The organism is Rothia sp. HMSC076D04 (genome assembly GCF_001814645.1).
In the GTDB taxonomy this organism is placed as follows: domain Bacteria; phylum Actinomycetota; class Actinomycetes; order Actinomycetales; family Micrococcaceae; genus Rothia; species Rothia mucilaginosa.
Map to the genome: position 1 here is coordinate 251519 of NZ_KV817365.1, position 43705 is coordinate 295223.

The 43705-nt window shown below is 59.8% G+C and carries 30 protein-coding genes, 2 tRNA genes, 1 other RNA gene and 1 riboswitch; of the genes, 23 read left to right on the forward strand and 10 right to left on the reverse strand.

Features of this window, described 5'->3' with window-relative positions:
* From HMPREF2980_RS09505 to HMPREF2980_RS03445, 6 genes are all read right to left on the reverse strand, one after another.
* A partial coding sequence (locus tag HMPREF2980_RS09505) for a hypothetical protein (protein WP_070690171.1) occupies positions 1–2825 on the reverse strand: 2825 nt, incomplete at its 3' end.
* Between the two features lie 229 nt (positions 2826–3054).
* Positions 3055–6354, reverse strand: a complete 3300-nt coding sequence (locus HMPREF2980_RS03425; RefSeq protein WP_070690172.1) for an S-layer homology domain-containing protein — start codon at positions 6352–6354, stop codon at positions 3055–3057.
* A gap of 247 nt (positions 6355–6601) precedes the next feature.
* Positions 6602–8665: a superoxide dismutase gene (locus tag HMPREF2980_RS03430; RefSeq protein WP_049354781.1), complete on the reverse strand. Its 2064-nt coding sequence runs from the start codon at positions 8663–8665 to the stop codon at positions 6602–6604.
* Between the two features lie 252 nt (positions 8666–8917).
* Positions 8918–12097, reverse strand: a complete 3180-nt coding sequence (locus HMPREF2980_RS03435) for a siroheme synthase (RefSeq protein WP_246823658.1) — start codon at positions 12095–12097, stop codon at positions 8918–8920.
* A gap of 539 nt (positions 12098–12636) precedes the next feature.
* Positions 12637–13707 (reverse strand): S-layer homology domain-containing protein, encoded by a 1071-nt coding sequence (locus HMPREF2980_RS03440; protein ID WP_070688835.1) that lies wholly within the window; start codon positions 13705–13707, stop codon positions 12637–12639.
* A 377-nt stretch (positions 13708–14084) separates the two neighbouring features.
* Positions 14085–14876 (reverse strand): YaaA family protein, encoded by a 792-nt coding sequence (locus tag HMPREF2980_RS03445; RefSeq protein WP_044145849.1) that lies wholly within the window; start codon positions 14874–14876, stop codon positions 14085–14087.
* A gap of 160 nt (positions 14877–15036) precedes the next feature.
* Here HMPREF2980_RS03445 and rnpB point away from each other — a divergent pair.
* An RNA gene (rnpB, locus tag HMPREF2980_RS03450) (RNase P RNA component class A) lies at positions 15037–15442 on the forward strand.
* Between the two features lie 133 nt (positions 15443–15575).
* Here the strand turns inward: rnpB and def are convergent.
* From def to orn, 3 genes are all read right to left on the reverse strand, one after another.
* Positions 15576–16148, reverse strand: coding sequence for a peptide deformylase (gene def / locus HMPREF2980_RS03455; protein ID WP_005506273.1), 573 nt, complete (start codon positions 16146–16148; stop codon positions 15576–15578).
* Between the two features lie 241 nt (positions 16149–16389).
* Positions 16390–16462, reverse strand: a tRNA-His gene (locus HMPREF2980_RS03460).
* Between the two features lie 106 nt (positions 16463–16568).
* Positions 16569–17231 carry an oligoribonuclease gene (gene orn, locus HMPREF2980_RS03465; RefSeq protein WP_049357078.1) on the reverse strand — a complete coding sequence of 221 codons (663 nt, stop codon included), beginning with the start codon at positions 17229–17231 and terminating at the stop codon, positions 16569–16571.
* A gap of 240 nt (positions 17232–17471) precedes the next feature.
* On the opposite strand from orn, the gene mptB reads away from it, so the two are divergent.
* Positions 17472–19145 (forward strand): polyprenol phosphomannose-dependent alpha 1,6 mannosyltransferase MptB, encoded by a 1674-nt coding sequence (mptB, locus tag HMPREF2980_RS03470; protein ID WP_070690175.1) that lies wholly within the window; start codon positions 17472–17474, stop codon positions 19143–19145.
* 102 nt (positions 19146–19247) lie between these two features.
* Positions 19248–19323: transfer RNA gene (locus tag HMPREF2980_RS03475), tRNA-Arg, on the forward strand.
* A 96-nt stretch (positions 19324–19419) separates the two neighbouring features.
* Here the strand turns inward: HMPREF2980_RS03475 and HMPREF2980_RS03480 are convergent.
* Positions 19420–20322: an HNH endonuclease family protein gene (locus HMPREF2980_RS03480; RefSeq protein ID WP_070690176.1), complete on the reverse strand. Its 903-nt coding sequence runs from the start codon at positions 20320–20322 to the stop codon at positions 19420–19422.
* A gap of 346 nt (positions 20323–20668) precedes the next feature.
* Here HMPREF2980_RS03480 and HMPREF2980_RS03485 point away from each other — a divergent pair, with 346 nt between their 5' ends.
* The 20 genes from HMPREF2980_RS03485 to trpC all read left to right on the forward strand — a co-directional run bounded on the left by HMPREF2980_RS03485 (position 20669) and on the right by trpC (position 43639).
* Positions 20669–21286 carry a single-stranded DNA-binding protein gene (locus HMPREF2980_RS03485; RefSeq protein ID WP_070690178.1) on the forward strand — a complete coding sequence of 206 codons (618 nt, stop codon included), beginning with the start codon at positions 20669–20671 and terminating at the stop codon, positions 21284–21286.
* A gap of 217 nt (positions 21287–21503) precedes the next feature.
* The gene (gene rplS, locus HMPREF2980_RS03490; protein WP_012903660.1) at positions 21504–21851 is read left to right on the forward strand and encodes a 50S ribosomal protein L19; all 348 of its coding nucleotides are present in this window, start codon (positions 21504–21506) and stop codon (positions 21849–21851) included.
* A 224-nt stretch (positions 21852–22075) separates the two neighbouring features.
* The gene (gene lepB / locus HMPREF2980_RS03495; protein WP_070690180.1) at positions 22076–23185 is read left to right on the forward strand and encodes a signal peptidase I; all 1110 of its coding nucleotides are present in this window, start codon (positions 22076–22078) and stop codon (positions 23183–23185) included.
* A 15-nt stretch (positions 23186–23200) separates the two neighbouring features.
* Positions 23201–24028 (forward strand): ribonuclease HII, encoded by an 828-nt coding sequence (locus HMPREF2980_RS03500; protein ID WP_070690329.1) that lies wholly within the window; start codon positions 23201–23203, stop codon positions 24026–24028.
* Between the two features lie 98 nt (positions 24029–24126).
* Positions 24127–24453, forward strand: coding sequence for a DUF2469 domain-containing protein (locus tag HMPREF2980_RS03505; protein ID WP_005506259.1), 327 nt, complete (start codon positions 24127–24129; stop codon positions 24451–24453).
* A gap of 317 nt (positions 24454–24770) precedes the next feature.
* Entirely contained in the window at positions 24771–25256 is a 486-nt protein-coding gene (locus HMPREF2980_RS03510) for a YraN family protein (protein ID WP_005506258.1), read from the forward strand.
* Positions 25256–26794 (forward strand): YifB family Mg chelatase-like AAA ATPase, encoded by a 1539-nt coding sequence (locus tag HMPREF2980_RS03515; protein ID WP_049349981.1) that lies wholly within the window; start codon positions 25256–25258, stop codon positions 26792–26794. Before HMPREF2980_RS03510 ends, HMPREF2980_RS03515 begins: the two co-directional genes overlap by 1 nt.
* A 145-nt stretch (positions 26795–26939) precedes the next feature.
* A complete protein-coding gene (gene dprA / locus HMPREF2980_RS03520) occupies positions 26940–28649 on the forward strand; it encodes a DNA-processing protein DprA (RefSeq protein ID WP_246823660.1) in 1710 nt (569 codons plus the stop codon).
* A gap of 291 nt (positions 28650–28940) precedes the next feature.
* A complete protein-coding gene (locus HMPREF2980_RS03525) occupies positions 28941–30050 on the forward strand; it encodes a tyrosine recombinase XerC (RefSeq protein WP_049341372.1) in 1110 nt (369 codons plus the stop codon).
* A 250-nt stretch (positions 30051–30300) separates the two neighbouring features.
* A complete protein-coding gene (locus tag HMPREF2980_RS03530) occupies positions 30301–31200 on the forward strand; it encodes an ACP S-malonyltransferase (protein ID WP_070690183.1) in 900 nt (299 codons plus the stop codon).
* Between the two features lie 116 nt (positions 31201–31316).
* The gene (locus HMPREF2980_RS03535) at positions 31317–32342 is read left to right on the forward strand and encodes a beta-ketoacyl-ACP synthase III (RefSeq protein WP_049341370.1); all 1026 of its coding nucleotides are present in this window, start codon (positions 31317–31319) and stop codon (positions 32340–32342) included.
* A gap of 202 nt (positions 32343–32544) precedes the next feature.
* Positions 32545–32787, forward strand: a complete 243-nt coding sequence (locus HMPREF2980_RS03540) for an acyl carrier protein (RefSeq protein ID WP_005507475.1) — start codon at positions 32545–32547, stop codon at positions 32785–32787.
* 216 nt (positions 32788–33003) lie between these two features.
* Positions 33004–34275, forward strand: a complete 1272-nt coding sequence (fabF, locus tag HMPREF2980_RS03545; protein WP_070690184.1) for a beta-ketoacyl-ACP synthase II — start codon at positions 33004–33006, stop codon at positions 34273–34275.
* A 1206-nt stretch (positions 34276–35481) separates the two neighbouring features.
* Positions 35482–35698, forward strand: a riboswitch (FMN riboswitch).
* A 443-nt stretch (positions 35699–36141) separates the two neighbouring features.
* Positions 36142–36873 carry a nicotinamide riboside transporter PnuC gene (gene pnuC, locus HMPREF2980_RS03550; RefSeq protein WP_070690186.1) on the forward strand — a complete coding sequence of 244 codons (732 nt, stop codon included), beginning with the start codon at positions 36142–36144 and terminating at the stop codon, positions 36871–36873.
* Position 36874: 1 nt separating this feature from the next.
* The gene (gene ribD, locus HMPREF2980_RS03555; protein ID WP_070690187.1) at positions 36875–38185 is read left to right on the forward strand and encodes a bifunctional diaminohydroxyphosphoribosylaminopyrimidine deaminase/5-amino-6-(5-phosphoribosylamino)uracil reductase RibD; all 1311 of its coding nucleotides are present in this window, start codon (positions 36875–36877) and stop codon (positions 38183–38185) included.
* 163 nt (positions 38186–38348) lie between these two features.
* Positions 38349–39641 (forward strand): 3,4-dihydroxy-2-butanone-4-phosphate synthase, encoded by a 1293-nt coding sequence (gene ribB / locus HMPREF2980_RS03560; RefSeq protein WP_070690189.1) that lies wholly within the window; start codon positions 38349–38351, stop codon positions 39639–39641.
* Positions 39642–39649: 8 nt separating this feature from the next.
* On the forward strand, positions 39650–40471 hold the full coding sequence (locus tag HMPREF2980_RS03565) for a GTP cyclohydrolase II (protein ID WP_070690192.1): 822 nt from the start codon (positions 39650–39652) through the stop codon (positions 40469–40471).
* Between the two features lie 57 nt (positions 40472–40528).
* The gene (gene ribH / locus HMPREF2980_RS03570; RefSeq protein ID WP_005506244.1) at positions 40529–41005 is read left to right on the forward strand and encodes a 6,7-dimethyl-8-ribityllumazine synthase; all 477 of its coding nucleotides are present in this window, start codon (positions 40529–40531) and stop codon (positions 41003–41005) included.
* 193 nt (positions 41006–41198) lie between these two features.
* Entirely contained in the window at positions 41199–42809 is a 1611-nt protein-coding gene (locus HMPREF2980_RS03575; RefSeq protein ID WP_070616439.1) for an anthranilate synthase component I, read from the forward strand.
* Between the two features lie 14 nt (positions 42810–42823).
* Positions 42824–43639, forward strand: coding sequence for an indole-3-glycerol phosphate synthase TrpC (trpC, locus tag HMPREF2980_RS03580; protein WP_049357069.1), 816 nt, complete (start codon positions 42824–42826; stop codon positions 43637–43639).
* The last annotated feature ends 66 nt before the right edge of the window (positions 43640–43705 follow it).

Consider the following 43705-nt stretch of genomic DNA (forward strand, 5'->3'; position numbering starts at 1 on the left):
AGCGCCACCGTGACATCGCGGCGACTCAGCACAGCCTTATGTTCATCCAGAAGAACCTGCTGCTTAACCCACTCAACAGCCGCTTCCCGCTCCGCAGTGTAGCTTACAAAGAGCTCAAGGCCCTCAGAAGTGACCTGCTCGACCGTGTCCGCGGCGCCATCCTTGCCGGGGGTTACCTTTTCCAGAACAACCCTGTAAGACCCCTCATAATTCAGCGCGCTACCGGGAATATTCAGCTTCTCATCCGTAGAACCATTCTGAAGGTGCTCAGCAGGAATGACCTGTTCCAGGGCCTTCTCGCCGGTTGGCTTGCCAGAATCATCCGTTGCCTGAACCGAGAAACGGTAATGACCATCGGTAAGCTTCGGAAGATTCGAGACTCGTGCGGTGAGGGTATTCATCTCCTCGTACGGGCTGATGCGCTTATTCAGAATGTACAAGTCCGGACGCGCTACAGGCTGGTCAGGGTTAGGCTGCGTAGACCGCACGGGAAGGAACTCAGCGACACTGGTCAGTAGGCTACCGCTGTACTCCTCCTCGCCAGGACGAGGCAGATTAGAACCGTAGATGCCAATCATATAGAGCCTGCCCGGCTTCAACGTACCCGCCGGAATCGTCATCTCCGTGCTGAAGTAACGATTATGGAATCCGCCGCAAAGTTGTCCGCAACTTGTCAGCGGAATTATGTCGGAGAAAACAGGGCGTCCCATAATCTTTCCGGTGGCCGGGTCAGCCTCGTAGAGGGTGAGGTGCGCAACCGATTCATGACCACCTACCGCATGAGGATCGAGGATATGGTAGCCCTCAACCGTCAGAGTGGTATCCTGCCACGGCTTATCGATCGCCGAAATGCTGTAGCGGTACGTTGGCTGAACAGGCTCAGGGTCACGCACTACCGGCAGAGAAGCTCGTGCCGTAAGACGGCGGTCTGTCGACTCCCAACGCAAATCCGGCTCAGCTTCATCAGACGGGTAGAACGTCAACACGACATCGAAGAGAGTGCCCTCGGGTACATCAAAGATTTGCTTGCGAACATCAAAGGTGAACGTAATGCTTCCATCAGGGTTTTCATGAACCTTCCCCTGATTTCGAAGGGTAGCGACTCTCTTACCGTACTGGGCTTCAGGTAGCTTACTGCCGTAGCTTGACCACTCGTAGTCCTTCCCTCGCTCCACAATGCCGAACTCGAAGAGCGTGTACTTCTTGCGGAACTCAGCACTCAGCGGTGCAGTCGTCACAGAGACAGTGCCGCCCTCAGAAATATTGAGGGTACCTGAAGTGACCCTCAAACGCACTTCATCAGATGCGGGAGGATTTATCGGGGTCGGAGGAGCAGCCAGCTGCACGGGCGCAGTGACCGTAAAAATGTGACTACCCTTCTGATAAAGAGAATCTGAGAAAGCTACCCTCAGCTCTGCCTCAGAACCAAGGTACACATTCTGCAACTCCTTGATGACTGCAGAGTCAATTTCAAGTTCTACGGTGCGGGTACCGTCAGGGTTACGGACAACAATAATGTCATGATCAAAGTAAGGAATGTCAGTAATTCCGACGATAGTCTTTCGAGCGGTTTTACTATAAATGTCGACGGATTTGACGTAATACCCCAAATCAACTTCCGGGGAAATGTTAGAAATAGTAACTTTATATTTCCCTGCATGGTACGGATCAAGCGTCTGAGGAGACAGTGAAACCTTGGGAAGGGTATTGCGGTACGTATTGCTCTGGTAAGGCATTTTCGCGGGGTTCTTACCCACAGGAATGAAGGGGAAATCGCGCGCTACAGCGTTAATGCCGAAGGGAGAAGAATCAACCCCAGAGGGATAAGATCCAACCACGCTCAGATAATACCCCTTACCAGGCTTTAAAAAACCGGCAGGAATCGTAATCTTACGCTGAAAACGACCGTTAGGAATCAGACCATGAAAAACCCGCTTCAAGTACGGAGAATCTGCAGGAACTAAATCCTCGAAATCTAAATAACGATGATAACTTTCAGGATTATTCGGGTCGATTTCCACAAGAGTAAAACTTAGCTTATTCATCCCGTCAAAACCCGAACCCGTCATATTGATTTCAATCGGTTTTCCGGAATTAATCTGCTCCTCCGAAATAGAATCCACATCATAGGTAATAGAAGGCAAAGCAGACTGCGGGAAATTACTCGTCACGGCGAGTGCTGTGCGAATACGGTCCTCAGTGCTCCACTGATAGGGGTGTGCGTCATCCAGCGGACGGTAGGTCAAGATAACTTCGTACTCCATGCCTGCAGGTATACCGTTGGAGGATACTTCCAAGTCGGCGCTGAAAGTTCCGTCTGCTGAAAGCCTCGGAACATCAAAGCGCGGCCCCTGGTATGTGGGCTCCTGGTAAGGACCGACATAGGTAGAGGAACCCTTGGGCGCAATAATGAGGCTACGCAGCTCATGGTGTGCCAAGAATTCGGGAGTGAATCCAGTACCCTCAACATGCACCGTGCCACCAGTCTCAATTTTTAACGTGCCACTGGTGACACGCAAAGTCGGTAGCGAACTGGTCTGCTCGCCCTGGGCTACAGGATTCTGCTGGTTTTCTGTCTGGCGCTGGTTCAAAGCTGCAGCGGGAGAGGCGGGGGTCGCCTGTTCCGGGTCTGCCTGAGCGGGGGCAACCTGAGTCGGCCGGTCAGATGCCGCCTGGGCCGGTGTTGCGAGCGCCGCCGGAGTAATACCCGCAAGCGGGCTCAAACCCAGCAACAGTGACAGGCTGAGCGCGCGGGCGCTCGCCGGGTGGCGCGGCGCAGTTGAGCGGCACCGGGCGCCTCGTGGTGTGAAGAATGAAGACATCATTATCCCATCTACAAAAAACTATACGGTGAGTGAAGCGAGCGAAAAGGTTGAGCAAATCAAAGGTCGGGAAACCGGGGCGCTACTCGCGGGAAGACTCCCATCAGGTAACGCTCCCGATTCCCCTCGCCGGTGCCTGTAAAGGATGCTAGGGGCGGGACAGGTCCAGCTGTTGAGCCTGCGGCACAACGACTCGAAGAATACAGCCCGCCAGACCCCTCACGCACCGAAACTAACTAAGACGGCTGCCGCCGTGCGCCATACGGTACAGCATGACCGAGAACTCCGAAGAAGAAACAGCATCCGAACTGAAACCCTCGGCATAGCGGTGATCATAATCCTTATAACCCCAGATGAACTGCTGAGTAGCCCACAGCGACTCCCGCCAGAACGCAGTATCCGTACGCCCATAATCGGACCAATGCGAACGCGAAACCCGGACGGGAGAATCACCCGGCACGCTACTGTTCTTGGGCACAGACGAAGACGGCACACTGCTCGACTCCGGCGCAGGAGCCGGGGCAACCATCCGCTGGTACCTGTACAGGAACGCCACCGCAGAACGTGTCGAAAGGGCTGCCTCCGGGTGGAATTTGCCGTCCTCCCAGCCGAAGGTAATACCCTTCTGACGAGCCCAAATGTACGCGGCGTAGTCCGGGTCGTTCGGTGCCACATCCGCGTAAGGGCTGGTTGCAGGCAGCTCAGCATGAGGCGCGCCCGCCAGGCGGTACAGCGCCACCGTGACATCGCGGCGACTCAGCACAGTCTTACTCTCATCCAGAAGAGCCTGTTTCTTGACCCATTCGACAGCAGCCTTCTGCTCCTCAGCAGTATTCGCCAAGAGATCAAGATTCTCAGAAGCCACCGGCTCGACCGCATCCGCGGCACCATCCTTGCCCGGGGTTACCTTCTCCAGAACAACCCTGTACGCTCCCTCATAATTCAGCGCGCTACCGGGAACGTTCAGCGTCTCCTCAGCGGCACCATCGTGGATGCGCTCAGCGGGAATAACCTGCTCCAGAGCCTTCTCACCGGTCAGCTCGCCGAAAATATCCGTTGCCTGAATCGAGAAACGGTAATAGCCCTCGGCAAGCTTCGGAAGATTCGAGACGCGTGCGGTGAGAGTATTCATCTCCTGATACGGGTTGACGCGCTTATACGGAATGTACAAATCCGGACGCGCTACAGGCTGGTCAGGATTCGGCTGGTTATCACTCGGCTGCCCCGACCGCACCGGAAGGAACTGCGCAACACTGGTCAGCAAGCTACCGCTGTACTCCTCCTCACCCGGGTGAGGCAGATTAGAACCGTAGATACCAATCATGTAGAGCCTACCCGGCTTCAACGTACCCGCCGGAATCGTCATCTTCGTGCCGAAATAGTTATTGCGGAAACCCGTACAGTGATGCAAGCAGTTGCCCGTCAACGGAACAGCATGGGAGAAAACAGGGCGTCCCATAATCTTTCCGGTAGCCGGGTCTGCCTCGTATAGAGTGACGTACGCCTGGCTGTCGTATCCACCTACGATATTCGGGGGAAGAATATGGTAGCCCTCAACCGTCAGAGTCGTATCCTGCCACGGCTTATCAATCGCCGAAATGCTGTAGCGGTACGTCGGCTGGTCAGGCTCAGGGTCGCGCACCGTGGGCAAGGGAATTCGTGCCGTAAGACGATAATCTTCATACGGATAGTCGTGCGGGTCAGGCTTATCGGACGGGTAGTAGGTCAGCACCACATCGAAGAGCGTACCCTCCGGAACCATCATCCACTGCTTCGGAATGTCAAGAGTGAACGTGACGCTCCCGTCAGGATTATCGTGGGCCTTGCCCTCAGCGCGGAGGCCGGCAACCTTGCTGCCGTACTGCGCCTCAGGAAGGGGATTGCCGTAATATGGCTCAAGGTAATTCTCACCGCGCTCCACAATGCCGAACTCATACAGCGTGTACTTCGCGCGGAACTCGGCACTCAGCGGCGCAGTGGTCACAGAGACGGTACCGCCCTCAGAAATGTTGAGGGTGCCCGAGGTGAGCTTCATGCCAACCGGGTTGTCAGGTTTCTTATCCTCAGCAGGGGTGGGAGGGGTCAATGGGGTAGGGGAATCCGCCAGCCGAACTGGTGCAGTAACCGTAAAATTATGAATCTCTGAACCGTAGTAAGGATTATCTGAGAAATAGACCCTCAGTTCCGCTTCGGAACCCAAATACACGCCCTGTAGCTCTTTAATATCCTCAGCATTAATTTCAAGTTCTACGGTTTGGGTGCCGTCGGGGTTACGGACCACAATTTTGTCACGTTCATAGTAATGGTCACTATTAACGCTGAGGTTGGCAATCGTTTTTTGAGCAGTTTTATTATAAACACTGATTGACCCGATATAGTACCCCAAATCAACTTCCGGGGAAATATTAGAAATAGTAACTTTATATTTCCCCTCATGGTACGGGTCAACCGTCTGAGGGGACAGCGAAACCTTCGGAAGGGTATTGCGGTACGTATTGCTCTGGTAAGGCATTTTCATGGGGTTCTTGCCCACAGGAACGAAGGGGAAGGCACGCCTCATAGCAATCGGGCCTGAAGGAGAGTCTCCCTGTACCGACAGATAATAACCCTTGCCTGATTTCAAAAGACCGGCAGGAATCGTAATTTTATGCTGAAAATGACCGTTAGGAATTAGGTCATGAAAAACCCGCTTAGAATACGGAGAATCCGAAGGGTCAAAAGGTTCCAGCTCCTTGATATATTTATGGGTAACATTTGCAGACGGGTCATATTCTACGAGAGTAAAACTTAGCTTATTCATCCCGTCAAAACCCGAACCCGTCATATTGATTTCAATCGGTTTTCCGGAATTAATCTGCTCCTCCGAAATAGAATCCACATCATAGGTAATAGAAGGCAGAACAGACGCCGGAAAATCATTCGTCACAGGGAGCGCCGTACGAATACGATCCTCAGTATTCCACTGATAGGGGTGCGCTTCATCTAGCGGGCGGTAGGTCAAAATAACTTCGTACTCCATGCCCGCAGGTATGCCGTTGGAAGATACTTCCAAGTCAGCGCTGAAAGTCCCGTCTGGGGCAGGCGCCGGAACGTCAAAGCGCGGCCCCTGGTATGTTGGCTCCTGGTGAGGACCCACGTAGGTAGAGGAACCCTTGGGCGCAATAATGAGGCTACGCAGCTCATGGTGCGCCAAGAATTCGGGAGTGAAGCCGGCACCCTCAACATGCACCGTGCCTCCGGCATAAATTCTTAGTGCTCCGCTAGTGACGCGCAGAGTCGGTAGCGAACTGGTCTGCTCGCCCTGGGCTACAGGATTCTGCTGATTGTCTGCTTGTTTCTGAACCAAAGCTGCAGCGGGGGAGGCTGGGGTCGCCTGCGCCTGCTGCTCAGGTGCCGCCTGGGTCGGTGTTGCGAGTGCCGCCGGGGTGATACCGGCCAGCGGACTCAAACCCAACAGTAGCGACAGGCTGAGCGCGCGGGCGCTCGCCGGGTGGCGCGGGGCGCCTCGTGGCGTGAAGAATGAAGACATCATTATCCCATCTACAAAAAACTGTGCGGTGATTGAAGCGAGCGAGTAGATGAAGCGAGCGAAGAAGTCGAGCGGATAAAACGTGAAAAGAAAACCCCGAACAGGGGAGAAGAAGCCCCGTAAAGCCTGGTGCCGGGCAAAAGAACTCGCAGAAGGCAGGGAAGAAAAATCGGGACGGTACCGGCGGGCTGAAAAGTCGAACTAATCCGAACATTCCAGCCCACCGGTTACCCCTCACCACAACTGGGCGCTACTTGAGATGGCTACCGCCGTGCTCCATGCGGTAGAGCATCAACGCCAAGTCATAGACAGACGTTGTCTCCATGAAAAAGCGTTCGTGTTCCCAACCCCTGGTGTAGCCCCAAATGCGTTGCTGCACAGCCCACCGAGATTCACGCCAAAAAGCACTACCCTCCTCCAAATCCAGAACCCATGGGTTAGCGCTCACCTCAGATTCATCCGACCCCGGCAGGCTACCGTTACGAGACTGCGGTGCGGCAGTCGGCAAGCCGGGAGACATCATACCGCGCGAACGCTGATACCTGTACAGGAACGCCGCCGTCGAATAATTGTGCATGTTCATCTCCGGGTGGAAATTCCCATCCGCCCAACCGAACGTAATGCCCTTCTGACGAGCCCAAATATACGCGGCGTAGTCCGGATCATCCGGAGTGATATCTCCATAAGGACTCGTCGCCGGAAGCTCCACTCTCGGCGAACCCGCAAGACGGTACAGCGCCACCGTCACATCGCGGCGCGTCATATAGCTGTTCCTACCTGAATCAGAAAACTCAGGAAGAACCTGACGGCGCTTAAACCATGCCCAGGCGGCGTTGACCTCCTTATTCTTCGTAAACTGCAGCTGTAGATCCTTCGAAGTAAGCTGCTCAACCGACTCAACCGTACCGTCCTTGCCGGCAGTCACCTTTTCCAAGAAGAGCCTGTACGAGCCGTCATAATTCAGCGGCGCACCGGAGATGGTCAGCTTCTCATCCATCGTGCCGTCATGGATGCTCTCAGCAGCAATCTCCTGCACCAGCGTCTTCTGACCGGTCAGATGTCCCTGCTCATCAACATGTTGTACCGAGAAACGGTAAGAGACCCCAGGCTGCTTCTTCAAACCGACGGCGCGTACCGGCAAGATATTTTCCTCATCATAAGGGCTCACCGTCGTAGCCTTCAGAAACATCTCAGGGCTAGCCGATTCCTTATTAAGCGAACGTACCGGAATGAAATCTGCAACATCATTCAGCAACTCACCGGGGTAATTCTCATCCTCCGGACGGTCTTTACCGTAGAAACCAATCTTATAGACCTTACCCGGCTTAAGCGTTCCCCCAGGAATCGTAATAGACGTCTTAAAATGCCAATTCAGGAAATAAACGCGCTCTCCACTACGGGAAGCCGGGTACGGAATCCGAGTGGTGAATTCTGGTTCGCCTACAATCTTTCCGGTCTTCGGGTCGACTTCATAAAAAGCCAGAAGCGCGGGGCCATCCTTGCCCTCTCGACTACCGCTCGTAAGGATATGGAACCCCTCAATCGTCAGAGTCGTATCCTTCCACGGGTCATCAATTGCGGGCACACTGAAAATGTACGTCGTCTCAGTCGGCTTAGGGTCCTGCACAACATTAATAGGTGCACGCGCCACAAAACGGAATTCGGACGGCCAAGAATCCTCCCGGTGGCCCTTCTTGTGGTACGTCAAAATGACGTCGAAAAGAGTGCCTTCATTAGCCTCAATAATGTACGGCCCAATATTGAGAAAGAAGGTGTAGCTCCCGTCTGGGTTTTCTACCATCTGCTTCGGGTTGGGATCACGGTCAAAGAGGTAGCCAAAGTAGGCATATCCGTCAATGCGGGCATACGCGGCTTTGAAGTACGAAGAACCGCGGTCAACCAGAGAAAATTCGTAGAATTCGTAATTCTGGCGGAATTCAGCACTGAGCGGAGGCGTCGTCAGCGTTACTGTGCCGCCTCGAGAAATGTTGAGAGTCTCAGGAGAGACTTTAAACCCTTCCATTTCAGGATGGCGAGATTCATCTACCTTCGGAAGCGAAGACGTGGCTTCGTCAGCATCTTCTTGAGCTGCGGCGGGGGAGGCGGGGGTCGCCTGTTCCGGGTCTGCATGAGCAGGTGCAACCTGTGCCGGTTGTGCCGGGTGTTCGGGAGCCGCCAGCGCCGCCGGGGTGATACCGGCAAGCGGGCTCAAACCCAGCAGCAACGACAGGCTGAGCGCACGGGCGCTTGCCGGATGGCGCGGAGAGGTGGAACAGCGCCGGGCGCCTCGTGGTGTGAAGAATGAAGACATCATTATCCCATCTACAAAATTTATACGGTGATTGAAACGAGTGAGTAGATGAAGTGAGTGAAAAAGTTGAGCGGATAAAGCCTGAAAAGACCCCCCCCAAAAAAACAGAGGAGAAGTAGCCCCGTAAAGCCTGGTGCTAGGCAAAAGAACTCGCAGAGGCAGGGAAGAAAAACCGGGGTGGCACCGGCAGGCTGAAAAGTCGAACTACGTCGAGCATCCCAGCCCACCGGTTACCTCACTCACCACGACCCGGCGCTACTTGAGGTGGCTGCCGCCGTGCGCCAAGCGGTACAGCATCAACTTCAAATCACCAGAGGAAACGAAAGACCTATCAAAGTCCTCATAGACGTATTCCCCATCAACGCGGTAACCCCACATGCGGTGATCAACAGCCCACTGAGCCTCACGCCAAAAAGCGCTACCCTGACGAACCTTATGCTGCCAGCCGCTAGCACTCCGAGGCGCATCCTGGTTACCCGGCACAGACAAGCTACGCGGCAACGAGGCAGAGGTCGGCGCCTTCGGCGTGACCTGACCCATCGCCTTCTGGTACCTGTACATGAACGCCACCGTCGACGGGGTCGAAAGCTTCGCCTCCGGGTGGAACTTGCCGTCCGCCCAGCCGAAGGTAATACCCTTCTGACGAGCCCAAATGTACGCGGCGTAGTCCGGGTCGTTCGTTGCCACATCCGCGTACGGGCTAAAAGCAGGCAGCTCAACCTTCGGGGAACCAGCCAATCGGTACAGCGACACCGTCACATCGTGGCGCGTCATACCGCTATGCCAGGACATCGGCGAAGGATTAGGCAAAATATCACGATCAGCAAACCACTGCTCAGCAGCCTGCAACTCACCCTCACGCGTCAGCTTCAGAGGAATATCCTCGAAAGCAAGCTGCTCCACCGACTCGCCGGCACCATCCTTACCGGGGGTGACCTTCTCCAAGACCAGACGATAAGCACCCGAATAGCTCAGCTGCTGAGCGATCGTCAGATTCAGCTCCACCCTGCCATCCTTGATGAGGTCAGCCGGAATCGCCTGCTGGAACACCGTCTGACCGGTCAAACGCCCCTGCTCATCAACATGCTGCACTGAGAGGCGGTACGATCCTTCACCCGGCGCAAAGAGCCCGGTAGCGCGTGCCGTAAACAAGTTCGTCTGCGCGTACGGGTTCAGGCCCACCGACCCAAGGTGCAGTGTGGGCCCCGCGGACTCCTGCTCGGGAGAATGCACCGGAAGGAACTCGGCAACATCATTCAGCATAGAACCCGGAGAATCTTCCATGCCGGGGTAAGGCAACCCGTTCCCATACATACCAATAAAGTAGAGCTTGCCCGGCTTCAACGTACCCGCAGGAATCTTCAGCTCCGCACTGAAATAGTTATTGCGGAACCACCTGGTGTTAACCCCGTAGTACGTGTAGTCATCCCGCTGAGTGAACACAGGCTCACCCACCATCTTTCCCGTTGCAGGGTCAGCCTCATAGATAGCGATGACCGGCCAATCATTACCAACCATTTCACTAGCCTGGGAGAGGATATGGCGTCCCTCAACCCGCAGCGTCGTATCCTTCCACGGGTCATCGATAGCGGATTGACTGAAGGTGTAGGTCCCACGGGTCGGTTGCGCATCCTGAACCACATCAATATGGGCGCGGGCATACAAACGGTTGGACCTACTCGAAGGTTCCGGCTCAGCTTCATCCAACGGGTAGTAGGTCATCACTACATCGAAGAGCTCACCGTCGGCAGCCTCAACGTACTGCGGGGGAACCTTAAACGTGTAGGTGAGGCTACCGTCCGGGTTCTCCCGCACCTGATGATCCAGATCCTTGAGCATCCCGCCGTACTCGTCGAGAGGCGCATAAATATTGTGTTCCGCATACACGTACACCGACCCGCGCTCCACCAGAGCCAGCTCGTGGAAAGTGTACTTCTTACGGAACTCGGCGCTCAACGGGGAAGTCGTCACCGACACCGTGCCACCCTGAGAAATATTGAGGGTTCCCGAATCGACCTTCAACTTAACATTCGCCGGGTTCTCCCAATCAACAGCATCAGCGGCAGGAGGGGCCATCGGAAGCTGCGCGCTCACCGTGAACTTATGGCTACCGTACGAATACTGAGAATCCGAGAACACCACACGCACTTCAGCCATCGAACCGCGAGAAGAAGGCCTATTGTAGGAATCACCGTGAACCTTATACTCAACCTCCACGGTCAGAGTGCCGTCAGCGTTGCGGGTTACCAGCTCGTCACGCTTATAGTATTGACCCGCTACATCATTCCTCGCAAAATATCCCTGCTCACCAGAGGTAGCGTTATAAATCGACACAGAGTCAAGGTAGTACCCCAGGTCAACCTCGGGGGAAATATTAGAAATAGTTACCTTATAGACGCGGTCCTGACCGGGATCAAAATCCTGCGCGGCAACAGATACCTTCGGCAGGGTATTCCTGAACGAATTATCCTGATACGCCATGCGCGCAGGGCTATTACCCACAGGAACGAAGGGGAACTTGCGCGTCAGCTTATTCCACCCGTGGGTTTCTACACCGGAAACACCCAGGGAATACCCCTTACCGGACTTCAAAACTCCCGCGGGGATAGTGACCTTTTTCTGGAAATAGCCGTTAGGAATCAGGCCCTTGAAAATGCGCTGATTCTCTTCCGTATCCGGTGCCTTCAGTTCACCAAGCGAAGCCACATTATCGTTCGTGACCTTTCCCTGCTCATCATGCTCGGACAAGGTGAACTTCACGGAGCTGACATCCTGAAAACCGGTACCCGTCAACGTCACCTCAACCGGCTGACCGGAAGCAATCTGCTCCTCAGAAATAGCCGAAACATCATAGGTGATGGAGGGAAGGACAGCCTTCGGGAGGTTGAACTCCACCGGCAGCGCCGTACGGACGCGGTCCTCAGTGTTCCACGCGTAGGGGTGGGCATCGTCTACGGGGCGGTAGGTCAGAATGACCTCGTACTCCAGGTTCGCCGGCAGGCTATTCGCCGGAACCGTCAGGTCATCGCTGAAACTGCCGTCAGCAGCCGGTTTCGGGGCGTCAAAGATAAGGCCGCGGTGATCGACCTTTTGGTAGGGGTTAGCGTAGGTTGAAGAGCCCTTCGGGGCAATCGTGAGGCTACGTAGCTCATGATGCGCCAAGAACTCGGGGGTCAGCCCGGTACCCTCCACGTGGACGGTGCCGCCGTGGAGAATGTCGAGGGTTCCGCTGGTCACGCGTAGGGTCGGCAGGGGTGCATCCTGCTTATCACCCTGCGCGGGCGCATTCTGTACGGGTGCTGCTTGAAGTGCTGCCTGCTGCTTGCCTGTCTGCTGCGTATCTGCCTGCTGGGCGGGGGAGGCGGGCGCCGCCTGAGCCGCCACCGGCGTCAAAGCCAGCAGCGGAGTCAAGCCCAACGCCAGGGAAACACCCACAACTTTTCGGTGTGTACCATGGGGCGGTTTAAAGAATGAGGACATCATTATCCAATCTGAATTTTCTGCATGAAAGAGGGCGAATGAGAAAAGAAGTTGAGAGGATAAATGAGTGACAGTCCACCGCACCGAACTCGCCCCGAATCCATATCGTAGAGGAGCCGTAGCGGCGGCATGCTGAAGTGCAATTTCAGCCTACCAACCCGCGTCTTAAACAATCAATGAAAACACGAGAAAAACATGCCGATGAGAGTTATAAGACAAAAAATTCAAAAATTACGCCCCGGTTTTAGATAAAGCCCAAACCCCCAAAAGACCACACAATAGAGAGGCAAAAATTGGATACATAACCATCACTAAAAACGGTGCCTAACAGCGTCCGCACTAGAAAACAGGCACACGAAAAGGGGCGGTGAAAGAAAAACTCTCACCGCCCCTTCTATAGGCTATAGGCCACTATCTTCAGCTGCTGTTCGCAGAGGTCAACCCAAGCTAAAACACGCGGGCTCAACCACCCGGTTCAAGGCACCTGCCGAATCTTAGTCATCGATATAGGGGCTGTTGGGGATGGTGTCAAGCATGTCGAGCATTGACAGGACACGAGCCAGCTCCTCGCGGGTAGCAGTCTTGGTCGGACGGAAATCCTTGCTCTTATAGTGATATCTCGTATCGATATTCACCGACGAGTGCAGCCACACCGACTCGGTGTAGAACGGGGCACCCGGCTTCATATCCTGCGGGGTAGTGGGACGGAACCAATAAGAACGACGACCGGGGGTAAGCATAAAGTAACGGTAGAAGAACGCAGCCATCGTAGCGCGGCTAGCCACCGCCTCCGGGTGCATCTTACCGTCAGACCAGCCCGAGGTCAGACCATTCTGGTACGCCCAAATGTATGCCGAGTAACGCTCATCCTTCGGGGACACATCCGGGAAAGGAGAACGCGCAGGAAGCTTCACCTTCGGTGAGCGGGCGCCTCGGTAAATTGCATCCATCAGGTCGCCGCGAGTCACCGCACGCTGAGGGTGGAAGCAACGATCCTTATCAATCAGCAGAATCTTTGCGCTACATGACCTGTAGATATCGGGGGCGTACTCGCCATCCATATCAATATCCACAATGAACGGTGCCCACGCGAACTCAGTGTTAATCGTTGGGCGAACCTCAATAGTGCGCAGGATGGTGTACTGCTCACGGCGCGGACGAAGAGACAGACGAACCCCGTAGTTTCCCTTCGGGCCGGCAGTGATGTCACGATTAATGACGTGGTGCCTTACATAGAGGTCATTCTCAATGCGCTTCTTCGGCTCAAGAGCGAAGAAATAGAACTGAGTGAAGCCCTTCTCCTTGGTGTAGTAGCCAGCCTCAATGTATGGGGTGTACAGGCCAGTATCAAGCACAGCCTGCAAACCGGTAATCTCGTAGCTGAGGTTGAAGCCGCTAATATCAAACGACGCCTCGGTAATCTTGAACGTCAGCGGGGTGGTCTTAACGTCCAAGGTGGCAGCCTGGGCGCTCTGCTCGCCGGCATGGTGTGCACCCAAAGCGCCAGCGACTGTTAGTGCTGCCGCACCCTTAAAAAGGGCGCGACGAGAGGAAAAAGTAGACATATCATTGTCCTATCGATGTGTTTCTGAGTGGTTACTTCTACGCTAGCAAACCAATAACCATTGGTTAAACCTCTAGTCGTTTGTTATACGTACGTGGCGTGACGTGTTTCCATGTGTGCTGGGTTGAGAATGTGAATGTTAGTGAGTGAAATACCCGCCACCAATGGCGAGACGTTTAATACTATAAACATTTTTACTCGCAAAAAGAAGGCGGATAGTTGGACACTAACCGCCTTCTCTGCTCATCAAAAGCTACCCCTAAAATGTGGGGAAATGTGGTTTTACAAGGGGTAATACAGATTTAAGCCACTAGAAAAATAGTTAAAAAATTTTCAATATGATGCAAAAAATAAGCGGAAACAAATAGGTTGGGCAACCTACTGCTCATGCACCAGCAGCGTCAAAATACCCGCCTTACGCGCCGTCGGCAGGGTACACTCCACCGACCAATCCTCGCTGACCTCTTCCAAAAATTCGGCAATACCAGCCGTAGAGCCATCAATTGGACGAGCCGCCAAACCCGACTGAATCAGGTAGCGTGCAAACAGGCCGCGGTAATGCTTCGCCATGTGCGAGACGACCTTACGCGAACCATCAGCAGCCACACGCTCCACACGAACCGCCAGAGTCTGCGACGGGGGAGTCACCCACGACTTTGCGTAGGCGGCAGAACGGCAATCTAGAATCAGCTGGTCCCTCGCAGTCGCTTCCAGTGCGGTACCCAACGCACCCTTCCAGAAGGAGGCGAGCGCACCCACCGATCCCAGCTTCACGCCCATCGAGAGGCGGTAGGCGGGGATTGCGTCTTCGGGGCGCAGAATACCCCACAGTGCCGAAGAAATCAGTAGCGACCAGTGCGCGGCATCGCGTTCGGCGGGGGAGAAGCTCGCATAATCCAGCGCCTCAAAGAGCACACCCGTGTAGGTGCGGATCGCGGGCTGTGCCGGTTCGGTCAGCAAGCGGGTATTGCGTTCCACCTCTGCTGCGAGGGATGCACCCACCTTGAGCTCCGTGAGAGCATCGGGGCCCGAGCTAACTGCCGCCAGCTCCTCCAGGACGCTCTCACGCTCGGCGGTCAGCTCAGGGAACGAGAGGTCAGCGAAGCATACGGGCGCGTTGCCAGCCGGGGCGGGGGTCTTACCTTCAGACGGGGGAAGAAGAATCAGCATCTCTCCAGTGTACCCGCGAGACGCAGTGTAGCTACGAGGCGCAGTGTAGTTGCGAGACGTCAGCGTGCCCGCGAGGTCGCTAGTGTACCCATGTGTACCCGCGAAGCGAACCCGGGAAATAGCCACATCCAAGGGTGTGCGTATAATGGGTTGGGTGAAACGGGCCGTCTGGGCAATCGCGAGGCACACGTGCTTCGAGGAAAGTCCGGGCTCCACAGCACAGGATGGTGGATAACATCCACTCGGGGTAACCCGCAGGCCAGTGCCACAGAAAGTAAACCGCCGCGGTTCGCCGCGGTAAGGGTGAAAGGGTGGTGTAAGAGACCACCAGCGGGCGCGGTGACGTGCCCGGCTAGGTAAACCCCATTCGGAGCAAGGTCAAACAGAATACGCCATGGTAGGGTAGTGCGCCCGATCCCCGTCAGCTTCCTTTACGGAGGTGGGGTGCGTATTCGGGTAGGCTGCTTGAGACGTGCGGCAACGTACGTTCTAGATAGATGATTGCCTCAAAATGCCCCTTCGGGTGGCGTTTTAGACAGAACCCGGCTCATAGGATGACCCGTTTCACGCTACCGTTAGCTGATGGAAAACATCATCGGCTGATGGAAAACGAAGACCGCGAATGCGTTTTTAGAGTGCATTCGCGGTCTTCGTTTTAAACTTCTTGAAAAGGTCTCTGACCTTTAGAAGAGCTCGTGATTAGTGGCCGAACGGATCCGGGTCCACGCCGGGCGTCCACGAGTTACCGTCGACGGTCCAGCCTTCCTTCTTCACGACCTTCTTCATCTTGCTGGTCCACTTCTTGTTCAGGCGGTTCACGTACAGCTTGCCGTCCAGGTGGTCGGTTTCGTGCTGCATGCAGCGTGCGAACCAGCCGGTCGCCTCAAACTGGACGGGGTTGCCGTGCTCGTCAAGACCGTTCACGGTCACCCATTCGGCGCGCTTGAGGGGGAAGCCGTAACCGGGGAAGGACAGGCAGCCCTCTTCCTCCTCGTAGGGGTCCGGGTCAGCGGTAGAAATCTTGCCCAGGGTCAGTACCGGGTTGATGATGCAGCCGCGCGGGGGAACGCCGTCCTCATTCTCCATCTTGTAGGTGAAGATGCGCAGGCCCACACCAATCTGCGGTGCCGCCAGGCCCACACCGTTGGATGCGTCCATGGTTTCGTACATGTCAGCCACGAGCTCCTTGAGCTCATCATTAAACTCGGTGACGGGTGCCGCGGGGCGGTGCAGAACGGGGTTGCCGTGAATAACGATGGGGCGAATAGCCACGGAATTATCCTTTGCTTGTGTTGAACGGGAACTGTTGAGTGGGAACTTACCGGGTGCGCCTGCCTCGTGAAGATGTACCTCATGAAGATGTACTTCGTGAAGATGCGGTGCGCCCTGCTCCCGCTCGCTAGTTTAAAGTGCGGGTGTAAAAGCTCTGTTTCGGTACACCGTGTGCGGGCAAACCGAATCGAGGGTAAGCGAAAGGGCCGTTACGGATAACCATAACGACCCTTTCCATCGGGGTGATCGACGGGGGTTGAACCCGCGACCTCCTGGACCACAACCAGGCGCTCTGCCAACTGAGCTACGACCACCATGTGCTTCGCTTGGTTTCCCTTGCGATATGCAACGGATACTACTGTACAGGAGATTCAGAAACCTGCCAAATCAAAAAGCCGTGATGCTCGTTACATGCCGTGCTTACGCCTCGGATGCCTCAGCCTCACGCTCAGCCGCCTCGCGTGCGGCACGCTCAGCCTCCACCTCACGCGCAATCTGCGCCGAAGCAATCGCATCCGGGCCCTGCGGCACAAAAATAGCGCGGCGGTAATACTTCAACTCATCAATCGAGTCCTTGATATCGCCCAGCGCGCGGTGGTTACCGGTCTTCGCCGGGGCGCTGTGACGAGCCGCCGGGTACCAGCGCGACGCTAGCTCCTTAATGGTCGACACATCAATCACACGGTAGTGAAGGTGCGCCATGACCTCGGGCATGTAGCGCTCCAAGAAGCGCTTATCCATGCCCACCGAGTTGCCGCCCAGCTGCGCCTTGCCCGCCACCGGAACATACTTCTTGATGTAACGAAGCACCTGCTCCTGCGCGTAATCCATCGACACACCGTGCTCAATATCGGGTAGCAGACCCGACGCCTCATGCATCGACCGCACAAAGTCATTCATATTCTCCAGCGCACCGGCAGGAGACTCATCACCGGGCTTAATGACGAACTCAACGCCAGAACCCAGAATGTTCAAATCGGCATCCGTGACCAGAACGCCCACCTCGACGAGAGCGTCGTTCTCCACGTCCAGGCCGGTCATCTCGCAGTCAATCCATACAATACGTTCACTAGAAATACTCACTCTCCCACTCTACCCCCAAACGCTGCCGGCCTGGCGGGTAGCACGTCACAAAAGGGGTACAAGAGGGCGCAAGAAAGGTACGAGCGGATGCGCAAACGGCGGCAGCGGGGGAGAACTGCGCCACTCTGCGTGCCCTTGAGGCGTGTCCACAAGCGTCTTCGCAACAGTGATTCTCGCAAGTGCATCCAAGGGCTCCGGTATGATAAAAACCAGAACGACGATGCAGACAGAAAGGGAGTTATGCGCGCACCAAAGGAGCTAGCACACCGGCTCACCACCCCCGGTGCACACGACGCACCTCTCTCACCCAAACTCTTGGACTACGTCAATAATCACCGTCTGCGCACGCTGATTATCGGCACCATCGGCTCCATCATGGTCACCCTCGGCTCCTACGCCGTCGGCTGGCTCGCCGACAGCTCCAGCTTCTGGCGCTACGACATTATTCGAGCCATCCGATTCGAAGCAGCATGGGTCATCACCGGCATTATTCTGCTCGCCCTCGGCGCTATGATCATGTGCCGTGAATGGCTGCGCATCTACCAGAAAATGGGCGACTGGAACGAACCCAACGCCATGCGGTGGATGATTGCCGTCACCGCCAGCTGGTCCCTGCCGCAGATTTTCGCGTTCACCATCTACAGCCGCGACATGTTCTCCTACTACGGTCAGGGCATGGTCATGGCGCACGGCCTCAACCCGTACAAGCACGGTGTCTCCGAAATCTCGAACTTCATGCAGAACGGTGCGGACCCCATGTGGGCGGAATCCCCGCCCCCGTACGGACCGGTCTCCCTCAAATTTGAAGAGTGGATTGTGCGCCTGGCGGGGGAGAATATCGACCTCTCCCTCTTCTACTTCCGCCTGCTCTCCGTGTTCGCGGTCATCGGCATCCTCTTCTACGTGGCAAAACTCGCCCAGGCGCACGGCTTCAACCAGGTCCGCGCTCTCTGGCAGATTGGCCCGAACCCGCTGTTCATCGCATCGTTCATTGCCAGCGGCCACAACGACTCGCTCATGACCATGTTCATGCTCGGAGGCCTCTACTACGCCAAGCGCTACCGCGACACCTGGTGGGGCGGCCCGCTCGGCGTGACCTTCGTAGCCCTCGGCGTTGCCGTCAAGCCGCTCGCCCTCGTGGTACTGCCCTTCGTGGGTCTGCTCTGGGCTGGTAAGAACGCCTCCTGGCCGCGCAAGTTCATCTTCTGGGCATTCTCCGGCGTGCTGCTGCTCGTCGAAATGGCGCTCATGGGCTGGGTGACCGGACTGGAATTCGGCTGGATTAAGGCACTGTCCACCACCGGCGGCCAGTACATCTGGTACACCCCCTTCGGCCTAGTCATCGGCGCCGCATCCCTGTTCGTTCAGGGAGACACCTTCGAGGTCATCCGCAAGCTCATCGAGACCGTCGGCAAGGGCATCGGCATGCTCGGCGCAGTAGCCATGGCATTCGTTGGACGCGACCGCAACATCGTGCGCCACGCCGGCCTCGCAATCCTGTTCATGCTCCTGTGCAGCCCCATGATTCAGCCCTGGTACCTGCTCTGGGCAATCCCGATGCTCGCCGCAACCGGCCTGCGCTCGCACTTCCAGCTCATGTGGTACTTCATCACCACGCTGTTCTTCATGGCGTACGGTGTGAGCGACCAGCTGAACGTGTCGCCCTACCTGCGCGATTTCAACCAGGACATGGGCCGACTCATCGCGACCGTCATCTGCCTGGGCTACATCATCTACCTGGTCGCCCTCGACCCGGCAACCCGCCGCCTGGTGTACGTGAGCCTGCACCCCACGCAGATTCGCCGCACCACCATCCGTCTGTGGTGGCAGCTGTTCCCCGGTGCATCAAGCCGCCGTGCACGCCGCCGCGAGGTGAAGAAAGCAGAACGGGAAGCCGCCAAGGTAGGCTCCTAGCGCGAACTCCTAGTTCGCCAGCCTGGCTTAGCTCAGTGGAACAGCCCCGCGTGAGATGCGCTGTGCATGAGAAGCATAAATTCTCATGTACCCTAGAGGAAGGCCTCAGTAGCTCAGAGGATAGAGCAGGAGCCTTCTAATCTCTTGGTCGGGGGTTCGATTCCCTCCTGGGGCGCCACATAGAAAAACCGCCCCGCACCCTAAACTCAGGGTGCGGGGCGGTTTTTCTTTATGCTTTTTGCGTGCGTGCCGGGAAGCTACTTCTTGGTCGGGGCTACTTCTTCTTAGTGGGGTTCGTGTCCTTGCAAGAGTTGAGGATGCGCTCCATAACCTTCTTCTCGTCCGCGGTGACCCACAGCTTGTACTTCGCCTTTACGTGCACCTGGCGTGCTACGTAGGTGCAGCGGTAGGCGGTGTTGCTCGGCAGCCAGTCGGCGGCGTCCGCATCGGACTTCTGCTGGTTTGCCGGGCCGTCTGCAGCGAGCAGGTTCTCCGGGTCGTTCGCCAGCTGGCGGCGCTGCTCTGCAGTCAGATCCTGCGCGCCGGTCTGCCATGCGTTCGAAAGAGCCACCACGTGGTCAATCTGCACCGCCGAGGAGGTCTTCTTGCCGCGCTTGAACTCGATGGTTTTGCCGGTGTACGGGTCATCCAGAGTGCCACTAATCACGGTGCATGCGTGGGTCCTGACCTTGAAACGAACATTGGTCAGGTCGCGGCGCAGAATATCGTCACGAGTGTTGCACTTGTTACCGTCAACGTCATCCCAGGCGGGTCCGAACTGATCACGAGAGTAGCCGGCCTTCGATGCGCGTTCCTTCACCTGCAGGGACGCCAGCTCACTCTTCGCGGTTGCCAGATCCGGTGCGAGCGCGGTCGCGGGATCAACCGCCTTGTACGGGTTCTTGACCTCGGCGAGGGTTTCAGTCTGAACGTTGGTCTCTTCATCATCGGTGGTAGAAGAGGTGCTCTTATCGGTGCCGAGCAGCCCGTCCACACCGTTCTTGCTCACGTAGACCAGACCAATAATCAGCACGATTACGGCAAACACAGCGAGCAGACCGTAAATAAGGCGCTTCTTCTGCGGGTCCATCGAATCGGGCAGCTTGGGCAGGTTGCGCTGCAGCTGCTGAAGTTCCTGCAGGGATGGCAGGTTGTTGTTCGCGGGCTTTTTGCTCACGGGTTCTCCAAGGCGGGTAGGCGGGATGCGGCTGAGTGCACCGCATCATCAAGGATAGAGTGCGCGGGATAGAAATAGTTAACTTGAGGGCAAAAATAGCCGCCTCGACGCTGAGATACCTATCACGATGTCGGATGGGGCGTAGTCGTCATATTTCTGCAGGGAATGCGTTGCCCGCAGGCGATTTTTGAAAAAACGGGGTGAAAAGTTCAAAAATCCTATCCACAGGCGGTGCTCAAAACCGCAAAACGCGCGGTTATCCACAGAACCGGTAACCGCCGGATGCGGGGTCGGGTCATCCCTGGCAAGGTGAAGGAACCCACCCACTAGTTTCTAAGGAGAAACCATGAGCGACACCATCCTGATTCGCGGATTCACCGCCTCCGACCCGGCACTGAGCACCCTGCCCAACGGGGTGCCCGTCGTGAACTTTCGCCTCGCCAGCACCCCGCGCTGGCAGGATGCCACCGGCACCTGGAAAGAAGGCACCACCAACTGGTACACCGTGAAAGCCTACCGCCGCCTCGCCCAGAACATTGCCACCTCCATTGAAAAGGGGCAGCCGCTGGTCGTGAGTGGCCGCCAGCGCATTAGCCGCTGGAACCGCGAAGACGGCACGCAGGGCACTACCGTAGAGGTGGATGCCCTCGGCATCGGTCACGACCTGAACTACGGTACGAGCACCTTCGCCCGCACCGTGGAGAAGCGCACAGTCAACGAGGGATCCATGCAGGGTGCACCTCAGCAGGGCGCACCTCAGCTGGGTATGCCGGGTGCGCCGTTGCAGGAGGCGCCACAACCGGGCATGTCTCAGTACACGCAGCACTATGCCCCGCCGCACGCACCCCAGCAGAACGCGGAGGCGTCGGGTGTGGCCGCTCCGGGTGCTCCTGCACAGAACGGGGGAGTGCAGAATAGCGCATCCCAGGGCGGGGGAGCGCAGAGTGACGAACCCCCCTTCTAAAAGTGCTCCCCGGATGCTTGCATAAACGCGGGTGCATTGGGATAATGGAGCATTGTGTTGACATCGGGCACGCCCCTGCCGCAGGGGGAAGAGCGACCAACGATGTCAACCTTCGGGCACCAATCCTGTCCGAAGCATGAAGTTTTCTGTCCCGCAGTGGGGCAGAGCAATCTGAGTCTATTTGACCTGCGGCAGATGACTCTGGAGATCTACAACTATGCAGACTCTTGACTTCCTCGACAAGAAGTCCCTCCGTGACGACATCCCCGCATTCGGCCCCGGTGACACCCTGAACGTTCACGTTAAGATCGTTGAAGGTAAGAACCACCGTATCCAGGTCTTCAAGGGCTTCGTCGTTGGCCGCCAGGGTGCAGGCGTTCGCGAGACCTTCACCGTCCGCAAGGTTTCCTTCGGTGTTGGTGTTGAGCGTACCTTCCCGGTTCACTCTCCCTCCATCGAGAAGATCGAGCTGGTGACCCGCGGTGACGTCCGTCGTGCAAAGCTGTACTACATGCGCGACCGCCACGGTAAGGCTGCTCGTATCCGCGAGAAGCGCGAGTTCTAATCTTTATAGATACAGAATTCTGTTGCAAACCGCTCCCCAACCGCATTCCGCGGGAGAGGAGCGGTTTTTGCATATTCTGAGACCCCGCTTTCTGAAACCCCGCTTTCTGAGAACCTTGCCGCTCTCAGAAAATAAAAGCCCAAGAGCGCAAACACTCTCGATACAATAGCTAGGTACCGTTTCACTCGAGCTAGGTATCTCTCAAACGAAAGGCTCACTCCAGCATGGCAGACGACAAGAACACTGCGAACACCAGCCCCTTCCCCGAGGGATACCAGCCTCAAAGCCGCCGCGAGCGCCGCGAAATGGAAGAATACTTCGCGCGTCTCGCCGCCGAAAAGACGGCAGATGAGAAGGCCTCGACCGAGAAGGCAGCCCCCTGGAGCGCTGTCTCTTCCACCGAAAGCGATACTAAGAGCACCTCTGAGCGCGATCACGAGGTGGTAGCTAGCGCCGAGGCGAGCGCCGCCTCCGCAGATGCCGCCGTTGCGACTTCTTCCGCCGCGAAGAACACTAAGCGCGAAGAAGCCACCGACGAGGAGACAGCCGCAGACGTGGAAACCACCAAGGACTTCTCCGAAATGACCCCCAGGGAACGCCGCAAGGCAAAGCGCGCCGAACAGGCAGAGCTGACCTACTCCCAGGCGCAGGAAGAAGGCCGCCTCGGCGAATGGCTCTGGGTGCAGGCACGCGAAGGCGGCACCGTCATCCTCTACGCGCTGGTCATCGCATTCCTGGTCAAGACCTTCCTGCTGCGCGGCTTCTACATTCCTTCCGGCTCCATGGAGCAGACCCTGCAGGTCAACGACCGCGTGTTCATCAACGTGGCGGGCTCCTACTTTAGCGAGCCCAAGCGCGGCGACGTCATCGTCTTCAAGGACTCTCAGGGTTGGATTCCCTCCACCCAGAAGACCAGCAGCCCGCTCAAGGATGCCCTGTCCTTCGCGGGTATTCTGCCGGATACCTCCTCGAACTTCCTGGTCAAGCGCGTTATCGGTACTCCCGGTGACGTGGTCGAAAGCGACGGCAACGGCAAGATCAAGGTCAACGGCGTAGAGATTACCGAACCGTACCTGTACCCGGGCAACCCGCCCTCCGAGCTGGCGTTTAAGGTGACCGTGCCCGCCGGCAAGTACTTCGTGATGGGCGACCACCGCAGCAACTCCGCCGACTCCCGCTACCACATTAGCGATGGCACCGCGTTCATCTCCAAAGACGACGTGCAGGGTAACGTGTTCGTGGTGGCGTGGCCGCTGAACCACTTCGGTCTGCTGCAGGATCAGAGCTCGGTGTTCTCCTCGATTCCTGAGCCGACCTCCACCCCGAGCGAATAAGCGAGCGTGGGAATGATGGTGAGCGCCCAGAAGAGCGCAACGAAACCCACTCAAGCTAAGCCCGCGAAGACAACCCCGCCCGCCGCCGACCTTGAGTACGAGCAGCAGCTCTTCGCCTCCGGTGCCCGCACAGTTGCCGGAATCGACGAGGTAGGCCGCGGCTCCATGGCGGGCCCGGTCACCGTGGGCGTCGCAATCCTCACCCCGGACGCCACCCTCGAGGTGGGCGGGCTGATCGACTCCAAGGCGCTCTCACCGGCACGCCGCGAATCCATGGTTCCCGAAATCCGCCAGTGGTGCGCCGTGGCGGTTGGGCACGTGGAACCGGCAGATATTGACCGGCTCGGTATGACCCTCTCGCTGAGGCTTGCCGCCCAGCGTGCGCTCGCCGAGCTGGCGCGCCGCGGATACCGTGCCGACGCCGCCCTGCTGGACGGTAAACACGACTGGTTCACCCCTCCGCAGGAGGACCTGTTCAGCGCGCTGGCGCCGGACCCGGCGCAGGCACACTACAACGCACTGCTCGCCCAAGCGTGGGAAGGCGTAGGTGAGGGTGGTGCAGATGAGCCCGCGCAGATGCCGGTGACCATGGTCATTAAGGGCGACTACAAGTGCGCCTCCATCGCCGCCGCATCGGTGGTTGCGAAGGTGGAACGTGACGAACTGATGGTTCAGCTGGATACCCGCTACCCGGGGTACGGCTGGGCAAAGAACAAGGGCTACGGATCTGCCGCTCACCGCGAGGCGATTAGCGTGCAGGGCCCCAGCCCGCAGCATCGACTCTCATGGTCGCTTCCGGCGACCGCCGAGCAGATTGAGGCCGCCGCGGCACAGCGCGGCTAGAGCGCGCGGTGTTCCTGAAAACCGCGCCTCGGAAGCCTGCGAAAGCCCAACGTGCCACCGCTGAATCAGTACTACAAAAGCCCAGGAAAGGAAGAGTAGTGAGCGCAGAAGACCTCGAAAACTACGAGACCGACGCCCAAATGGCACTCTACCGCGAATACAAAGACGTCATGTCGCTCTTTAGCTACGCGGTAGAAACCGACCGACGCTTCTACCTGGCGAACCAGGTGGACGTCACCCCGCACGTGCAGGACGGCACCCTCTACTTTGAGGTGAGCATGAGCGACGTGTGGGTGTGGGATGTATTCCGCTCCAACCGCTTTGTGAAGAAGGTGCACGCCTACTCGGTGCGTGACGTGAACGTGGAGGAGCGCCTGCCCAACCAGGAGTTCACCGTGCCGGAAATGCCGGACTTTAACGCCTAGCTCACGTCCGATTTACCGCCTTGCCGGGGGTAAGCACGGGTAGGCGCGCCGGTGCCGGGTGATTGGAATGCGGCGGGACTGAGTGATGAAAGTGCGCGCAGAACCAGGCGGCGAACCTGCGCGAATATGACGCGTCGATTCGACACCCGAGCGGTGTTTTTGAAAAATATACCCCAAAATTTCAAATAACCGACTGTGGATAACCTCTAATTCCTTCTGGGAGCCGAGGTTATCCACAGTTTTTCGTTAACCGCATTCGGGCACGCGCGCGGCGGGCACAGTAGAAGCACTACCGCTATCTACCGGGGGAGAGACCCATGACAACAGCCCGAATAACAGCCCGCGCCGCAACCCGAAGCGCACCCAACAGACCCCTGCTCCAGAGCACCCAGCCTCCGCGAACCCAGCTCCAGCGAACCCCGCCTCGCGCCCACAGCGTCGGCAGGTGGGGCGAGGAGCTGACCGCCCGCATCCTGGAAGCGAACGGCTACCGCATTCTGGAGAGGAATTGGCGACCGCCCGCCGGGCTGGAACACGAACAGATCCGCGGCGAGCTCGACCTGATCGCCATTGACCCCGAGGACGAACTGGTTTTCGTTGAGGTCAAGACCCGCAGCAGCGAAGACTTTGGGCACCCGTTCGCGTCCATTGACCGCGATAAGGCGCGTCGCACGCGCTCGCTGGCGATTCTCTGGTGCCGCCTGCGCGAGAACCTGGATTTTCCGCGCTTTCGCATTGACGCAATTGCGGTGACCGGAACCTGCGAAACCTTCACCTTCGAGCATCTGAAGGCGGTGGCGTAATGGGATTCGCACGCACCTATTCCGTGGCGCTGGTTGGCTTGCGCGGGCATATTGTTGACGTCGAGGCTGACATCTCGCAGGGCCTACCCGGCTTCGTGCTGCTGGGACTGCCCGATACCGCCCTCAACGAATCTAAAGAGCGTGTGCGCTCCGCGGCGAAGAACACCGGCATCACCCTCACTCAGCACCGGCTCACCGTGAACCTGACCCCCGCGACCCTACCCAAGCGCGGCTCGGCGTTCGACCTTGCCATTGTGGTTGCGGCGTTGCAGGCGGAGAAGAAACTGCATCCCAGCGGCGATAGCGTCTTCCTGGGCGAGCTGGGACTGGACGGAACGCTACGTCCCGTGCCGGGCATCCTGCCCGCGGTCAAAGCAGCCGTGGATGCCGGTCACCACCGCGTGATTGTGCCCGCCGAAAACGCTGAGGAGGCGGCGCTCATTCCCGGCGCGCAGGTGAGCGGTTTCCGCTGCCTGGCGGAGGTCTTTGCCGCTCTCGGCGCTGAGAGTCAGAAGCTGACCTACCCGCCCGCCCCGCAGACGGAGGCGAGCGCCCCGGCGGTGAAACCGGCTGAAATTCCCTCGGATATGAGCGATGTTGCCGGTCAGTCGCAGGGTCGTTTCGCCCTGGAAATTGCCGCCGCGGGTGGCCACCACATGCTGCTGACCGGCCCGCCCGGTTCGGGTAAAACCATGCTGGCGGAGCGCCTGCCGAGCATCCTGCCGACCCTCGACAACGATGCCGCGATGGAGGTGACCGCGATCCGTTCTCTCTGCTCGGCGGGGGAGCACCTGAGCGAGCTGGTGCGTCAGCCGCCGTTTGAGGCGCCGCATCATAGCGCCTCCGCGCCGGCGATTCTGGGCGGCGGCAGCGGCATTCCCCGCCCGGGCTGTGTGTCTAAAGCGCACCGCGGCGTGCTCTTTCTGGACGAGGCGCCGGAGTTCAAACGCACGGTGCTTGATTCGCTCCGTCAGCCCCTGGAGTCGGGGACCGTGACCCTGGACCGTTCGAGCGCGTCGGCGACATACCCGGCGCGGTTTCAACTGATCCTGGCGGCAAACCCGTGCCCCTGCGGCATGAACGTGGGTACCGGTACGGAGTGCACGTGCGCCCCGCGTGAGCGTCGCGCCTATTTTGGGCGGCTGTCCGGCCCGCTGGTGGACCGCATTGACGTGAATGTGACGGTTCCGAAGGTGTCCTCCACGGAGCTTGCGGGCGGTCAGGTGAATGAGAGTTCGGCGCAGATTCGCGAGCGCGTCATGGCGGCGCGGCAGGCTCAGCGGGAGCGCCTGGAGCCGTACGGGTTGAAGACGAATGCGGAGATGAACGGCAAGATTCTGCGCGGTCCGTTGCGTTTGGATGCGAAGCTCACCGGCGAGCTGAACGCCGCCGTGGATCGCGGAACGCTGACGGCTCGCGGCTACGACCGGGTGTTGCGTATCGCCTGGACTCTCGCCGATTTGGAGGGTGCCGCCTACCCAAGCCGGGAGCACCTGGATGTGGCGCTTTTTCTGCGGCAGCAGGGGCAATTGAAATAGGGACCGCTGACATAGCGTGCCGGTTTATAGAACGAATCACTCACGAGAGGAGAAGAACGTCATGAGTGAGAAGAAGCTCAGAAAACGAGCTGAAGAGGCCGAATTGAAAGAAAATGGGCTGAGAGAAACAGCGCCGGACGAGTGTGTGCCAGAAGAGAAAGTAACGGGGGAGAGCGCGCCTGAAGAGAGCGCGGCGGAGGATTTTGTGCAGGAGGAACTGCAGATTCGCCTGCCCGGTCGCACCCTGGATGCGCACGCCCTGGCGCGTGAGAGAGTGGCGCATATCCTGTCGCTGGGGCAGGAGCCTTCGCCGAGCCCGTATAACGCGGCGCGGTTGCCGGGGTTCCTCGCATCCTGCCTGAACCCGGTGTACCTGGAAGAGATGCACCTGAATGAGATGAATCAGCAGGAACAGCAGAGGGAGCGGCTACAGGGTGAGGCGCTACAGGGTGAGCGCCCCGAACCTGTGATGGGCACAGCCTCCAGCAGTTCTGACCCCGCGCCCCTGTTCAACCCCGCCCTCAGCGCGGAGGAGCTTGAGGCGGCGTGCCGCGAGTACATCCGCTGCTGCACCGCCCAGCTGATGCGCTACGCCGAACCCGCCGATGAGCTCGTGGTCGAATCCCTCACCACCCTGGGAGCGCCGCTGACCCTGCACTACCTGCTGACCGGGCACATCCCGGATGAGCACACCTGGGAGCACGGCGAACCGGACGAACAGCTCAGCGAATTTCTGCACTCGGTGGGGGCGCCCGCGGAGGGGGAGTCCGCCCTGTTTTCCAGTGCGAATGGCTACTACACGCCGGGTGAGCATCAGATGAGCCGCGATAAGTTTGGCAAGGCGCTCGCGACCCGCCGCCTGCGCTGGAACCGCCGCATGGAACGCACCCTGAACGCGGAGGCGCACATGGCGGCAACCTGCGGGGCGTGGCTGGTCACTCCCGCCGATCCGCTGTGGCCGCCGCAGCTGAACGATTTGGGGCCCACTCGACCGTACGGACTGTGGTGTCGAGGCGATTCGCGGCACCTGCTGGATGTGGCGTCTGCCCCGAGCGTGGCGCTGGTCGGTTCGCGCGACCCGAGCATCTACGGTACGGAGGCGACGACCCACCTCGCCGCCGAGCTGGCGCGCCGCGGGTACACGGTGATTTCTGGCGGTGCGATGGGCATTGATATTGCGGCGCATCGGGCGGCGTTGACTCAGCAGGGTAGCGACCTGCCAACCATCGCCTTCATGGCGGGTGGGCTGGATCGGCTGTACCCGGCGCAGAACTCGGATGCGCTGAACATGATTGTTGACCGCGGGCTCATCATGAGCGAGGTGAGCGTGGGCAACACCCCCACACGTTGGCGTTTTCTGGAGCGTAACCGCCTGATTGCGGCGTTGGCGCGGCACACCATTGTGGTGGAGGCGCGCTGGCGTTCCGGTGCCCTGAATACGGCTCGTCACGCGATGGAGATTGGGCGTACCCTCTGGGCGGTTCCAGGGCAGATTAATTCGCCGAACTCGGTGGGCACGAACCGTCTGCTACGCGATGGACTAGCGCAAACACTCACCGAGGCTGCCGACATCCTCGAGTACGATGCCGCCGCGGGTTTCGAGCTGGGCACCGAGCACGAGAGCGAATGGGATCAGGTTGCTTCCTCCAGCGCGCTGGATGAGCTGACCGAACGACAGGGTAGGGTGTGGGACGATTTGAGCCCGCGCTCCTACCGCGGCGTGGATGAGATTGCCGCAGCTCTCGGGTTGAGCGCTCGCGACGTGATGGCTGACCTGTTCCACCTGGGTCGCTGCGGTCTGGCGGAGAGCAGTGGAACGAGCTGGAGGAAGGTCCGCCCGGCTGTCGCGGCGTAGAAGAGCCCCCGCTGAGCACCTCGCTGAAAACCCCGGCTGAACGCCTGTAGTGAACGCCCCTGCTGAACGCCCGTAGTGAACATCCCGGCAGTAGCGGGTTGCGGCGGCCGGTCATAACAAGGCAGCACGTGGAGAGCGTGGAACCTCTCTACAATTGGGGTAGGCTTGCGCGTACTGGCGCGGAGCCTACCCCCGCCGCGCTATCAGCAGATACGCCGGGGGCAGAAATACAACGTCGAGAAGCATCAACGCCGCCAGAGCCAGGAGCCAGAAACCCGAAAGGAGGGACGCATGACCCCCGCCCGCCAGCACGAAAACCGAGCTGAAAGCCGGGAAGAATACCGGGACGAGGCTCCCTCCACGACCCTGCCGGTGACCTACACCCGTAGCCTTGCGGACAATCATCCCGAAACCCAAGCTGAGGGTTCAGGCTCCGCCCTACCCGGCTCTGTTCTACCCGATTCTGCACTGGGTGTTTCCGGCGAGGTGTTCCGCCCCGTCCTGGACCGTTTTGAGCGTTTTTTGCGCTATGAGAAGCACCGTTCCGAAGAGACGATCCGTTCGTATATCTCCGATTTGGAGGGCTTCTTCGGTTACATGGCTCGCCGCGGCGTGCGGCATCTGGACAGCATTGATGCGTCCCTGATTCGTGAGTGGTTGGGTTCACTACATCTGCGGCAGGCGGCTCGTTCTACGGTGGCGCGCCGCGGTTCGACCCTGCGCACGTTCTTCACCTGGGCTCAGGAGGAGGAGCTGGTGCAGGCCAACCCGACCCGCGGTATGCGCACCCCCAAGCGGGAGAATCACCTGCCGCCGGTGCTGAGCCGTGAGCAGATGAACCAGCTGCTGACTACCCTGCAGGAGCGTCGGGCGCAGGATCCTCGGGATGCGCGCCTGCTGCGCCTGGAAGCCGTGGTTGAGGTTCTGTACGCCTCGGGCATGCGTATTTCTGAGCTGACCGGCCTGGATTTGCAGAGCGTGGACCGGGCGAATAAGACGGTGCGCGTGCTGGGTAAGGGCAATAAGGAGCGCGTGGTGCCGCTGGGTACCCCGGCGCTTAAGGCGTTGAATCGTTGGGTGTCCTATGGTCGTCCGCAGTGGATTCCGGAGGGTGCGCAGGGCGTGACGGCGCTGTTTATTGGCCCTCGGGGCGGGCGTGCGAATACCCGCCAGATTCGTGAGGACCTGACCCGCCTGCTGCGCACGGTGGAGAACACTCAGGCGTCGGGCGCGCACGTTTTGCGTCATTCGGCGGCGACTCACCTGGTCGATGGTGGCGCCGATATCCGTTCGGTGCAGGAGCTTCTGGGGCATTCGTCGTTGGCGACCACGCAGATTTACACGCACGTGTCGATGAAGCGTCTGGCGGAGACGTACGCGCGGGCGCATCCGCGAGCATAGGGTGGCAACCCGAAAGTTAGCTGTCTCTCTATTTGAACCTTGCCCGTTCGGGTTGTACGAATGGACGAGTTCAATCTAAGCTATACACTGTTCAACCTCTGTCTAGGCTCCCAGCGCAGCCCAAAGTTTCTGCACAGTGATGTTTATACAGGGCGGCTGAACAAGGTAGCATAGGTAACAGACTAACCGTGGTCTCCGTCTCTATAATGGCACCGCGTACGAGTACTAAAAACCAGAAAGGTCGCACCGCATGCGCGCACTCGTTTGCCCCGGACAGGGCTCCCAGAAGAAGGGCTTCCTGAGCCCCTGGCTCGAGATTGAAGGTGTGCGTGAGCACCTGGAACGACTCTCCGAAGCGGCAGGCATCGACCTGATTCACTACGGCACCGAAGCCGAAGAAGAAACCATCAAGGACACCGCAATCGCCCAGCCCCTCATCGTCGCTGCTGGCATTGTCACCGGTCGCCTCGCACTGCGCGAACTTGAGGGTGAAGAGCTCATCTTCGCGGGCCACTCTGTTGGCGAAATTACCGCGGCAGCCCTCGCGGGTGTGCTCAGCGACGAAGACGCAATGCGTTTCGTGCGCGTGCGTGCCAACGGCATGGCGGAGGCGGCAGCCGCCTCCCCGACCGGCATGGCCGCAGTACTCGGCGGCGTTGAAGAAAACGTCCGCGAAGCCATCGACGCAGCAGGCCTCGTCGCGGCAAACTCCAACGGTGGCGGCCAGATCGTAGCCGCAGGCCCCATCCCCGCTATCGAGGCATTCGCCGCGAACCCGCCCGCACGCGCTCGCGTCATCCCCCTGAAGGTTGCTGGCGCATTCCACACCGAGGCAATGGCACCCGCCGTGCCCGCACTGGAAGAGTTCGCCGCGTCCCTGCAGGTCTCCGACCCGACCTCCGCACTGCTGACCAACCGCGACGGTTCCGCCGTGGAATCCGGTGAAGAGTTCGTCAAGACCCTCGTCTCCCAGGTCACCAGCCCCGTCCGCTGGGACCTGTGCATGGCAACCCTGCTTGAGCGTGAGGTCGCCGGTATTATCGAGGTCGCTCCCGCAGGCACCCTGGTCGGCCTGGCAAAGCGCGCGATGCGCGGCGTGCCCGGCACCTCCATCAACACTCCCGAGGACCTCGCCTCGCTGAAGGGCTAAACGCTGCAGGAGAGCACCCAGCCCTCCCCGCGCTAGGAACCCTTCACACTAGACATGCACTTTAGACATGCGAGGCACACAGTGCCTTGCGAGCATCAGCACTAAGGATTGAATACGTGACTACCCTCAAGCAGTACGAAATCAACCGCTACTCCCGCATCCTCGGTTACGGCGCAGCCCGCGGTGAGGTCATCGTCCCCAACGATGACATCGTTGAGGCAATCGACTCCTCCGACGAGTGGATCAAGCAGCGCACCGGCATCGCAACCCGCCATCGCGCCAGCGAAAACCAGTCGGTAGCCGACCTCGCCATCGGTGCCGCCAAGGACGCCCTGGCAGCATCCGGTGTAGCCGGTGAGGACATTGAGGCGGTCATCATCTCGACCATCTCGCACCCCTACGCAACCCCCTCCCTGGCAACCCTGGTCGCTGACGCAATCGGCTCCAAATGCCCCGCATACGACATCTCCGCAGCGTGTGCAGGTTTCTGCTACGGCATCGCCCAGGCAGACGCCCTCGTCCGCGCAGGCACCGCAAAGCACGTGCTGGTCATCGGCGTTGAGAAGCTCTCTGACTTCATCGACAACACCGAACGCACCATCTCCTTCCTGCTCGGCGACGGCGCAGGCGCAGCAGTCGTAGGCGTCTCCGACGAGCCGGGTATCGCACCGACTGTGTGGGGTTCGGACGGCTCCCGTTGGGGTACTGTGGGTATGACTCACTCCCTGTTGGATATCCGCAACCGCGACTTCGTAGCAAACCCCGTGCAGGAAGGCGAAAAGATTTGGCCCACCCTGCGCCAGGACGGCCCCTCCGTCTTCCGCTGGGCAGTATGGGAAATGGCAAAGGTCGCCAAGCAGGCACTCGAAACTGCCGGCATCACCCCCGACGAGCTCGGCGCACTCATCCCGCACCAGGCAAACGCCCGCATCATTGACCAGATGGTCAAGACCCTCAAACTTCCCGACACGGTGGCAGTGGCACGCGACATCGTTGATGCCGGTAACACCTCCGCCGCATCGGTTCCCCTCGCCGCACACCGCCTGCTCAAGGAGAACCCGGAACTCTCCGGCAAGTTCGCCCTGCAGATCGGCTTCGGTGCCGGCCTGGCATTCGCAGCTCAGGTAGTCGTCCTTCCCTAAGAAAAACCACCAGAGCCCGATGCTCACCGCCCCTCACGACCGGCACAGTGCCGGTACACGAGAAAGAAAATAAAGCGGGAAAGCATCCCCTAAACTCCGAGTTGCCGCATGCGTACACCACGCAGACACGATAAACTCGGTAATGCACGCGTACCCCCACCCGGCGGGTGCGATGACCATCGAACAACAAAGGAGCCCCTGAATGGCTAACAAGGAAGAGATCCTCGCAGGTCTGGCAGAAATCGTTAACGAAGAGACCGGCGTTGAGGTTGAGGACGTTCAGCTGGACAAGTCCTTCACCGAGGACCTGGACATCGACTCCATCTCGATGATGACCATCGTCGTGAACGCTGAGGAGAAGTTCGAGGTGACCATCCCGGACGAAGAGGTCAAGAACCTCAAGACCGTTGGCGACGCAGTCGAGTTCATCGCGAACGCTGCCTAAGCTATAACCAATAACGAGGCGGCGCGGGCTCTCACCGGCCCGCGCCGCATCGCTATTCACTCAGTATCAACCCAACATACCCCCGGGAGCACAGCGCGGACCCCGTAGCGTGGACCCCGCGCGGAATACACACCGCATACCCCCGGGCCCTACAGGTTTTTATCCACACACCACCGGATAAACCACCAAATCGACCACCGAAGAGAAAGTGCCACAATGTCTCGAAAAGTGCTGGTGACCGGCCTCGGCGCGACCACCCCCATTGGCGGCGACGTCCCCACCACCTGGGAAAACGCAACCAAGGGCGTATCTGGTGTATCCACCCTCGACCACCCCTGGGTCAAGGAATACGACCTGCCCGTATACATTGCAGGCCAGCTCGCCGTGCCCGCCCTCGAATCCGGCCGCCTCACCAAGGTAGAAGCAAAGCGCCTGGATCCCTCGGGCCAGCTCGCCCTCATCGCCGCACGCGAAGCATGGGAAGACGCAGGATTCTCCGGCCCCGACGCCGAATCCGCAGAAGAAGTCGACCCCGAACGCACCGGCGTAGCCTTCGGCACCGGTATCGGCGGCGTGTGGACCCTCCTCGACGCATGGGACACCCTCCGCGAAAAGGGCCCCCGCCGCGTCCTCCCCATGACCGTTCCCATGCTCATGCCCAACGGCAACGCAGCAGCCGTCTCCATGAACCTCAAGGCACGCGCCGCAGCACAGACCGTCGTCTCCGCATGCGCATCCTCCACCGAAGCCATGCAGCTCGGCGCCGAAATGATCCGCAGCGGCAAGGCAGACGTCGTCATCGTCGGCGGCGCCGAAGCAGCAATCCACCCCCTGCCCATGGCAGCATTCGCCAAGATGCAGGCACTCTCCTCCCGCAACGACGAACCCGAAAAGGCATCCCGCCCCTACGACGTCGACCGCGACGGCTTCGTCATGGGTGAAGGCGCAGCAGCGCTCATCCTCGAATCCGAAGAGCACGCCAAGGCACGCGGCGCACGCGTCTACGCGGAACTGGCAGGCACCGGCGTATCCGCCGACTCCTACCACATCACCGCACCGGACCCCGCAGCACTCGGCGCAACCCGCGCACTGCGCGAAGCCCTCGAAGATGGCAACATCGACCCGAAGACCGTCGTGCACATCAACGCGCACGCCACCAGCACCCCCGCCGGTGACCTGCCCGAAGCAACCGCAATGCACGAAACCTTCGGCGAGCACACCAAGAACATTGCCGTCTCCGCAACCAAGTCCATGACCGGCCACCTGCTCGGCGGCGCGGGCGCACTCGAAGCCGTACTGACCGTATTGGCTCTGCACCACCGCACCGCACCCTGCACCATCAACCTGGACAACAAGGACCCCCAGATTGACCTGGACGTGGTGACCGACGCACGCGAGCTGCCCGCCGGTGAGATTGTGGCACTGTCGAACTCCTTCGGCTTCGGCGGTCACAACGCTGTTGTAGCATTCCGCTCCGTAGAGGGCTAATCCCTCAGGGCTTCTAGCCTTATATAGATATAACGCTCCCTCAACTACCGTGTGTAGCTGGGGGAGCGTTACGTTTTCTGAATGCGTTTACGAGAGAGTGGCATACCGGACACCGCTCGCGGGGGAGTGCCCCCTCTTCAGCGCCTGGGGGCGCTTCGAGGACGGAGCCCCCGCTTCGCGTGTCCGGTACGACCTCTAGGTCGCCTATCCCTCGGGTTGGTTGAGATGAGGGTTGGTAGGTGGGTACCTTCTCGGGGCAGTTTGCCTCAGTCTGGGGTATATGAGGCTGGTCTGGGGCTGAGTTTCGTGCGCAGCTCGCCTGAGTTTGGGGTGGGCAGGGTATCACAGGTTAAAAACGGGTGGCGTATTCGCTCCGGCACTGCGAATACGCCACCCAAACACACCACACTCCACAAGACAATGCAGAGCGCGCGGGATCAACCATCCCGCAAGGTTCCCGCAACCTCCATCGCGCACCACGGTAGGCGACGACAGAAGAACGGGAGCTTATGACCGTTCGACACACACAACACCCCACACAAGGGTGCACACCGTGCGATCATCCGGAAGTTTATTCGGAAGAGCTCCCACGCCGGTTCCGTCGAGAAAATAATTCGGTGTGGTTGCCTCCCGATGGTGAAGCACATCAACATCGTGTGCCGCAATACTGCGCAATCCAGTACGCGCAGATGTTGCGTGAAAACCATACTCGGGAATGCAGTCCGCGGGCCAGTTTTCCAGCTTCAAATGGCAGAAGCTTAAGGGTTTGATGTGAGTGCTCGGATGGTCCGAATCAAGTAGCTCTCAACGGAACCGGTTTATCGGTGATGGGAGCTCCTGTAGATAAGAATAACCTTAAATCACCCCTGGAGTAAACCTTAAACCAATAATTTAACCTTATTGTTATAATTCCTTGTCATAAAGGTATTGACGGGTGTTCAATGTGCCCTGAGTAGCCCCCTGGAGGCCTCCGTAACTCTTTGGTCTGTTTGGTGCTCTCCACCGTTATAAAACCGTGATAAATCGCTCCCGAAAAATGAAGAATCAGGTTCCGAAGCGGCCCAGTGAGTGGTTGCTGAGGGGGGTGCGTAGCGGGGCTTGAAGACACGCTAAGAGCACAGTCATAAAACGTCATCTTGTCACGTAAGTTATCCCAGAGAAAACAAATTAAACCCCCGGCGTGCGCCGTGGCATAATCAATATCGACATCGTGCTCCGGGGTCGGTGAAATTCCGAACCGGCGGTCACAGCCCGCGAACCGCTCTTGCAGGCAGGCAAAAATCGTACGAATCTTCGCATCTGCGCAGGACGCTAAATCCACACAGGACGCTAAGACTCCGCTAGAGATGCCCGCCCGCAAGAGAGGCCGAACCGGTGAAAATCCGGTGCCGACAGTACAGTCTGGATGGAAGGTAGCACGAGCAGAAAAAGGCAGGAGCGCACTCCGCCGAGCATCCCGAGGCCCCTCGGGGTAGCGTGCAGGGTGCACCAACGCAGTTGCTTCAGAGAGTTGCTGCTTCAGAAAACTGTTGCTGAGAGAGCGGTTCGTTGAGAGAACCGTTGCTTAGAGAAATAGTTTCTTGAGAGAGCCTCAGCTTTCGATGCAATAGGGGAGAGGCGCCCCACGAGGTGCCGGTACGTTAATCCCCTCGGTCGCAGTCGGCTGATTTCAGTTGCGGTTTTCAACTGTGGTTTTCAGCTGCGATTTTCAGTTGCGGTTGGCTGGTTTGCCACTCCTGCCGCATCACGGATACCCGGCACCCCACGGCGCCCACGGTACCGCTCTTTCTGTTCCTCTCCCCGGAGCCGCCGCAGATGCGCACCCCGCGCATCCGACACACGGTCCAACTCAGAGAGGAAAGAAACATGGACATCCTGCGGTGGCTCTTCGACGCACAAATTCACGTGGGGGACCAGTCCCTCCTCGTGCGCGAAGTTCTCGGAAACGCATTCGGTCTAGCATCGGCGCTGGGCGGCATGCGACGCAAAGTATGGGCGTGGCCCGTCGGCATTCTCGGCAACCTGCTGCTCCTCACCGTCTTCCTGGGCGCCCTCGTCGGCAGCCCGCACCCCGTCACCATGCTCGGCCAGGCAGGCCGCCAGATTATGTTTATTGCCGTGTCCATCTGGGGCTGGCACCGCTGGCGTGCAACCCGAGCCGCCGGAGGTAACGCCTCCGAAGGTGCCGCAGTGATCCCCAAGTGGGCTACCAACACTGAACGCGCAGGCCTGATCGTCGCAATGGTTGCAGGCACCCTGCTACTCACCCCCATCTTCCGTGCCCTCGGCTCCTACGAACCGGTCTGGTCCGACGCCTGGATCTTCACCGGCTCGCTGCTCGCCACCTACGGCATGGCGCGCGGCTGGGTTGAATTCTGGCTCATCTGGGTTGCCGTCGACCTGGTCGGCGTGCCGCTGCTGTGGAGCGCAGGCTACTACGCAACCTCCTTCATGTACGTGTTCTACGGATGCTTCACCCTGGTCGGCTTCTTCGTCTGGTGGCGCACCCGCAACCTGGAGGCGCAGAAGACCCAGGTGCAGACCCAGTTCCCCGACGTGACCGTTGAAGTAACTGACGTGAAGAAGGGTCGTGCATAAGATGCCGCAGAATCCCTCGCAGGAGGCGCTGGCTGGCGCGCATCTGCCCGCAACCGTCACCCCGAGCGTATCTTTGCCGCGCAACGATGCGGACTACTCCGCCGCGGAGTACGGGCACCTTGCTGGGCTGCCCGCCGCACGCACCCTCCAGCTGCCCGACCCCGAGCAGACCCTCAGCCACGCAGAGGCCATGACCCTGGCGCTGCAGGCGGCACTCCAGGGTATCCGCGGCGCGAACCCCCTCGTCGGCGCCGTCATCACTGACGCGCACGGGCACCTGCTACATGTGGGCTACCACCGAGGCGCAGGCACCCCGCACGCCGAAGCCGACGCCCTCGCCGCCGCCCGAGCCGCGGGAACCGACCTCACCGGCGCCCGCATGTACGTGAGCCTCGAGCCCTGCAACCACACCGGACGCACCGGCCCCTGCTCCCACGCCGTCGCCGAGGCGGGCATCAGCGAACTCTACTACGCCTACAGCGACGACACCGAAAACGCCGCCGGAGGCGCCGCCTACCTGCGCTCGCAGGGCGTCACCGTGCACGCCATGGAGGAGTTCGCGAACGCATCCTACCTGCTGAACGAGCGCTGGTTCATTGCCGCCGCCGAACGCCGCCCCTTCATTACCGCAAAGAGCGCCTCCACCCTGGACGGGTTCATCGCGGCTGCTGACGGCACGAGCAAGTGGATTACCGGCCCCGCCGCGCGCATTGACGGGCATCTGATTCGTCACCGCGCTGACGCCGTCATGATTGGCACCCGAACCACCCTCATGGACGACCCGACCCTGGACGCGCGCGACGCCAACGGGGAACGATTCGAGAAGCAGCCGCTGCGCGTGGTCATGGGCAAGACCGAGATTACCGAAAACTACCGGATTCGCGGCCTCAACCCGCCCGAAGGCGTGGAAGCGGACCCGCAGAACTTCCTGCAGATCTTCACCCACGACCCGCGCGAACTGCTCGACGAGCTGTACGCTCGCGGCGTGCGGCACCTCATGATTGAGGGCGGCCCCGGCATGGTTGGCCTCTTCGCCGGTGAAGACCTCATCGATGAGATGGTCTGGTACCGCGCCCCCATGATTATGGGTCGAGGCAAGAGCGCCGTGTACCGTCTGCTCGTGGACACCCTCGCGCAGGCGCCACGCCTGCAGCTGGATGACCTGGGTATGTTCCCGGCGGTGCGCGTGCTCGGCAATGACACCGCAACGCACCTGGTGCCGGCACCTCGCGGAACGGCACAGGAACCGGGAGAGCGGCGCACCCTGCCGAAGCTGGACGCCTGCCACGCGCCCGAACCGAGACTGGATTAGCCGCGACTGGCAGTGCTGGCTGGTTCGCATGCTGGCACAAAAGCTCCCCGTCACGGGGAATATTCGAAAAATACGTATAGTTATACCGACGAACAAACCATCGCCGCCCGTCGCCCTCAACGACGACGCCCCGGCGGACACGGCGAGAAAAGGAAAAGCACACATGTTTACCGGAATCATTGGCGCCCTCGGCACCGTAGAATCCATCACCCCCATCGAAGGTAGCGACGCAGCCTACCTGACCCTCAACGCCGGTGACATCGTCGCCGACCTCGAACACGGTGGCTCCCTCGCCGTCAACGGTGTATGCCTCACCGCTATCGACCTCGACCAGCTGCAGCCCGGCCAGTTCCGCGCCTACGCGATGGGGGAGACTCTGCGCCGCACCAACCTCGGCAACCTGAACCCCGGTGACACCGTCAACCTGGAGCGCTGCCTGCCCGCCGGTGGCCGCCTCGACGGTCACGTCGTGCAGGGCCACGTGGATGCGGTAGGCACCCTCGCATCCGTTACCGCGCACGAGGCGTGGAGCACCCTGCGTTTCAACCTGCCCACCGAGCTGGCACCCCTGCTGGCTGAGAAGGGCTCCATCGCTGTGTCTGGCGTGTCCCTGACCGTCACCGCCGTTTCTGAGCCCGGCGAAACCCCCGCATGGTTCGAGGTCGGCCTGATTCCCGAAACCCTGAAGGCAACCAACCTCGGCGCGCTCAAGGTCGGCGACAGCGTGAACCTTGAGACCGATGCGCTCGCTAAGTACGTGCAGCGCCTGACCGCGTTCGCAGGCGTGCCCCAGGCTGACTCTGCGCACTCCGGTGAGCAGGTTGCACCCCGCCGCGCCGACGCCGCAAGCATGCTCGACAGCGTGCAGACCGCAGTGGACGCTATCGCTGCCGGTCGCGCCGTGGTCGTCGTTGACGATGAGGACCGCGAAAACGAAGGCGACATCATCTTCGCAGCCGAGCACGCAACCCCCGAGCTGATGGGCTTCATGATTCGCTACACCTCCGGCGTGGTCTGCGCACCCCTGAGCAACAAGCGTGCCGACGAGATGAACCTGCCGCCCATGGTCACCAACAACGAGGACCCCAAGGGCACCGCCTACACCGTCTCCTGCGATGCGGCATCCGGTGTGAGCACCGGCATCTCCGCAGCGGACCGCGCACGCACCGTGCAGATTCTCGCGGACGCTGCCTCCACCCCGGCGGACATTACCCGCCCGGGCCACATCTTCCCGCTGCGCGCCGTGGACGGCGGCGTGGCGGAGCGCCCCGGCCACACCGAAGCCGCAGTGGAACTCTCCCTCGCGGCGGGCCTGTCCGGCGTGGGCGTTATCGCCGAGGTTGTGCACGACGACGGCTCCATGATGCGTTTCGACGCACTGCGCGCCTTCGCAACCGAGCACGACCTGCCCATGATCTCTATCGAAGACCTCATCAAGTACGTAGCTAAGGCGTAGGAGAACGCATGAGCGAAACCCCTAACACCCAAGCAACGCCAGGCACTCCCGCAGAGCTGAGCACCCCCGCGGCTGTCACCTTGGCAGAGCCGGGCACCCCGGTCGAGCCGGTTGAGGCGCAGGCTGAAGAGCTCAGTGCCGAATCCCTGCGCATCGCCTCCCAGCTCGCTGAAGGCTACCGAGTCAGCCCCCTCGACATGGTGCCCAACCCCAGCCCGCTGCTGGTCGAAAGCACCGAAGAGGTCGCCGTACCCACCCCGCAGGGTGTGTTCGGTCTGCGTGCCTGGCGATTCGCAGACGGCGCCGAGCACATCAGCGCCCGCGCCCTCGATCGTGACGGCACCCCCGTACCCACCGAGGACGGGGGAGCGCCCGCGGTACGCATCCACTCCGAATGCGCCACCGGCGATATTTTCGGTTCCTTCCGATGCGATTGCGGCCCCCAGCTGGAGAACGGCCTGCGCATCATTGGCCGCACCGGCGGGTACCTCATCTATGTGCGCAACCACGAAGGACGCGGCATCGGCCTGGTCAACAAGCTCCGCGCCTACGCGCTGCAGGATGCCGGGCTCGACACGCTCGATGCGAACTTGGCGCTCGGCCTGGACGGCGACATGCGCGACTACTCGCAGGCGGCACTGATCCTGCAGGAACTGGGCGTGAACGAGCTGAGGCTCGTGACCAACAACCCCGCCAAGCAGGAGGCGCTCGAAAGCCTCGGCCTGCAGGTCACCGAACTCATCCCGGACGAAATTCCCGCCCGAGTCGAGAACGCACACTACCTGCAGACCAAGCGTGAGCGCATGCGCCACGTGCTCAAAAGCGCGTAGCGGCACCCCTGCAAACCCCTAATTTTTCAAAAACCAAAAACCCACAAGGAGAACACTATGAGCGGCGTAGGCGCAGCAGACACCACCCTCAACCCCGAAGACTACAAGGGCTTCAAGCTCGCAATCGTAGCGGCAAGCTGGCACACCCAGGTCATGGACGGCCTCATCGACGGTGCGCAGCGTGCAGCACGCGACGCAGGCATCGAGCCGACCCTCGTGCGCGTTCCCGGCACCTTCGAGCTGCCCGTCGCAGCAACCCGTCTCGCTGAGAAGTTCGACGCAATCGTCGCGCTCGGCGTGGTCATCCGCGGCGGCACCCCCCACTTCGACTACGTCTGCCAGGGCGCAACCAACGGCCTGACCGACGTGTCCGTGCTGACCGGCCGCCCCATCGGCTTCGGCGTGCTCACCTGCGACAACGAGCAGCAGGCACTCGACCGTGCAGGCCTGGAAGGCTCTAACGAAGACAAGGGCTACGAGGCGACCGCAGCGGCACTGCAGACCGCAGCAACCCTCAAGCAGTTCAGCAACTAACACGGCTGAACGGTACGCGGCTCAGTTTCACGAAGAGAACTATTGAATCTTCACCGTGGAACTGGGCCGCAGCACCGGTTAAACTGAAACAACGCGCGGCACTAGAGCCTCAGTATGCTGAGCCGCAGCGCCACAGCGCGCTCAGGTGATAGCGCACAGACGCGCTCCCAACCCAACACCAAGGAGTACAGCAATGCAGGATTTGGGCACCATCACCCCCAGCCTCGAAGAATTCCGCGCCCGCGCAGCCGGCACCCGCGTCATTCCCGTACACATCAAAATCCTCGCCGACTCACTCACCCCCATCGGCATCTACCGATCCCTCGTACTCCAAAACGACCAGGGTGAACCCGTCGAAGCAGCCCACGGCACCTTCCTGCTCGAATCCGCCAAAATCTCCGCAGAAGGCGAATCCGCAGCCTGGGACCGCTACTCCTTCATCGGCGCATCCTCCCGCTCGACCCTCACCACCGTTGACGGCGCAGTCCACTGGCAGGGACGCACCCCCGCCGGCGCACCCGTCGACGGCGATCCCGTAGAGGCCATCGCAAAGACCCTGCAGATGCTCTACACCGAACCCGACCCGACCCTGCCGCCGCTCACCTCCGGTCTGGTCGGATACCTCGGCTGGGACGTCGTACGCCACTGGGAGCACCTGCCCTTCCCGCCCGCCGACGACGTGAACCTGCCCGAATTCGCGCTCAACATGGTCTCCGACATGGCAATCCACGACAACAAGGACGGCACCGTCCTGCTCGTCGCCAACGCCATCAACTTCAACGGCACTAGCGAAAACGTTGACGGCGCCTACGAGGACGCCGTCGCGCGTTTGCACAGCATGCTCCGCCGCCTGCAGCGCGGCGCCACCGCAACCACCTCCACTCTCTCCGGCGTGGCGGACATTGACCGTAAGGTCCGCGAAGACGTCACCCTCACCTGGAGCGAACAGGGCTTCAAGGACGCCATCGACCGTTCCAAGAAGAACATCATCGACGGCGACGTCTTCCAGATTGTGCTCTCACGCCGATTCGAAGCCGAAACCAACGCCAAGGCACTCGACGTGTACCGTGTACTGCGCCAGTCCAACCCCTCGCCGTACATGTACCTCTTCAACTTTGAAGACAGCAACGGCACCCCCTTCCACATCGTCGGCTCCTCCCCGGAGGCGCTCGTCACCCTCAAGGACGGCATCGCCAGCACCCACCCCATCGCCGGTTCCCGCCCGCGCGGCGCAACCCGCGAAGAAGACCTCGCACTCGCCGAGGAACTGCTCGCCGACGAAAAGGAACGCTCCGAACACCTCATGCTCGTCGACCTGGCACGCAACGACCTCTCACGCATCGCCAAGCCCGGCACCGTGTCTGTCGACCAGTTCATGATCATTGAGCGTTTCAGCCACATCATGCACATTTCCTCCGCCGTCAGCGCCGAACTCGACCCGCAGTTCAGCGCCTACGACGTGCTACGCGTCGCCTTCCCGGCAGGCACCCTCTCCGGCGCGCCCAAGCCGCGCGCCATGCAGCTCATCGACGAATACGAACCCACCCGCCGCGGCGTCTACGGCGGCGTATGCGGCTACTTCGACTTCGCCGGCAACATGGACATGGCAATCGCCATCCGCACCGCCGTACTCAAGGAAGGCACCGCCTACGTACAGGCAGGTGCGGGCCTCGTCATGGACTCCAACCCGGACTCCGAAACCCTCGAAACCGTCAACAAGTCCGCCGCCCCGCTGCGCGCTGTGCTGACCGCCTCCGGCCTGGCACCCCTGGACGCAGACGCAGCCGTCAACGCCACCAAGTAACCCAAGGAGACACCATGAGCACCGTTCTCGACGAGATCATTGTCGGCGTCCGCGAAGACCTCGCCGCCCGCGTACAGCAGGTTCCCCTCGAAGAAATGAAGAAGCGCGCCCTCGCAGCCGCACCCGCCCGCGACGCGCTCGCCTCCCTACGCGGTGAAGTACCCGGCGGCGGCAACGGCACGACCGCACGCATCATCTCCGAGGTGAAGCGCTCCTCACCGTCCAAGGGTGCGCTCGGCGAAATCCCCGACCCCGCCGCGCTCGCCGCACGCTACGAAGCAGGTGGCGCCGCAGCAATCTCGGTACTCACCGAACAGCGCCGCTTCAACGGCTCCCTCGCCGACCTGGACGCTGTGCGCGCCGCCGTGAACATCCCCGTACTCCGCAAGGACTTCACCGTTGACGAATACCAGATCTGGGAGGCACGCGCACACGGCGCCGACCTGGTGCTACTGATTGTGGCGGCCCTCGACGAGCAGACCCTGCGCGAGTTCCTCGAACTCACCGAATCGCTCGGCATGAACGCCCTCGTCGAAACCCACACCCCCGAAGAAATCGAGGTCGCCCAGCGCATCGGCGCGAAAATCGTCGGCATTAACGTGCGTAACCTCAAGACCCTCGAAGTCAATAACGAGCACTACGCATCCCTCGCAGCGCACCTGCCCAACTCCGTCATTAAGGTTGCTGAGTCCGGCGTCGCCAGCATTGAGGACGTGCGCGCCTACGCCAGCGCCGGTGCCGATGCGGTCCTCATCGGTGAAGCACTGGTACGCTCCGGCGACCCCGAAGGTACCGTGCGTGAATTCTCCAAGGTGCCTGTGACCCGATAGGGGTCGCTAAGAGATGGCGTGCCGGACGCCGATCGCGGGGGAGTGAGGCTTCCGTGGGTTAGTTGT

Bases quoted from the DNA above. Each gene is read 5' to 3' on its own strand.
- HMPREF2980_RS03425 (WP_070690172.1), bottom strand. From the start codon at position 6,354: ATGATGTCTTCATTCTTCACGCCACGAGGCGCCCCGCGCCACCCGGCG.
- HMPREF2980_RS03430 (WP_049354781.1), bottom strand. From the start codon at position 8,665: ATGATGTCTTCATTCTTCACACCACGAGGCGCCCGGCGCTGTTCCACC.
- HMPREF2980_RS03440 (WP_070688835.1), bottom strand. From the start codon at position 13,707: ATGTCTACTTTTTCCTCTCGTCGCGCCCTTTTTAAGGGTGCGGCAGCA.
- HMPREF2980_RS03445 (WP_044145849.1), bottom strand. From the start codon at position 14,876: ATGCTGATTCTTCTTCCCCCGTCTGAAGGTAAGACCCCCGCCCCGGCT.
- mptB (WP_070690175.1), top strand. From the start codon at position 17,472: ATGCGCGCACCAAAGGAGCTAGCACACCGGCTCACCACCCCCGGTGCA.
- HMPREF2980_RS03485 (WP_070690178.1), top strand. From the start codon at position 20,669: ATGAGCGACACCATCCTGATTCGCGGATTCACCGCCTCCGACCCGGCA.
- rplS (WP_012903660.1), top strand. From the start codon at position 21,504: ATGCAGACTCTTGACTTCCTCGACAAGAAGTCCCTCCGTGACGACATC.
- lepB (WP_070690180.1), top strand. From the start codon at position 22,076: ATGGCAGACGACAAGAACACTGCGAACACCAGCCCCTTCCCCGAGGGA.
- HMPREF2980_RS03500 (WP_070690329.1), top strand. From the start codon at position 23,201: ATGGTGAGCGCCCAGAAGAGCGCAACGAAACCCACTCAAGCTAAGCCC.
- HMPREF2980_RS03510 (WP_005506258.1), top strand. From the start codon at position 24,771: ATGACAACAGCCCGAATAACAGCCCGCGCCGCAACCCGAAGCGCACCC.
- HMPREF2980_RS03515 (WP_049349981.1), top strand. From the start codon at position 25,256: ATGGGATTCGCACGCACCTATTCCGTGGCGCTGGTTGGCTTGCGCGGG.
- HMPREF2980_RS03525 (WP_049341372.1), top strand. From the start codon at position 28,941: ATGACCCCCGCCCGCCAGCACGAAAACCGAGCTGAAAGCCGGGAAGAA.
- HMPREF2980_RS03530 (WP_070690183.1), top strand. From the start codon at position 30,301: ATGCGCGCACTCGTTTGCCCCGGACAGGGCTCCCAGAAGAAGGGCTTC.
- HMPREF2980_RS03540 (WP_005507475.1), top strand. From the start codon at position 32,545: ATGGCTAACAAGGAAGAGATCCTCGCAGGTCTGGCAGAAATCGTTAAC.
- fabF (WP_070690184.1), top strand. From the start codon at position 33,004: ATGTCTCGAAAAGTGCTGGTGACCGGCCTCGGCGCGACCACCCCCATT.
- pnuC (WP_070690186.1), top strand. From the start codon at position 36,142: ATGGACATCCTGCGGTGGCTCTTCGACGCACAAATTCACGTGGGGGAC.
- ribD (WP_070690187.1), top strand. From the start codon at position 36,875: ATGCCGCAGAATCCCTCGCAGGAGGCGCTGGCTGGCGCGCATCTGCCC.
- ribB (WP_070690189.1), top strand. From the start codon at position 38,349: ATGTTTACCGGAATCATTGGCGCCCTCGGCACCGTAGAATCCATCACC.
- HMPREF2980_RS03565 (WP_070690192.1), top strand. From the start codon at position 39,650: ATGAGCGAAACCCCTAACACCCAAGCAACGCCAGGCACTCCCGCAGAG.
- ribH (WP_005506244.1), top strand. From the start codon at position 40,529: ATGAGCGGCGTAGGCGCAGCAGACACCACCCTCAACCCCGAAGACTAC.
- HMPREF2980_RS03575 (WP_070616439.1), top strand. From the start codon at position 41,199: ATGCAGGATTTGGGCACCATCACCCCCAGCCTCGAAGAATTCCGCGCC.
- trpC (WP_049357069.1), top strand. From the start codon at position 42,824: ATGAGCACCGTTCTCGACGAGATCATTGTCGGCGTCCGCGAAGACCTC.